The organism is Clostridium hydrogeniformans DSM 21757 (assembly GCF_000686705.1).
In the GTDB taxonomy this organism is placed as follows: domain Bacteria; phylum Bacillota; class Clostridia; order Clostridiales; family Clostridiaceae; genus Clostridium_Z; species Clostridium_Z hydrogeniformans.
This window is the reverse complement of sequence record NZ_JMLJ01000003.1, coordinates 403,700-461,370: the sequence shown is the minus strand read 5'-3', so window position 1 is coordinate 461,370 and position 57,671 is coordinate 403,700. Positions and strand designations below refer to the sequence as shown.

44 protein-coding genes, 1 riboswitch and 2 other annotated features (2 of these 47 running past the window's edge) are annotated in these 57,671 nt (G+C 30.8%); of the genes, 33 read left to right on the top strand and 11 right to left on the bottom strand.

What is annotated here, in order from left to right; translation table 11 throughout:
• Positions 1-3,599, top strand: the 3' portion of a protein-coding gene (locus BR69_RS0101950; RefSeq protein WP_027631672.1) for a glycoside hydrolase family 94 protein. Its footprint begins 4,972 nt before the window's first position; only the last 3,599 of its 8,571 coding nucleotides appear in the window; its start codon lies beyond the left edge, outside the window; it ends in the stop codon at positions 3,597-3,599.
• A 198-nt stretch (positions 3,600-3,797) separates the two neighbouring features.
• On the opposite strand, the gene BR69_RS0101945 is transcribed toward BR69_RS0101950, so the two are convergent.
• Entirely contained in the window at positions 3,798-3,998 is a 201-nt protein-coding gene (locus tag BR69_RS0101945; protein WP_027631671.1) for a hypothetical protein, read from the bottom strand.
• Positions 3,999-4,181: 183 nt separating this feature from the next.
• On the opposite strand from BR69_RS0101945, the gene BR69_RS0101940 reads away from it, so the two are divergent.
• Positions 4,182-4,556: a desulfoferrodoxin gene (locus BR69_RS0101940; RefSeq protein ID WP_027631670.1), complete on the top strand. Its 375-nt coding sequence runs from the start codon at positions 4,182-4,184 to the stop codon at positions 4,554-4,556.
• Positions 4,557-4,771: 215 nt separating this feature from the next.
• Here BR69_RS0101940 and BR69_RS0101935 read toward each other — a convergent pair whose 3' ends face one another.
• Positions 4,772-6,364, bottom strand: a complete 1,593-nt coding sequence (locus BR69_RS0101935) for a peptide chain release factor 3 (protein WP_027631669.1) — start codon at positions 6,362-6,364, stop codon at positions 4,772-4,774.
• 64 nt (positions 6,365-6,428) lie between these two features.
• Positions 6,429-7,007 (bottom strand): AAA family ATPase, encoded by a 579-nt coding sequence (locus BR69_RS0101930; protein ID WP_027631668.1) that lies wholly within the window; start codon positions 7,005-7,007, stop codon positions 6,429-6,431.
• Positions 7,008-7,307: 300 nt separating this feature from the next.
• Between BR69_RS0101930 and yidA the strand changes: the two genes are divergently transcribed.
• Both yidA and BR69_RS0101920 read left to right on the top strand, forming a co-directional pair.
• A complete protein-coding gene (gene yidA / locus BR69_RS0101925) occupies positions 7,308-8,114 on the top strand; it encodes a sugar-phosphatase (RefSeq protein ID WP_027631667.1) in 807 nt (268 codons plus the stop codon).
• 354 nt (positions 8,115-8,468) lie between these two features.
• Positions 8,469-9,848, top strand: coding sequence for a radical SAM/SPASM domain-containing protein (locus BR69_RS0101920; RefSeq protein WP_027631666.1), 1,380 nt, complete (start codon positions 8,469-8,471; stop codon positions 9,846-9,848).
• Between the two features lie 261 nt (positions 9,849-10,109).
• On the opposite strand, the gene trpS is transcribed toward BR69_RS0101920, so the two are convergent.
• Positions 10,110-11,102, bottom strand: coding sequence for a tryptophan--tRNA ligase (gene trpS / locus BR69_RS0101915; RefSeq protein ID WP_027631665.1), 993 nt, complete (start codon positions 11,100-11,102; stop codon positions 10,110-10,112).
• Between the two features lie 147 nt (positions 11,103-11,249).
• Positions 11,250-11,484 (bottom strand) — a binding site (T-box leader).
• Positions 11,485-11,670: 186 nt separating this feature from the next.
• A complete protein-coding gene (locus tag BR69_RS21940; RefSeq protein WP_162832169.1) occupies positions 11,671-11,826 on the bottom strand; it encodes a DUF5670 family protein in 156 nt (51 codons plus the stop codon).
• A 142-nt stretch (positions 11,827-11,968) separates the two neighbouring features.
• Between BR69_RS21940 and BR69_RS0101905 the strand changes: the two genes are divergently transcribed.
• Positions 11,969-12,526, top strand: coding sequence for an ECF transporter S component (locus BR69_RS0101905; RefSeq protein ID WP_034849073.1), 558 nt, complete (start codon positions 11,969-11,971; stop codon positions 12,524-12,526).
• A gap of 392 nt (positions 12,527-12,918) precedes the next feature.
• Here BR69_RS0101905 and BR69_RS0101900 read toward each other — a convergent pair whose 3' ends face one another.
• On the bottom strand, positions 12,919-13,077 hold the full coding sequence (locus BR69_RS0101900) for a zinc-ribbon domain-containing protein (RefSeq protein WP_027631663.1): 159 nt from the start codon (positions 13,075-13,077) through the stop codon (positions 12,919-12,921).
• Positions 13,078-13,349: 272 nt separating this feature from the next.
• Here BR69_RS0101900 and BR69_RS0101895 point away from each other — a divergent pair, with 272 nt between their 5' ends.
• The 17 genes from BR69_RS0101895 to xdh all read left to right on the top strand — a co-directional run bounded on the left by BR69_RS0101895 (position 13,350) and on the right by xdh (position 36,322).
• Complete coding sequence (locus BR69_RS0101895; RefSeq protein ID WP_027631662.1) at positions 13,350-13,844, top strand: YajQ family cyclic di-GMP-binding protein; 495 nt, start codon at positions 13,350-13,352, stop codon at positions 13,842-13,844.
• 73 nt (positions 13,845-13,917) lie between these two features.
• A complete protein-coding gene (locus BR69_RS0101890) occupies positions 13,918-14,997 on the top strand; it encodes a sensor domain-containing diguanylate cyclase (RefSeq protein WP_027631661.1) in 1,080 nt (359 codons plus the stop codon).
• A 513-nt stretch (positions 14,998-15,510) separates the two neighbouring features.
• Positions 15,511-15,924, top strand: a complete 414-nt coding sequence (locus BR69_RS0101885; RefSeq protein WP_027631660.1) for a hypothetical protein — start codon at positions 15,511-15,513, stop codon at positions 15,922-15,924.
• A gap of 174 nt (positions 15,925-16,098) precedes the next feature.
• Entirely contained in the window at positions 16,099-17,319 is a 1,221-nt protein-coding gene (gene tyrS / locus BR69_RS0101880) for a tyrosine--tRNA ligase (RefSeq protein ID WP_027631659.1), read from the top strand.
• Positions 17,320-17,742: 423 nt separating this feature from the next.
• Positions 17,743-19,590 carry a hypothetical protein gene (locus BR69_RS0101875; protein WP_027631658.1) on the top strand — a complete coding sequence of 616 codons (1,848 nt, stop codon included), beginning with the start codon at positions 17,743-17,745 and terminating at the stop codon, positions 19,588-19,590.
• A gap of 42 nt (positions 19,591-19,632) precedes the next feature.
• On the top strand, positions 19,633-19,896 hold the full coding sequence (locus BR69_RS0101870) for an EscU/YscU/HrcU family type III secretion system export apparatus switch protein (RefSeq protein WP_027631657.1): 264 nt from the start codon (positions 19,633-19,635) through the stop codon (positions 19,894-19,896).
• Positions 19,897-19,920: 24 nt separating this feature from the next.
• A complete protein-coding gene (locus BR69_RS0101865) occupies positions 19,921-20,610 on the top strand; it encodes a metallophosphoesterase (protein ID WP_027631656.1) in 690 nt (229 codons plus the stop codon).
• A 425-nt stretch (positions 20,611-21,035) separates the two neighbouring features.
• A complete protein-coding gene (locus tag BR69_RS0101860; protein WP_027631655.1) occupies positions 21,036-21,317 on the top strand; it encodes an ArsR/SmtB family transcription factor in 282 nt (93 codons plus the stop codon).
• A 15-nt stretch (positions 21,318-21,332) separates the two neighbouring features.
• The gene (locus BR69_RS0101855) at positions 21,333-23,795 is read left to right on the top strand and encodes a DsrE/DsrF/DrsH-like family protein (RefSeq protein ID WP_027631654.1); all 2,463 of its coding nucleotides are present in this window, start codon (positions 21,333-21,335) and stop codon (positions 23,793-23,795) included.
• A 35-nt stretch (positions 23,796-23,830) separates the two neighbouring features.
• Positions 23,831-24,013 (top strand): hypothetical protein, encoded by a 183-nt coding sequence (locus BR69_RS0101850; RefSeq protein ID WP_027631653.1) that lies wholly within the window; start codon positions 23,831-23,833, stop codon positions 24,011-24,013.
• A 385-nt stretch (positions 24,014-24,398) separates the two neighbouring features.
• On the top strand, positions 24,399-26,180 hold the full coding sequence (locus BR69_RS0101845) for a sigma-54 interaction domain-containing protein (RefSeq protein ID WP_027631652.1): 1,782 nt from the start codon (positions 24,399-24,401) through the stop codon (positions 26,178-26,180).
• A gap of 488 nt (positions 26,181-26,668) precedes the next feature.
• On the top strand, positions 26,669-27,883 hold the full coding sequence (gene dpaL, locus BR69_RS0101840) for a diaminopropionate ammonia-lyase (RefSeq protein ID WP_027631651.1): 1,215 nt from the start codon (positions 26,669-26,671) through the stop codon (positions 27,881-27,883).
• A gap of 67 nt (positions 27,884-27,950) precedes the next feature.
• Entirely contained in the window at positions 27,951-29,138 is a 1,188-nt protein-coding gene (locus BR69_RS0101835; protein ID WP_027631650.1) for a YgeY family selenium metabolism-linked hydrolase, read from the top strand.
• 12 nt (positions 29,139-29,150) lie between these two features.
• Positions 29,151-30,737 (top strand): N-acyl-D-amino-acid deacylase family protein, encoded by a 1,587-nt coding sequence (locus tag BR69_RS0101830; protein ID WP_027631649.1) that lies wholly within the window; start codon positions 29,151-29,153, stop codon positions 30,735-30,737.
• Between the two features lie 328 nt (positions 30,738-31,065).
• Positions 31,066-32,397 carry a putative aminohydrolase SsnA gene (ssnA, locus tag BR69_RS0101825; protein ID WP_027631648.1) on the top strand — a complete coding sequence of 444 codons (1,332 nt, stop codon included), beginning with the start codon at positions 31,066-31,068 and terminating at the stop codon, positions 32,395-32,397.
• A 133-nt stretch (positions 32,398-32,530) separates the two neighbouring features.
• Positions 32,531-33,634: a 4Fe-4S binding protein gene (locus tag BR69_RS0101820; protein ID WP_027631647.1), complete on the top strand. Its 1,104-nt coding sequence runs from the start codon at positions 32,531-32,533 to the stop codon at positions 33,632-33,634.
• Between the two features lie 135 nt (positions 33,635-33,769).
• Positions 33,770-36,322, top strand: coding sequence for a selenium-dependent xanthine dehydrogenase (gene xdh / locus BR69_RS0101815; protein WP_027631646.1), 2,553 nt, complete (start codon positions 33,770-33,772; stop codon positions 36,320-36,322).
• A 148-nt stretch (positions 36,323-36,470) separates the two neighbouring features.
• On the opposite strand, the gene BR69_RS0101810 is transcribed toward xdh, so the two are convergent.
• Complete coding sequence (locus BR69_RS0101810; RefSeq protein ID WP_034849070.1) at positions 36,471-37,430, bottom strand: methyl-accepting chemotaxis protein; 960 nt, start codon at positions 37,428-37,430, stop codon at positions 36,471-36,473.
• A 56-nt stretch (positions 37,431-37,486) separates the two neighbouring features.
• A complete protein-coding gene (locus BR69_RS19690; protein WP_051623445.1) occupies positions 37,487-38,287 on the bottom strand; it encodes a DUF2225 domain-containing protein in 801 nt (266 codons plus the stop codon).
• Positions 38,288-38,413: 126 nt separating this feature from the next.
• Between BR69_RS19690 and yjbM the strand changes: the two genes are divergently transcribed.
• The 8 genes from yjbM (at position 38,414) to BR69_RS22515 (ending at position 48,447) form a co-directional block, all read left to right on the top strand.
• On the top strand, positions 38,414-39,205 hold the full coding sequence (yjbM, locus tag BR69_RS0101800) for a GTP diphosphokinase (protein WP_027631644.1): 792 nt from the start codon (positions 38,414-38,416) through the stop codon (positions 39,203-39,205).
• 88 nt (positions 39,206-39,293) lie between these two features.
• A riboswitch (Lysine riboswitch) is annotated at positions 39,294-39,468 on the top strand.
• Between the two features lie 112 nt (positions 39,469-39,580).
• Positions 39,581-41,344: a Na+/H+ antiporter NhaC family protein gene (locus tag BR69_RS0101795; protein WP_027631643.1), complete on the top strand. Its 1,764-nt coding sequence runs from the start codon at positions 39,581-39,583 to the stop codon at positions 41,342-41,344.
• A 483-nt stretch (positions 41,345-41,827) separates the two neighbouring features.
• On the top strand, positions 41,828-42,784 hold the full coding sequence (locus tag BR69_RS0101790; RefSeq protein WP_027631642.1) for an alpha/beta fold hydrolase: 957 nt from the start codon (positions 41,828-41,830) through the stop codon (positions 42,782-42,784).
• Between the two features lie 428 nt (positions 42,785-43,212).
• Positions 43,213-44,574, top strand: a complete 1,362-nt coding sequence (locus BR69_RS0101780) for an MATE family efflux transporter (protein WP_027631641.1) — start codon at positions 43,213-43,215, stop codon at positions 44,572-44,574.
• A gap of 142 nt (positions 44,575-44,716) precedes the next feature.
• On the top strand, positions 44,717-45,499 hold the full coding sequence (locus BR69_RS0101775) for a hypothetical protein (protein ID WP_027631640.1): 783 nt from the start codon (positions 44,717-44,719) through the stop codon (positions 45,497-45,499).
• 16 nt (positions 45,500-45,515) lie between these two features.
• A complete protein-coding gene (locus BR69_RS0101770; protein WP_027631639.1) occupies positions 45,516-46,637 on the top strand; it encodes an AAA family ATPase in 1,122 nt (373 codons plus the stop codon).
• 11 nt (positions 46,638-46,648) lie between these two features.
• Positions 46,649-48,001: a vWA domain-containing protein gene (locus tag BR69_RS0101765; RefSeq protein ID WP_027631638.1), complete on the top strand. Its 1,353-nt coding sequence runs from the start codon at positions 46,649-46,651 to the stop codon at positions 47,999-48,001.
• Between the two features lie 335 nt (positions 48,002-48,336).
• A complete protein-coding gene (locus BR69_RS22515; RefSeq protein WP_479723101.1) occupies positions 48,337-48,447 on the top strand; it encodes an iron-sulfur cluster assembly accessory protein in 111 nt (36 codons plus the stop codon).
• Between the two features lie 294 nt (positions 48,448-48,741).
• On the opposite strand, the gene leuS is transcribed toward BR69_RS22515, so the two are convergent.
• Positions 48,742-51,201, bottom strand: a complete 2,460-nt coding sequence (leuS, locus tag BR69_RS0101750; protein WP_027631637.1) for a leucine--tRNA ligase — start codon at positions 51,199-51,201, stop codon at positions 48,742-48,744.
• 48 nt (positions 51,202-51,249) lie between these two features.
• Positions 51,250-51,462 (bottom strand) — a binding site (T-box leader).
• Between the two features lie 644 nt (positions 51,463-52,106).
• Here leuS and BR69_RS0101745 point away from each other — a divergent pair.
• Entirely contained in the window at positions 52,107-53,402 is a 1,296-nt protein-coding gene (locus BR69_RS0101745) for an NCS2 family permease (protein ID WP_027631636.1), read from the top strand.
• 116 nt (positions 53,403-53,518) lie between these two features.
• Here BR69_RS0101745 and BR69_RS0101740 read toward each other — a convergent pair whose 3' ends face one another.
• Positions 53,519-54,073 carry a class IV adenylate cyclase gene (locus BR69_RS0101740; protein WP_027631635.1) on the bottom strand — a complete coding sequence of 185 codons (555 nt, stop codon included), beginning with the start codon at positions 54,071-54,073 and terminating at the stop codon, positions 53,519-53,521.
• Between the two features lie 461 nt (positions 54,074-54,534).
• Between BR69_RS0101740 and BR69_RS0101735 the strand changes: the two genes are divergently transcribed.
• Positions 54,535-54,996, top strand: coding sequence for a GNAT family N-acetyltransferase (locus tag BR69_RS0101735; protein WP_027631634.1), 462 nt, complete (start codon positions 54,535-54,537; stop codon positions 54,994-54,996).
• A 233-nt stretch (positions 54,997-55,229) separates the two neighbouring features.
• On the opposite strand, the gene cloSI is transcribed toward BR69_RS0101735, so the two are convergent.
• Positions 55,230-56,783: a clostripain gene (gene cloSI, locus BR69_RS0101730; protein WP_027631633.1), complete on the bottom strand. Its 1,554-nt coding sequence runs from the start codon at positions 56,781-56,783 to the stop codon at positions 55,230-55,232.
• 634 nt (positions 56,784-57,417) lie between these two features.
• Between cloSI and BR69_RS0101725 the strand changes: the two genes are divergently transcribed.
• On the top strand, positions 57,418-57,671 hold the 5' portion of the coding sequence (locus BR69_RS0101725) for a peptide-binding protein (protein ID WP_034849065.1). It continues 1,423 nt past the right edge of the window; only the first 254 of its 1,677 coding nucleotides appear in the window; it begins with the start codon at positions 57,418-57,420; its stop codon lies beyond the right edge, outside the window.

Sequence of the window (57,671 nt, the reverse complement as noted above, 5' to 3'; positions counted from 1 at the left end):
TAACCATTGATAACAATACAAAAGAGGATAGGATTATAGAAATTACCACTTACTTAGAAGTAACTTTAAATACTCATGAGGGAGATATATCCCATAAAGCTTTTAGTAATCTTTTTATAAGGACAGAATCCTTTGAAGATAATGTTCTGTTAGCTCACAGACGTCCTAGAGCTAAGGGACAAAAGAAACCTTATATATTTCAAAAGATGTTATTTCAAGGGGAAAAAATAGGGGGAATAGAGTATGAAACTTCTAGGTTAAACTTTATAGGCAGAGGAAATGATGAAGATAATCCAAGGGTAATGAAACGTGAAATTCCTCTTGAAAATAGTGAAGGAACTGTAATTGATCCTATATTTAGTCAAAGGATAAGAATAAAAATACCAAAGGGCGAAAAAGGAAAAGTATATATTCTTATGGGGACTTCTGATACTAAGGAAGATGCTATAAATATATGTAATAAATATTCATCCTTAGATATATGCAGAGGCATATTCAATGAAGCACATAATAACTCTTTAGGAGAACTTTCCTACATAGGACTTAAGTATAAACAGGCATCTCTTTATCAAATGTTATGTAGTAGAATATTGTATACTAATAAGGACATAAGGAGAAGAGAAACCTATATAAAATCTTTAAGTAAGCATCAAAAGGACTTATGGTCCTTTGGAGTATCTGGAGATTTACCTATAGTGACATTAAATATAAAGGATTCAACTCACCTTGACATAGTACGTCAATGTGTTCAGTGCTATGAATATCTAAATAGAAGAGGAGTGGAATTTGATCTTTTAATAATAAATGAGGAAGGCTTTAGTTATAATATGCCCCTTCAAGGAGAGATTTCTAAGGTAATAAATAAATATTCTTCTATGGATAATGAGAGATTAAGGGGAAAGGTGTTTCTCCAAAGCTATGACAACTTAAAAGAAGAAGGAGTAAGTTTTATAAAGGCCATAAGTACCTTGTATATAGATGGGAAAGAAGAGGATGCATTTTTCTCCTTATTATTTAAAGGAGAGGATAATCTAACCTATAACTTAAGAGGACTTCCTAAGGAGGTATATAAAAATTCTCCTATAAAAAGGGATAATACAAGGGAGATACCTTTAAGGTGGAAGAGAGAAAAGTATATGGCAGAAATAGGGGAAGAGTTATGGGGAAAAGATGAAAATGGAAATAATAATACATCAACAGGGTATGATACAGGAACATTAAAATTCTTTAATGGCTTTGGTGGATTTAATGAGAAAGATCATTATGTAATGGTATTAAAAAATAATAATAATACTCCAGCACCTTGGATAAATGTAATAAGTAATAAAAACTTTGGATTTCATATATCAGAAAGCGGTTCTAGCTATACATGGTATAAAAACTCAAGGGAAAATAAGTTAACTCCTTGGAATAATGATTTTATAAGTGACACCTTAGGAGAAGCTTTATTTTTAAGGGATGAGGATAGTGGAGAGGTATTTAGCGTTACTCCAAAGCCTTTAAGAGATAAAGAGGAATATATAATAGAACATGGATTTGGCTTCTCTAAGTTTATTCATAGTTCTAATAATATAAAAGGGGAATTAACTTGGTTTACTCCTTTGGATAATAGCCTTAAGGTAGGAATAGTAAAGCTTAAAAATTTCCAAGGAAATAAGAGGAGGATATCTTTAACCTATTATAGCAATTTGATTTTAGGGGTAAATGAAGAAGGAGTTCATAAAACCATATCTACCTACTATGATGAAGAAGGTGAGTTTATATATGGTAAAAATCCTTATAGTGAAAAGTTTGGGGATACAAATTGTTATTTGAAAATCATAGGTGGAGAAGATATTAGTTATTGTGGAGATAGAGAAGACTTTATAGGTAGGGGAAGAAACTTAGATTTATCCTTATCTATGGAAAATGAGAAACTAAGTAATAAAGTGGGAGCTGGCTTTGATTCTATATTAAGTTATAGAACTTCCATAGATATAGAAGAAAATGAAGAAAAGATTATAACCATTATAATGGGTGCAGATGAAAGGATAGAAAACATAAGAACCTTACTAAAGGAATATTCCTCTATGGATTTTCTATTAAATAAGCTAGAAGAGGTGGAGAATCATTGGATAAGGGTCTTAGGAACCTTTAAGGTAAAAACTCCAGATGAAAGCCTAAATATTTTAACCAATGGATGGCTTCTATATCAAGTTATAAGCTGTAGATATTATTCAAGGACTGCCTTTTATCAATGCGGAGGTGCTTATGGATATAGGGATCAGCTACAGGATGTCTTATCCATAGGACTTGTAGACTCAAGTATTACTAGGAAACAAATAAAGCTAAATGCTTCAAGACAATATGAAGAAGGGGATGTACAACATTGGTGGCATCCAGTGGTAGACTCAGGAATAAGAACAAGGTTTAGTGATGATTTGTTATGGCTTCCTTATAGTGTTATAGATTATATAAATAATACTGGAGATTATAGTATTTTAAAGGAGGAAGAGTATTATTTAAAGGATTCTCCATTAAATAAAGGAGAGGACGAGAGGTATTCCCTAACCAATTACTCAGATAAAAAGGGGACCATATATGAACACTGTATTAAGGCAATTGATAGAAGCTTAAACCTAGGAGAACATGGTATACCTCTTATGGGATGTGGTGATTGGAATGATGGCATGAGTACCGTTGGAAATAAAGGGGATGGTGAGAGTGTATGGCTTGGATGGTTTCTTTCTTACATACTAAAATATTTTTCGGATATTTGTAAAAGTATGGGAGAGGAAGAAAGGGGAGAAAAATATTTAAAGTTTAGGGAAGAAATTTTAAATAATATAGAAGAGAATGCTTGGGATGGAGCTTGGTATAAGAGGGCCTATTTTGATGATGGGACACCGCTAGGCTCTATTGAAAATGAAGAGTGTTCTATTGATTCCTTGCCACAAAGTTGGAGCATAATCGCAGAGGGAAGTAATAGAGAGAGACAGATAAAGGCCATGAAATCTGTAGAAGATTATTTGGTAAATCAGTTAAATGGAATGATTCTTCTTTTAGCACCTCCTTTTGATAGTTCAAAATTAGAACCAGGATATATAAAGGGATATGTGCCAGGAGTACGTGAAAATGGAGGACAATATACCCATGCAGCTCTTTGGGTTATAATGGCCATAGCAAAGCTTGGGAATATAGATAAGGCCTTAGAACTTTTACAGATGATAAATCCTATAAATCATACTTTAACATCCATGGACTGTGAAAAATATAAGGTAGAACCCTATGTAATAGCTGCAGATATATACATTAAAGAGCCTCATGGAGGAAGAGGAGGGTGGAGTTGGTACACTGGAGCAGCTTCATGGACATATAAAGTTATACTTCAGTCTATCTTAGGGTTAAAGCTTATTAAAGGAGAAGGTTTTACTATAAATGTAAATATGCCAAGTGGATGGAATGAATACTCTATTGTGTATAAGAAAAATCAGGATGAGATATATAATATAACAGTTGTAAGGGGAGAGGAAAAGGGGATATATGTAGATACTAAAATACTACAACAGGATATTATATATTTTAGTAAGGGAATCCATGAGGTTAAAATAATTATTTAGAAAAAGGTAATCCAAAAATCATTGTTTTTGGATTACCTTTTTAATTTTTTTAGAGATTTTATAGTTCTGTTCCCATATAGAAGGAATCTTCCTAGGGATGATGTTTTTTCACCATCTGTAGGTTAGATAAGCTCATCTAGGGTTGTGGCAACTGTTATCCTCCACTGGGGGTGTTACAAGCTCCTAGCAATCAATAAATTAATCTTCAAGCTCTTCCATGACATGGGTATAGTCAAACTCTTGATAAGCAATATTATTAACTACCACATCATCAGTTACATTATCAGGCATTCTACTATAGGTCTTTCTATCCTTAGAATAACTTCGAAGATTCCTAGGTTCCTGTTCTAAATAATCTCTTTCCTTTGGAAGATAAACTTTAGTTTTGTTATTTTTCATTATAATCACCTTCCTTAATAAATAGTTTTACTCAAGGAATAAAAAATATAACAAGTAATAAATGGGGGAGATAATTAATAATAATTATTAATAAATAGTAAATTTTAGACATATACTATTAAACTTTATACTATATTTTGGTATAATAGAAATATAAATAAAGTTTGTTAGGAGGAGTTTGTAATGTCAAAGTTAAATGAAGTGTATAAGTGTGAAACATGTGGACATATGGTAGAGGTGGTTCATCCATCAATGGCAAACTTAGTTTGTTGTGGAAAGCCAATGACTCATTTAGTAGAAAATACAGTGGATGCAGCTAAAGAAAAGCACGTTCCAGTTATAGAAAAAATAGATGGTGGAGTTCTTGTAAAAGTAGGATCAGTAGAGCACCCAATGGAAGAAAAGCACTACATTGAGTGGATAGAAGTAATCACTGAGAATAAGGTTTATAGAAAACACTTAAATCCAGGAGAAAAGCCAGAAGCTAAGTTCTTAATAGAGGAAGAGATTATATCAGTAAGAGAATACTGTAATCTACATGGACTTTGGAAGGCTTAATATATAAGAGATAAGCATTTATCATAAAGAGGTTTGTTTAATAAGACAAGCCTCTTTATTTTTTTATTAGGAAATTTAAAATCTATTTTATAAAGTTTAGTGATTAATTGGTATTAGTATATTTAAAAAATTTATTTTTAATTTTTAAAAAGGTTAGTTTGAAATTAAAAAAATAATAAAAACCAGATTATTAGTCTGGTTTTATTACTTTAAAATTATTCAGTTTTACCAATATCAGATAATACAAGACCTTTATTATGGTCTAAAGCCCAACTTATCCCCCAATCACTTTGGAATATAAGAAGATTTCTATCCTTAAGATCCTTAACTTTTTTAGTATCAGAGGTTACACTTAAGGAATCCATATCAATATCGGTATTTTCTATCCATCTAACATGACTATAAGGAAGTCTATCCATTTTAATTTCTACATTATATTCATGGTTAAGTCTATATTCTAGAACCTCAAATTGTAGAACACCTACTACTCCAACTATGATTTCTTCCATTCCTACAAAATGCTCTTTAAATACCTGAATAGCACCTTCTTGAGCTATTTGAGTAATACCTTTTACAAATTGTTTTCTTTTCATAGAGTCTATTGGTCTAACCCTTGCAAAATGTTCAGGAGCAAAGGTTGGAATTCCATCAAATTTGAATTTCTTTGGATTTTTACATAGGGTATCTCCAATGCTATATATACCAGGATCAAAGACACCTATTATATCTCCTGCATAAGCTTCATCCACTATTTCTCTGTCTTGAGCTAAGAATTGTTGAGGCTGAGCTAGTTTAACCTTGCTTTTGCCTTGAACGTGGAATACATCCATTCCCTTTTCAAATTTTCCAGAACAAATTCTCATAAATGCAAGTCTATCTCTATGTTGAGGATTCATATTAGCTTGTATTTTAAAGACAAATGCTGAAAATGGTTCATCAAATATATCTATTTCACCTATATCTGAGTTTCTAGGAGTAGGTGAACTTGTAAGAGTTAAAAATTTCTTTAAGAAGGCTTCTACTCCAAAGTTTGTTAAAGCACTTCCAAAGAATACAGGAGTTAAGTCACCAGAACGTACTTTTTCTATGCTAAATTCATCTCCGGCATAGTCAAGAAGTTCTATATCTTCCTTAAGTTTTTCATGAAGATCACTTCCTAAAAGATCTGTGAAGGCAGAGTCGTCAACTGATCCTGTTACAGTTTCTACTTCTGTTTGACCATGATTTCCACCGTTAAAAACTAATACATTATTGGTTTCACGCTCAAAAACACCTTTAAAATGAGCACCAGAACCAATAGGCCAATTCATAGGATAGGACTTTATTCCTAGCTCATTCTCAATTTCTTCTAAAAGCTCAAAGGGGTCTTGAGATTCTCTATCCATCTTATTTACAAAAGTAAATACAGGTATACCTCTTAAAGCACATACTTGGAATAATTTCTTTGTTTGTGCCTCTATACCTTTAGCTCCGTCAATAACCATTACAGCACTATCTGCTGCCATAAGAGTTCTATATGTATCTTCACTAAAGTCCTGGTGACCAGGGGTATCTAGTATGTTTATACAGTAACCATCATAGTTAAATTGCATAACAGATGAAGTTACTGATATACCTCTTTGCTTTTCTATTTCCATCCAGTCTGATACAGCGTGCTTAGAAGATTTTCTAGCCTTTACAGAACCAGCAAGTCTTATAGCACCTCCGTATAAAAGAAATTTTTCTGTTAGTGTAGTTTTACCTGCATCTGGGTGGGAAATAATAGCGAAGGTTTTTCTTTTCTCTATTTCTTTCATTAAATCACTCATAATTAACCTCCTATTATATAGTATATGCCTAACCCTTATATTATAATTCTATTGGGTATAGAAGTTAAGCATCTTTCTTCACATTTTCGTCTTCAACGTCTAATATTTCAAGAATTTTTTTGCTTCTTTCTTTAGTTTCACCACTTACAATTGTATAAGGTATTCTTTCTGCATCTAAAAATCCTTTTATGTTAGAATCTACATCTTTAGCCATATCTTCATCTTGCCATCTAATACCATCTTGCTTATAACCAAATTCCCTTGGTACGAAGAAAATGTAATCATATTTATTTATATCCCTTAAGGCTAGAGAATAGAGATCTTTTATTATTTCTATTTCCTTAATACCTTTTTCTTTAAAACCAGACATATATCTTGCGTATATATATGGAACAAATGTTGCATAGTCAGTTAAAGCATAATCAAAGCTATTTAATGTATTTTCAAGAAGCATTTGACCTAAGTAAATACCGTATTGCTCTGATAAAGTTTCTATAGGACCTTTGTCTCTTAGATACTCAGTGCTATACTCAGTAGCCATACCAACATTTAATCCTTTAATTTTCATATCAACATATAGTTGTTGAATAAGAGTAGTTTTGCCACATCTTGGGCCACCTAAAATAGCTATTCTAATAGGCATAGTTTTGTAATCCTCCATTAAAAACATTTTTGGCTAGCATATGTTATCCTCTAATTTCAACTAGAAGATAACAGCTACTAGCCAGTTAACGTAGTAATTATAACAGTTTATCACAAAATTTTCAATTGGAAATAATTTTTTTAGGAAAATAGAAATAAAAGGAGTTATAAAAAGATAAAAACATTTTCAACAATAAAAAACAAATTTAAACAAGGACTGAGGAATAATTACAAATTCAAAAAAGGTGTTATAATACTTTTTGTGAGTTTCGGTGAAGAAAACCATGCTGGAGGTGTTTTTATGTACAAGCTTATAGCTTTAGATATGGATGGAACTACTTTAAATAGTGAACATTTAATATCAGATAGAACAAAACATGCAATAAAGAAGGCAAGGGAAAATGGTGTGAAAGTAGTTTTAGCTACAGGAAGACCAATGGCCGGAATAAAAAAGTACTTAAGTGAATTAGATATGATGGAAGAAGGAGACTTTGCCATAACTTATAATGGTGCCTTAGTACAGAATACATATTCTAAGGAAGTTGTAAGTAAAACATGTTTAAAGAAAAATCACTTAATGGAACTTTATAAAATAAGCAAGCATTTAAATATTAATATACATGCTTTTACTAAAGATGGATGTATAACTCCTAAAATGAGCAAATACACAGAATTAGAAGGAGCTATAAACGAAATACCAGTAGAAGTAGTAAAATACGAAGAATTAGATGAAGATACAGATATACTAAAGATAATGATGATAGATGAACCAGAAAAATTAGATAAAGCAATAAATGAACTACCAGAGGAGTTATACTCCAAGTATACAATAGTACAAAGCGCTCCTTACTTTTTAGAATTCCTTGATAATAGGGTTAATAAAGGAGAAGGAGTTAAGAATCTAGCACAGAGTCTTAATATAAGTAAAGAACAAGTTATATGTATAGGTGATGCTGGAAATGATCTTCATATGATTGAATATGCAGGTCTTGGTGTTGCTATGGGCAATGCATTTGATGAACTAAAAAGCTGTGCAGATTATATTACAAAAACTAATGATGAAGATGGAGTTGCCCATGTCATTGAAAAATTTGTGCTAAGCACATAAATAAGCTAAAAAGCTTTCGAGCTTTTGATAGATATATATATAAAACCATAACCCCCTAGGCTCGCCATTTACCCCATGGCGAGCCACTTTTTTATACTGACTAGTCATATATTGCCATTTAAGTAAATAATATATTAGCAAGTGACTCTTAGAGAATTATGTAATTTTAAAAACCTTATTTAATATATAGAAAGTGATAAAGATTTTTTAAAGACTTTATGATTATAATATCTAATATTATTAAAGATATAAAAAGTGTAAAGCCTATTACTAGTTCACCTAGGATTCACATTAGGTAAAATTCCATTTGAATTGAGATTTACTTTGCTATATTAAAATTAGGGGGATGATATTTTGAGTTTTAAAGAAAGTATTGAAAAAAATTCAAAGGAAGTCGTAACAGGAGCCATATGTGATATTATTGATAGGAATCCAGAGAAAAATATTCAAAAGATATTTACATTAACTAGACTATTAGCAAAGGATAAAGATTCAAAAGAAGCTATAGAAAATGTTGAAAAGTACTATAAGGAAGAGGAGAGTACAAGAAATTTTATAAACTCCATATTAAAAGACACCGATAAAAATTGTTTAAAAAAGTTCTTTAAAAATTTTTTAGCTAATGCTTTATGGAGTGGTATTCCTAAAAGGGGAAAGTGGCTTGAAAAAGAGGATACAAAGATTCCTTTTGTATTATTAATAAGTCCATCTATGAGATGTAATTTAAGATGTACTGGGTGTTATGCCGCAGAGTATGATAAAGGTCATGGTCTTACTTATGAAGAGGTTGATAAGATTGTGGGAGAGGCTAGAGACCTTGGAATACATTTTATTATAATATTAGGTGGAGAACCATTTTTTGTGGATTTTATGTGGGATATTTATAAAAAGTATAGCGATATAGAGTTTGTTGCATTCACCAATGGAACTTTGTTCTCTGAAGAGGTAGGAGATAAAATAAGAAACCTTGGAAATCTTATACCTATGTTCTCTTTAGAAGGTTTTGAGGAGGAGACAGATAAAAGGAGAGGAAAGGGAACCTTTAACAAGGTAATGAATGGTATGGACATCTTGAAAACTAGGGGAATACCTTTCGGAGTTTCATCAGCAGTGGCTAGGAATAATGCAGAGGTAATTACATCTAGTGAATTTATAGATATGCTTATAGAAAAAGGATCTAGGATGAGTTGGTATTTTATATATATGCCAATAGGAGATAACCCTAATATTGATATGATGCTTACCCCAGAACAAAGAATTAATTTAGGAAGAAAGTCAAGAGAAATAAGGAATAGTAAGCCCTATTTTACTATTGATTTTTTTAATGACGCTCCTTATGTAGGTGGGTGTATAGCAGGAAAATATTATTGTCATATAAATTCAGAGGGAGATGTAGAGCCTTGTATTTTTGCTCATATTGCTGTAGACAATGTGAGAGATAAGAGTTTAATAGAAGTCTTTAGAGGAGAATTATTTAAGGAGCTTAGAATGAGACAACCTTATAATAGTAATATGCTAAGGCCTTGTATGATGATAGATAATCCTAGGGTAATAAGGGAAGTGGCGAAAAAGTGTAATGCTTATGCTACTGATAAAAGTTTAGATAATATGATTAATGACAGAGGTTTTCAGAAGAAAATTGAAAAGGTTGCGGAGGACTTTGCTCCTTATGCAGAAAAAGCTTGGAAGGAAGACTTTAATTGTAGGGGAAATGAAGAGTTTATTAAAGGATAGGACCATGGTTTATAAGTGGTAATATAGTTAGGTACTGTGAATTACTTGTAAATTATATTCGTCTATTATTAAAATATAGGTATAAATCTATAAGTTTAAAAGCTATACAGAAATTAAAAACCTGTTTTAGGGAATATTATTAAAGATATTATAAGGCATGAAAGTCTACGCCTTTAAGATTATATATAACTAGCTTTTAAAAGTTTAAATATATAGGCTCTTTAAAAGGTTAAACCTTTTAAAGAGCCTATATATTTAAAGCTATTGAATAAAGCCTATTTTCTTTTGCATTTTTCTTAAGGTTTTTCTAGCTACATAGTTAGCTTTTTCAGCACCTTTTTTATATATTTCCTCAAGATAAGCCTTATTAGATATTAGTTCTTTTACTTTTTCTTGAATTGGAGTAAGTTCTTCTATGATAACTTCAGCCACATAGGATTTAAATTCAGAATATCCCTTACCTTTAAACATATCTACCACTTCTTCTTGAGTAATACCTCTTATAGCACATACTATATTTATAAGATTTTTGATTCCAGGTTGATCATCACTGTAGTTTACTATTCCTATAGAATCTGTAACAGAACGAGAAATTTTCTTTCTTATAACCTCTGGTGGGTCTAATATTAGTATAAAACTATTTGGATTGTCAGAAGACTTAGACATTTTTTTAGTAGGTTCCTGAAGATCCATTATTTTAGCACCTTCCTTAGGGATGTAAGGGTCAGGAACTTTAAATGTAGGGCTATAGGTGTTATTAAATCTCTCAGCTAAATTTCTAGCAAGCTCTAAATGTTGTTTTTGGTCCTGACCTACAGGAACTAAGTCTGTTTGATATAAAAGGATATCAGCAGCCATTAAAACAGGATATATAAATAATCCAGCTGGGATTGATTCTCCTTGGCTTTGAGATTTATCCTTAAATTGAGTCATTCTTGAGAGTTCTCCCATATAACTAGAACATGTTAAGAGCCATGAAGCTTCACTGTGAGCAGGTACATGAGATTGGATGAATAAAGCATTTTTTTCAGGATCTATTCCACAAGCTAGGTATATAGAGAGTACCTCAAGAGTTTTACTTCTTAAATCCTTAGGTTCTTGTTTTACAGTTATGGCATGTAAATCTACTATGCAAAAATAACATTCATATTGATCTTGAAGTTTAATCCAGTTTTTAATAGCTCCTAAATAATTTCCAAGGGTTAAGCTACCACTTGGTTGAATTCCACTTAATATAACTTTTTTTGTTTCCATTTTTATCCTCCTGTTTTAATGGTTTTTCTAAATACTATAGTAATAAATATTTAGAGAAACTTTAATTATTATCTTTTGATGTAAATAAGATTTTTCATAAATAACTAAATATAATTTTAAATAATAAAAAACCCTATGAGACAAGTCTCATAGGGCGTATAATTTACGCGGTACCACCTATATTTAAAGCAAAAAGCTTTCTCTTAAGATACAATATATCCTTCCTTTATAACGTAAGGCTTACGGCAATGGCTAATAATAATTATGTTCACCTTGCATCTCAAAGACCCATTCAGCTTAAGCATAGCTACTGTAATTACACCCCATACAGCTCTCTGTAAACTTGTTTTTAAGCCTACTTACTTCTTATCTAAGATTTTATAAAATCTTTATTTAGGAAGCTTTATAATTCTAAGATTATAACTTTAGTTGTAATCTTAGAGTTGTAAAGTCTTCTGTTTAGCTTAGCTACAATTTATATAAGATAAAACTACCTTTAAATTAAGCTTAACTTTGTTAATAATTATAATATTACTTATAGCTTATTTTGTCAACAGTATTTAAAAGATCACATAGTTTTTTTACGACCAAAAATAGCATCTATGAGGAAGATTACAGCAGCTGATACTAAGAGAATATTTATTAAATAACCTCCAACATTAAAGAGTAATCCAAGAACCCAGAAAAATACTGCTACAGCTCCTATCCATCTTAAGAATGTCATAATTTCACCACCTTTATAGTTAAGGATGATATTAGTATGGTTATTATTATTATATTTAATACAATAAATGTATGGATACACTTTGTTTTTTATAAGTATAATATTATAATTAAAATATACTTAAGCGGTTAGGGGGAGAAAAATGCAAGGAAATATAGCTAAAAAAAGTTATTTAACTATAACTGATATAGTTCAAATAGCTGTTATGAGTGCATTAATATGTGTTGCTACTATGGTAATTCATATTAAGACCTATAATGGATTTGTTCATTTAGGGGATGGAATGGTTTTAGTATCTGTGATTATTTTAAAGAATAAAAAAGCTGTAATTGCATCAGCTTTAGGCATGGGTCTTGCAGATATATTATTGACCTATGTTTTATGGGCACCATTTACTATGGTTATAAAGGCTGTTATGGCACTAATTGCAATTTTAATTATAAAGGATAATAAGAGGTTTAATTTAAAATATCAAATTATTGGATTTAGTTTTGCAGTCTTATGGATGATTGTAGCTTATTATTTTTCAGGAGCTTTTATAAAGTTTTTCTTTGAAGGAATACCTACATTTAAGTCGGCTTTATATCTATCATCCTTAGATATACCAGGAAATATTATTCAGGGATTAAGTGGGATAGTAGTTGCCATAGCCTTATCTTATGGACTTAATGTTTCAAGAAGCTTTAAATATAGGTTATAAAGCTAAATAGTGACTTAAGTATTCTTTTAATTTATAGGTTAGTCCGTTAGAAATCATATATAAAAATTAAATTCCATATAACTTTTAAAACCCTCATATAACTTTAAAATTAATTTTAAAGTTATATGAGGGTTTTATCATAGGAAAAATATAATATATGTATATGTGGTTAGAGAAAGAGATGGGGGATGCACACTTATTACTAAAAGATGCAAAGGAAACATATTAATAGTACTAATATATAAGAGGCTGTCGCACTAAAGAATTTACATACAATATATTGTAGTATTTATTTTTAGTGCGACAGCCCCATTTAGTAATAATGGATTAAATATAACTCAATATAAAAAAGACCCATATATGGGTCTTTATACTCTACAAATAATTTTTCATTATCTTCTGTTTTGTTTTTCAGCTTTTCTAGCTCTTCTGCATTCAGGACATCTTACTGGATTATTTTCAAATCCTTTTGATTGGAAGAACTCTTGCTCTCCAACTGTAAATACGAAATCCTTTCCGCAATCTTTACATACTAAATTCTTATCTTCCATTAAAAAACCTCCTAAAATCCATAGGTATAATTTTGGGATAATGGCTTCCTATGAATCTTATTAAATAGATCACGGAAGAGACTATTATCTAAAATTATTGTCCTATCAGTGAATAAAATATTTACAATCATTATACCAATATATAGCAAAAAAATCAATTGAAAAATATGAATTTAAGCAATTTTCATTGATAATATTCTGAAAATAATTTACACTTATAATATATGACCTTTAAGCGTTTTAATATATTGTATAAGTAAGGAGGTAATATTATGGCAAGTAGCTTTTCTTTTGATATAGTATCTCAGGTTGATGTTCAAGAAGTAAAAAATTCCATAAATCAATCTATGAAAGAGATAGAACAAAGATATGACTTCAAAGGAAGTAAAACGGAAATAGAGATTATAAAGGATGAGGAAATAAAAATAACCACTGATGATGAATATAAGCTTTCAGCGGTAATAGATATACTAAAGGGAAAGCTTATAAAACGAGGGGTTTCCCCAAAGGCCCTTGACTTTTTAAAGATAGAGAAGGCGGCTTTAGGATTAGTTAGGCAGAATATTAAGCTAATCAATGGACTTTCAAAGGAGAAGACAAAGGATATAGTGTCTTCAATAAAAAATAGTAAGATTAAGGTTCAGCCTCAAATAATTGATGATAGGATTAGGGTAGTAGGTAAAAATAAGGATGATTTACAGCAAGCTATAGGATTCTTAAAAAGCAATGACTTTGGAGTAGAATTACAATTTAATAATTATAGGTGATTTATATTTAATTTAATAATGTGGGAAATATTTATTAGGGGTATATGTAATTGGGTTTAGGAGAGTAAAGAATATGAAGGACTTTAAGGTCAAGTATGAAAGATTATCTGACGAATTCGAAACATATCAAAGCTTTGCAGAGAGTCAAATACAAATGCTAAATGAAAAAAACATAGAGCTTAGTAAGAGTTTAGATGCACTAGCGAATATAGTAGAGATAAGCAGATATATAAATTCCAATCTAAGTGATGATAATTTAATTCCGATGATAAATGATATGATTATAGGTATATTAGGGGTTACCTATTCATCCATATATCTCATAGAAAAAGGGGATTTTGTAATAAAGGCTACTAATCTTCCAAGTGAAAATATGGCATATACAGAGCATAACTACTTAGATAAAATAGATAAGAAAAATGCTTTTGTACTAAATAGTAGAGAAAGTATTTTTAAGGATAGTAGAGAAAATATAGCAGATATACATTCACTTATAGGGGTACCTATAAAACTTAGGGATAAGTTTATTGGATATATAATAATAGAGCACACTTTATGGAATTATTTTTCTTATGAGCATGTTACATTCGTAACATCTATTGCAAACCAAATTGCTATAGCTATAGAAAATAATTTTCTTTATAAAAGAATACAGGAAAGTGCTAAGAAGGATTCACTTCTAGATATATATAATAGAAAATACCTTAGGACATTTGTGGATGGAAAGATTAAGGATAATAGCAGTTTTGCCTTGGTCATGATGGACTTTGATGATTTTAAGCAGTTTAATGATAGCTATGGTCATTTATATGGAGATGAGATACTGGTAAATACTATAGAACTCATTAAAAGTAGGCTTAGTAGCAAGGATTTAATTGCCCGTTATGGAGGAGAAGAGGTAGTGATTTTCCTTAATAGAGAAAATAATGAAGACCTAAGGTCCTTTGTTGAGTCAATAAGAGAAGACGTGTGTTCAAATGTAATAAGTTTAAATGGAATAAGTAAAAATACCACGGCTAGTTTTGGGGTATCTTATTATCCAGAGGATGGGGGTACCCTTAACGGAGTTTTAGATAAGGCGGATAATTGTCTTTACTTAGCTAAAGAGAAGGGGAAGAATAGAGTTGTTACTACAAAAGATGAAAATCCATAAGGGAATATTAATGGTTTTTAGGAGAAAGCTTCTGGTTGATAATCAGAGGTTTTTTCTTTATCTCATGGATAGGAGCTGTAACACCCCCATCCTCTAAAGGTGGGGGATAAAAGTTGATAAGCCCTATATGAGCTTATCTAACCTTCAGATAATGTAAAGAACACCATCTGAAGGAAGATTCGTTTTATATATGAAAGTTTAAAAGAGTGTAGAAGAAATATATTTATTTTACTTCTTTTAGTGTATAGGAAATAGTATTAAGGAATATAATATTAATAAGAGAAAATATTAAACTAGTTTAAGGTATAAAATATAGGAAATTTATATTAATTAAAAATAAAAGTATCATATACATGCTTTGGATAGAAGGGTTTTCTTAATTTAAGAGTATAATATTGTAAATAATATGTGAAATAGGTTTTTAATAAGGTTTAGTTATTGATTAAAAATTCAGAATATTATATACTTTTAGTAAGAAAAACTTCACCTAAAATATAATTAAGGGGTGGTAAAATGATACATGTATTTTGTAATAAGAGAGGTTCTGGTAAAACGAAAGCACTTATAAAACTTGCTAATGATAAAGCACAAAGTGCTAAAGGTGATATGGTTTATATTGATGATGACAACAGAGCTATACATGAGTTACACAGAAAAATACGTTTCATTACTACTAGAGAGTTTGGACTTAAGGATTATGAGAGTTTCTATGGATTTTTATGTGGTATACTGTCAGAGAACTACGATATAGACACAATTTTTATTGATGGTTTATCTAATATAGTACGGGTAAACATAGAAGAAGCGGAGGCCTTGTTTAAAAAATTAGAGAAGGTAACTAGAGAGTATAATTTATGTTTCTATATAAATTTAAATCATGAGATATGTGAGGAATTACCTGAGATAATAAAAAAATATGTGGCTTAGGGTAAATTAGTAAATTTGAAAATAATGATATTTTGCATAAAGATCCCATAAAACTTAGTTTTATGGGATTTAATTATGTAGCTTTAGGAAAAAAATAAATATATAACCTTGTGACAAATATATCTTCAATATATAATAAAATGTATATGTATAAATAAGTTAGGAGTGATAACAATGGCTAGTGTATATGATGTGCTAGTAGAAAGAGGTTACATAAAACAATTAACTCATGAAGATGAAATAAAAGAGTTATTAGAAAAGGAAAAGGTAACCTTTTATATAGGCTTTGATCCAACTGCAGATTCACTTCATGTTGGTCACTTCATTGCCATGATGTTTATGGCTCATATGCAAAAGGCTGGACACAGACCAATAGCTTTACTTGGTGGGGGTACCGCTATGATAGGGGACCCAAGTGGAAAGACTGATATGAGAAAAATGATGACAAAAGAAACCATAGATCATAATGTAAGTTGTATAAAGAAACAGATGGAAAAGTTTATAGACTTTAGTGAGGATAAAGCTATTCTTGCAAATAATGGAGACTGGCTTTTAAAATTAAATTATGTAGATTTTATAAGAGATATAGGAGTGCATTTTTCTGTAAATAAAATGCTAACTGCTGAATGCTTTAAGCAAAGATTAGAAAAAGGCCTTTCCTTCTTAGAGTTTAACTACATGTTAATGCAAGGATATGACTTCTTAGTTTTAAACCAGAAGTATGGATGTACAATGCAGCTTGGAGGAGATGACCAATGGTCTAATATGATTGCAGGAGCAGATTTAATAAGAAGAAAAGAGCAAAAACAAGCCTATGCTATGACTTGTACTCTTTTAACTAATAGTGAAGGCAAGAAAATGGGTAAGACAGAAAATGGAGCTCTATGGCTTGATGCAGAGAAAACTACACCATATGAGTTTTATCAGTATTGGAGAAATGTTGGAGATGCTGATGTTGAAAAGTGCTTAAAACTTTTAACCTTTGTTCCAGTAGTAGATATAAATTCATTATGTTCAGTAGAGGGTTCAGCTATAAATGAAGCTAAGAAAGTTCTTGCTTATGAAGTTACAAAGCTTATACATGGAGAAGAAGAAGCAACAAAGGCTAAAGAGGCAGCAGAAGCTTTATTTGGTGGCGGAGTTGACTTAAGCAATGTTCCAACAGTTACAATATCTAAGGGAGATTTAGATAAAACTCTTCTTGATATACTAGTTGAAGGAAAGGTAATACCTTCTAAGGGAGAGGGAAGAAGATTAATTCAGCAAAACGGTCTATCCTTAAATGATGAGAAGGTAACAGAGATTTCTAAATCCTTAACAGAAGAAGATTTTAAAGATGGCTATGCTCTTATAAAAAGAGGTAAGAAAAACTATCATAAAATAGTTATAGAGTAAGATTTGTTGTAAATCATATTTATAACTATAACTATTATAAAAAGATTAACACCATGAGTATTATTAAAATTTTATAATATCATGGTGTTAATTTTTTTTTATCTGATGGCTAGGAGCTATAACACCCATATACTCTAAAGATGGGAGATAACAGTTGACACAACCCTAGATTAACTTATCTAACCTTCAGGTGGGAGAAAGAACACCATCTAAAGGAAGAGTGATTTTATTAATATTTATATAGGATTTTAAGTTTTAAAATTAATTTATACCTTTATCTAAAGCAAGATAAATCAAGTATATTTTTAATAAATAAGTTAAGGAGTTATATTAAAACCATAAAGTTTAGGGATAAAAGTAGTTTTAGGTTGTAGGTATATGATACGATAAAATATATATATAATATTTTCTTTGGAGGTAGGTATGCCAATAGTTACTGGATTAAATAAGATTTATAATGATATTGAACTTAGAAAAACTAAGAATGATTTAAGTTCTATGAAAATTGGACAAGTAGTTTCAGCAAAGGTTATAGAAAAACTTGGGGATAGGGATGTTATATTAAGACTCCAAGAGGGCTGGAATTTTAGAGGAGAACTTTCAGAGGACGTAGTAGACTTAAAGGGAGAATATTACAAATTTAAGGTGGAAGGCTTTGAAGATGGGAAACTTAAGTTAAAGCTTTTAAATGGACAAGAGAGATTACCAGAAGCCAGTACTGAAAGCATAGAGGATTTAATTATAGCGTCAGGATTTAGTAAAGAGGATGGAGAAATAATAAAATCCTTATTAAAGCATAATATACCAATAACTAAGGATAATATAGAATATCTAAAATCTATTATTAAATTTAAGGATGATTATAATAAATTAGGAAAAGATTCAGTTCAGGACTTTATAAATAAATATATTAGTGCTAAAGGATTAAAAGAAGGTAGTGAGGAGTATAACTTTATCAAGAGTACCTTAAATAGTGGATTAAAAGCTGTATTAAGTATGAATAAAGAAGATATACTTTTCTTTTTAGAGAATTCCTTAAATATAAATGAAGATAACCTAGAAACCTTTGAAAAGTTATTTAAGAATGAGAAAACTTTAGATAATAATATTAAAGAAGGGCTGAAGGAAGGTAAAGAAAATAGTAGCCATATTAAAAATATAGAAGGATCTTTAGAAGATAATATTTTAGAAAGTAGTAATATAGAGTTATCAAATAAAGAAAATGGAGATACTATAAAAGAAGTAAAGACTGGGGTTAAGGTATTAGAAGAGGGGGATAAAAAAGATAATAAGGCCTCTTTAAATAATACTTTAGATTTAAAAGAGGAAGTAATTAAGAATATAGAAACAAATACACTAGATAAAAAAGATGGTAAGACTTTGGAGTCTAGTAAACATATAGAGGGCAAAGAAAGTAAAATCATAAATGAGGAAAAAATTCATAAGGTATTAGAAAAGTTAGATGTAAAAACTTTTGTAGGTTCCTTAAAGGAAGGAAAGCAAGAAGAGGCCATTAAGGAATTAAAGACTTCACTTAACAATCTATCAAAAGAAGAAAAAGAAGTAGTTTTAGATAGGATATTTAAGGGGATTTCTGATGAATCACATGGAAAAACCCCAAATAAAAATAATGTATCTACTAGAGAATATACAATGGTAGATGAATTTAAAAATATTCCAAAGGAAGAAGTTAAAGTTTTAAAGGACATCTTACTGAAAATTAAAGAAGATATAAATACAAAGTCTTCAAATCTTAATGAGGTAAAAGAAGGTTTAAAAGGAAAGGGAGAAGGTTTAAAAGAGCTAGTTAGACAGGTGTTAAATGGAGATGTAGAGAAGATTCCTAAAGAATTTATAAAAGAAGTGAAATTTTTTAATGAGGTAAGTAAAGAATATTATTATATGGATGTTCCTATAAAAGCTCGTGACAAGGACTATGGATGTAAAATAATAGTTAAGGATAAAAGAGGAGAAGGGGTAGCAATAGATTCTAAAAATATGAAGCTTATAGTATCAGTTGATGCTCCTAAAATGGGAAAAGTAGATGGATATCTTAGAGTATATGACAACAATATTAGCATAACTTTAAAGGCAAAATCCCCTTTTCATAATGCCATAAACTTTGGCAAAGAAAAACTCTGTTCATATATAAGAGATCTAGGGTATAATGTTACAGTAGAAGTCTATGAAAAAAGTGATGATATCAATATAAGTAATTGTAGTGAGTTTTTTAATGATTATAGAACCATAGCTTTAAATACATTAGTGTAGCTAAGGATATTTATGTTAAATTAATTATATAAAAAGGAGGATATACTATTGGAGAGAAGAAAGGCAGCTGCTCTTAAATATAAGGAAGGTACAGATTTAGCACCAAAGGTTGTAGCAAGTGGAGCTGGTAAACTAGCTGATAAAATAATAGAAAAAGCAGAAGAAAATAATGTACCCATAGTTTATAATAAGGAACTGACAGAGCTTCTTACCAATGTAGACATCGGTGATCACATTCCTCCAGAGCTTTATGAGGCAGTAGCATATATTATTGCATATATTACAGAAATAGACGGAGAAATATAGATTGAGAAAAGGATGGATGAAGTAATGGCGCTATATGCTATCTCAGACCTTCATCTTGCATTAAATCAAGATAAACCTATGGATATATTCGGTAGTCATTGGTATAAGCATGATGAAAAGATAAAGGAAAACTGGATAAATAAAATAACAGAAGAGGATACTGTTTTAATAGCTGGAGATATATCTTGGTCTATGAGAATAGATGAAGGTCTTCTAGATCTTAAGTGGATAAATGAACTACCAGGAAGAAAGATAATATCTAAAGGAAATCATGATTATTGGTGGAGCAGTATATCTAAGCTTAATAACCTTTATGACAATATGAGCTTTATACAGAATAACTTTTTCACCTATGAAGACTATGCCATATGTGGTACCAGAGGTTGGATATGTGAAGGATCTCATAATTTTAAAGAAAAAGATAAAAAGATTTATAATAGAGAACAGATAAGGCTTAGACTTTCCTTAGAGGGAGCAAAAAAAGCAGGATATGAAAAAATAATAGTTATGATTCATTATCCACCTACAAATGAAAAATTTCAGGATTCAGCTTTTACAGAAATTTTTAATGAGTATAATGTGGAGAAGGTTATATATGGCCATTTGCATGGAATAACTGATGAAGAGAAGATATTAAAAGGGGTTCATAAAGGAGTAGAATATATATTTACCTCTTGCGACTATATAAATTTTGATCCTATAAGAATGCTTTAGTTTTTATATAGGGTTTTATAAAAACTAATATTTGAAACTCCTTTAGAGGTATAAAAAGACATAAAAATTTATTTGAATATATTTAGGATTTACTATTGTTTGTAGAGGCAGTTTTAGGGCTACCTCTATTTTTATTGTGCTTTAAATATCTTCTACTACTAGGAAGGTTCTAAAGAAATTTAAGCTATGAGTAGAAAATAAAAATTTCATTATACAATATAGTAGGTTTTCCTACCAGTATTATATGAAACAAGGAGGTGTGTCTGGTATAGCAAGTGAAACTGCAAATATCATATAGTTTTTGAGTTTAAGAAAATTCATTTATATTTATGATGGTAGTAAAATCCTTATATTATTAAAAAAGTATTGCAAATTATATCACTATATCGTAATATATGGATATAGTGATATAAGGAGGAATAATTGTGGAAAAAGATTTTAAAAAATACAATGAAGCAGCGGAATTATTAAAGGTACTAGCACATCCGGTAAGATTATGTATAGTCACTGGGCTCTTAGAGAATGGACCTTGTAATGTAAGTAAAATGCAAGGGTGTCTTGAGCTTCCTCAATCTACTATATCTCAACATCTTCAAAAACTTAGAGTAGCTGGGGTTATTGAGGGAGATAGAAATGGACTTGAAATAATTTATAAGGTTAAAGATTCTAGAATAAAATATTTAGTAGATCTTATTAAAGAAGATTAAGGAGGAATTAAAGTCATGGGTAAGAAGGTTTTAATAGTTGGTGGAGTTGCTGGGGGAGCTTCAGCAGCAGCAAGACTTAGAAGATTAGATGAGACTTTAGAGATAATTATGTTTGAGAAAGGAGAATATATCTCCTTTGCGAACTGTGGTCTTCCATACCATATTGGAGAAATCATAAAGGAAAGAGATAAGCTATTAGTTCAAACACCAAAAGCTATGAGGGATAGGTTTAATATTGATGTTAGGGTTTTTAGTGAAGTTATAGATATAGATAGTGATAATAAAAAAATCAAGATAAATTCTAAGGATAAAGGATTATATGAGGAAAGCTATGATTATTTAGTTTTATCACCAGGAGCAAAACCAATAAGACCTAATATAGAAGGAATAGATAGTGAGAAAATATATACCCTTAGAAATGTTAGGGATATGGATAAAATAAAGAGCTTAGTTGATGAAGGACAGGTTAAAAAGGCTATAGTAATAGGGGGAGGTTATGTAGGAGTAGAAGTTGCAGAAAATTTAGTTGAGAGAAATGTAAAGACAACCTTAGTAGAAGCAGCACCTCATATACTAGCTCCTTTTGATAGTGAAATGGTAACCTTGGGAGAAAAGGAGCTTCAGGAAAATGGAGTATCCCTAAGGTTAAATGATGGAGTTAAAGCTTTTAATGAATTAGGAAATGGAGTAGAGGTAAAATTAAATAGTGGAAAAAGATTAGTAGCAGATATGGTGGTTCTTGCTATAGGGGTGACACCTGATACATCATTTTTAAAATCTTCAGGAATAGATCTTGGACCTAAAGGACATATATTAGTAAACGATAAAATGGAAACTAATAAAGAAGGAATATATGCAGTAGGCGATGCTATAGAGATTCATGATTATATAAATGGTAACAAGGCAGCTATACCATTAGCGGGCCCAGCTAATAGACAAGGAAGGCTTGCAGCAGATAATATATATGGATTAAATAGATCCTATAAAGGAACCCTAGGAACAGCTATAATTAAAATATTTAATTTAACTGGAGCATCCACTGGAAATAATGAAAGAACCCTTAGAAGGTTAGATATACCTTATAAGGTTATATATGTACATCCGAGTTCCCATGCCTCTTATTATCCAGGAGCTACTCAAATGTCCATAAAACTTTTATTTAATGAAGAGGGAACTATACTTGGAGCCCAAGGATTTGGATATGATGGAGTAGATAAGACCATAGACGTTATAGCAGCTACTATAAAATCTGGAGGAACAATATATGATTTATCAGATTTAGAGCTTGCTTATGCGCCACCTTTTAATTCTGCTAAGTCTCCAGCAAACATGGCAGGTTTTGTTGCAGAGAATGTTTTAAGTGGACTTATGGATGTTATAAATATTTATGATTTAGAAAACTATGATGAAAATAAAAACTTCCTACTGGATGTACGTGAAGAAATAGAATGGAATAATGGATATATAAAAGGAGCAACCCTTATACCTGTAAATTCTTTAAGAGACAGATTAAAGGAAGTTCCAAGGGATAAGGAAATATGGGTGTATTGTGCCGTAGGATTAAGAGGATATATAGCTACAAGAATACTAATGCAAAATGGTTTTAAGGTTAAAAATTTTACTGGAGGATATAAAACCTATAGCCAAAGCCTTTTTACTCCTAAAGATGGAGGAGATAATGATGATGACTCCAGTGGGGGGCAAAAGGTAGAAAAAGAAAGGGCATTAGATGTTAATAATACAATTATAAATAAAGAAGTTGATGCTTGTGGGTTATGCTGTCCAGGACCTCTTATGACAGTTAAAAACAATATGGATGAACTAAAGGGAGGAGAGGTTTTAAAAGTAAGAGCATCAGATCCAGGGTTCTTTGAGGATATAAAAGCATGGGCTAGGAAAACTGGTAATAAACTTTTAAATCTTGAAAAAGAAAATGGAATTATAACAGCTACTGTAGAAAAGATTGAAGAATGTAGTGTTTTAAAAAATATAAATAGTGATAATTCTAAAGATAATAAAACTATGGTAGTGTTTAGTGGAGATTTAGATAAGGCTATAGCTTCATTTATTATAGCTAATGGAGCAACATCTATGGGGAAAAAAGTTACTATGTTTTTTACCTTTTGGGGAATAAATATATTAAGAAAACCAGATGGAGATGAAAGAAACAAAGGGTTTATTAATAAAGCTTTTGGGTTTATGATGCCTAAGGGAAGTAAAAAACTTAAGCTTTCTCAAATGAACATGGGGGGCATGGGTCCAAAGCTTATAAGGAAAATAATGAAGGATAAAAATGTGGCATCCCTAGAAGAACTTATAAAATCCGCTATAGATAGTGGAGTGGAAATAGTAGCATGTCAAATGTCTATGGATCTTTTAGGATTTAGCAGTGAGGAACTTATAGAAGGAGTAAAGATAGGTGGGGTTGGATATTATCTTGGGGAAGCAGAAGATTCCAACGTAAATTTATTTATATAATATTAGTTTAGTTAAGTTTTATAGGAGAGTATAAAATGAGTGAGAAAAAGAAAATTTTTAGAAAGGTCATATTTCCTCTAGTTTTAGCAGATACAGTTTTCATAATAAACATGTATAGAGCTGGAATTAAATTTAATTATAATACTTTTTTTCATGTTATTGCATTGGTTCTTATAAATATTGTGTATTTATTTTTACAAAAAAAGTTTGGAAAATAAATAATAATATGTGAGATAGATAGTTGAAGAATCAGTATATTAAATCCTATTATACAATCATAATGAAAAATAAAATTTAAGGTTTTGCTTTAGTGAGTAAAAAAGGGAGCTGTGGCACTAAGAATAAATACTACAATATATTGTGCTAATTTTAAATTTGCAAATCAAGATATTGTATGTAAAGTCTTTAGTGCAACAGTCCCCTTTTTAGAGCTATGATTTCCCATTAAAATAATAGGTTGAGTTAAGAATAATACTTAGAATAGAAGAAGAAGCAGTGGTTTATAAAAATATATGGTATAGAATTTAAAGTTTATGAAAATTTGAAATAAAATATTGAATTTGCTATAATTATTAATAGAATAAAGTGAAAAAGGGAGATAATATGGGGGAAAGTTTATTAAAGCGAATTCAAGATACTGTTATAAAATATGCAGATATTATTTCAAGTGTAATTAATGTAGATGTAGAAATCGTTGACAATAAATTAAATAGAATAGCAGGTACAGGCTGTTATAAGGGGAAGAATAATGAGGATATATCTAATCAAGGATATGTGTATAAATATGTTTTAAATACTGGAGAGTACAAGATCGTAGAAAGACCAGGTAAGGATGAATTATGTAAGGAATGTGACTTTAAACATAAATGTGTAGAGCTTATGCAAATTTGCACTCCTATTATTTTTAATAATATTATAATTGGAGTCATAGGTCTTATTTGTTTTAATGATGACCAAAAGAAGGCGGTACTTAAAAATATAAATTCCCATCTTCAATTTATAAACCAGATAAGTGAGTTTATAAGTACCAAAATATATGAGGATTTAGAAAATGAAAGAAATGAAAAATTTACTGAGATATTAGAGCATATAATTGACACATTAGGTAAAGGTATTATAGCTTTAAATGAAAATAATCATATAGTTCTTATAAACAATATGGCAAGTAAAGTATTAAATATAGAGAATAGCTCCCTTGGAAAAAAGGTAAATATAGAGTATTTTGGGAACTACTCTAGTAGTGAAGATACTTTTCGTGTAACAGTAGATGGAAAGGAAATAAAATTAAATGGAGAACTGATACCGGTTTATCCTATGTTACATAATTTTGACAAAATATTTATTTTTAGTGAAGAAAAGAAACATGTTATTACAAATAATAAATCTAAGACAGTAAATAATACAATTAATATAGATAATATTATAGGAGAGTCTGCTCCTATGACTCTTTTAAAGGATAGAATTAAAAAAATAGCAAAATCGAATTCAACTGTTTTTATAACAGGGGAAAGTGGTACTGGTAAGGAAGTTATAGCAAGGGCTATTCACGCAGAAAGTGATAGAAATCATAAGCCATTTATAGCTATAAACTGTGCAGCTATACCGGAATCTTTACTTGAAAGTGAACTTTTTGGTTATATTAGAGGAGCTTTTAGTGGGGCTAACCCTAATGGAAGAATAGGGAAATTTGAACTTGCTAATGAAGGGGTTATATTTTTAGATGAAATAGGAGACATGCCTCTTTATCTTCAAGTTAAAATCTTAAGAGTTCTTCAAGAGAGAAAACTTGTTAGAATAGGATCAAATCAGTTAATAGATCTTGATATAAGGGTTATAGCAGCCACTAATAAAGATATACCAGATTTAATAAAGGAAAATAAATTTAGGGAAGATTTATATTATAGGCTAAATGTTATACCTTTAGAATTACCACCTCTTAGAGAACGTGAAAATGATGTGGAAATTATAGCCACAAGGCTTTTAGACAGGTATAATTTTCAATTAGGAAAAAATGTTAATGGAATTGACAGAGATGTTTTAGAAATTTTTAGACACTATAGTTGGCCAGGAAATATTAGAGAACTTGAAAATACCATTGAGTTTATGGTTAATTTAGTTGATTATGGTGGAACTTTAACTAGTGATACTATTCCAAGTGCAATAATTAAGAGTGTATTTATTAAAGATAAAGAAGAAGTTTTTAAGGAAGTAGTTAAAGAAGATATAAAAGAGGATTATATTAAGTCCTTAAAAGAAATAGAATTGGATTATATAAATAAAGTTATAGATATTTATGGACATGATACAAAGGGAAAACAAGAGGCGGCTAAAAAACTAGGAATAGGAATTGCCACTTTATATAGAAAAATAGGGGAGAATAGATAAGTTTTCTTAATATAGAATTATCAAAGTGATATAAAAATCCTTATCAGAGGGATAAAAAATATCACTTTGATAATTTTTTTGTTAAAATATTAAAATGAAAACATTTTTTTTTATGAAAAGTTATCTAAATAGACTAGAAAAATTAAATTTGATAAAATGTGTTTTTGTGATATATAAAGATGAAAAATGTAATATATTGATGAGGGATTTTCTATCAAAATGATAAAATCCCTAAAATACTAGGAAAAATACTTATCATTTTGATAAAAGTATTATAGAAATGATAAAAAAGTAACTTTTGCTTAGAATATTTAGAAAAAGTTATGAAGTATAAGAAATACTTTTAGAACATTATAAAATGAAAAGGTTTTATTGTATGTGTAGGAGGGAAAAATTTTCTTTAAAAAAATAAAATATTACGCTTTAATTTTGGCACGATACTTGCTCTATATATAAACGAAATTAACTGGGAAGAGAGAGGGAGAGTAATGGAAAAAATTAAGTGGAAAGAAAATACCTTACCTAAAACTGAAAACAAGGAATCATGTATAGACTTTTTAAGTGTTGAAGAAATATCTAAAGCAAAGAGCTTTCATGAGAGCTTTCCTCAATATACAAAGACACCACTTGTTAAATTAGATAATTTAGCAAAGAAGTTAGGGGTAGGTTCAATATATTTAAAGGATGAATCTTACCGTTTTGGATTAAATGCTTTCAAGGTTCTAGGTGGATCTTTTGCAATGGGTAAATATCTAGCTCAAAAACTTGGAAGAGATATAAGCGAATTAGGATTTGAAAAGATTACATCTGAAGAAGTTAGAAAAGAGCTTGGAGATATAACTTTCTATACAGCTACTGATGGAAACCATGGTAGAGGAGTTGCATGGACTGCAAACCAATTAAAACAAAAATCAGTAGTTTATATGCCAAAGGGTTCTTCAATAACAAGATTAAATAACATAAAAGCAGAGGGTGCAGAGGCATCTATAACTGATATGAACTATGATGATGCTGTTAGATTAGCAGATAAGCATGCTAAAGAAACTAATGGAGTTGTAGTTCAAGATACAGCTTGGGAAGGCTATGAAGAAATACCAGCATGGATAATGCAAGGTTATGGAACAATGGCTTTAGAAGCTTTAGAGCAGTTAAAGGAATATGGTGTTGACAGACCAACTCATATATTTGTACAAGCTGGTGTTGGTTCTTTAGCAGGAGCAGTTCAAGGAGTATTTGCTTCAGTTTATAAAGATAACTGTCCAACAACTGTAATAGTTGAAGCCGAAGAGGCTGCATGTCTTTATAAGTCAGCTGTAGCTAATGATGGTAAGGCTTACTTTGTTGGAGGAGATATGCCAACAATAATGGCAGGTCTTGCTTGTGGAGAACCAAATACAATATCTTGGGATGTATTAAAGAACTACAGTGCAATGTTTGTTGCTTGTTCTAACTGGGTTGCTGCAAAGGGTATGAGAATTCTTGGAAACCCATTATGTGGAGATACTAAGGTTATATCTGGAGAGTCAGGAGCAGTTTCTGCAGGACTTGTAGCATCAATAATGACAGATGATAATTACAAAGATTTAAGAGATGCTTTAGGTTTAGATGAAAACTCTAAGGTTCTTATGTTTAGTACTGAAGGAGATACTGATCCAGATAAGTATAGAAGCATAGTTTGGGATGGAGAATATACAAGTATTTAATAAAATCTAACAATTATGGTTAATATATCGGGTATAAATAAATTAAAAAAGGGGTTGAATTAAAATGATGTTAACTAATGAAAGAAAAGAACAGTTAACTAGAGTTTGTCAAAGTATGTTAAGATGTCCAAGTGTTTCAGGACAAGAGGGTAAGGTAGTTGAAGCTATAAAAGAAGCTTTCAAAGAATTAGGATATGATGATTGGTTTGTAGATTCATACGGTAACGTTATAGGACACATAAAAGGAAACAAGCCAGGAAAGGCAATATTATTTGATGGTCACATAGACACAGTTCCAGTTCCAAACAGAGAAAAATGGACACAAGATCCATTTGGTGGAGACATAGTAGATGGAAAAATCTATGGTCGTGGAGCTTCTGATATGAAGGGCCAAACAAGTGCTATGATGTCAGCAGTTGCTTATTTTGCTAAGGATACAAACAAAGACTTCGAAGGAGATCTTTATGTAGCAGGAGTTGTTCATGAAGAGATATTTGAAGGAGTATCTGCAAGAAAGATAAGTGAAGCTGTAAAGCCAGATTATGTTGTAATAGGTGAATCTTCTGAATTAAACCTTAAGATAGGACAAAGAGGAAGAGCGGAAATAGTTATAGAAACTTTCGGAAAACCAGCTCACTCTGCTAACCCAGAGAAGGGAATAAATGCAGTTTATAAAATGGCTGATGTTATTCAAAAAGTACAAAATATAGAACCACCGGTACACCCAGTACTTGGAAAAGGAATATTAGTTTTAACTGATATAAAATCTTCTCCATACCCAGGAGCATCTGTTGTTCCAGAGTACTGCAAGGCTACTTTTGATAGAAGACTTTTAACTGGAGAAACTAAAGAAGAAGTTTTAGCTCCAATTGAGGCTCTATTAGAGGAATTAATGAAACAAGATTCAGAATTAAATGTTAAGGTTTCTTATGCAATAGCTCAGGAAACTTGCTATACTGGAGAAACTATAGAAGGAGAAAGATTCTTCCCAGGTTGGTTATATGAAGAAAATGATGAATTTGTACAAGCAGCTTATAAGGGATTAAAGGATGCTGGAATAAACCCAGAAATAACTCAATACTCTTTCTGTACTAACGGAAGCCACTATGCTGGAGAAGCAGGAATAAAGACAATAGGATTTGGTCCTTCTAAGGAAAACTTAGCTCATACAATAGATGAGTATATTGAGCAAGAGCAATTATTCATAGGAGCGGAAGGATATTACGGTATACTTAAGTCTGTATATAATAAATAGGAGATGATTTCAATGAAGCTTTTAATAAAAAATGGACTAGTAGTTGACGGAAGTAACACTAAACCATATGAAGCAGATGTATTATTAGAAAATGAAAGAATAGTTGAAATAGGAGCTATTAAAGAAGAGGAAGGTTACAAGGTAATAGATGCTAAAGGTAGAGTAGTTTGCCCAGGATTTATAGATACTCATAGCCACTCTGATTTAAAAATTCTTGAAAATCCTTATAATGAAATAAAAATAAGACAAGGAATTACCACAGAGGTTTTAGGACAAGATGGAATATCTATGGCACCATTACCAAAGGAATATATAAGTTCTTGGAGAAAGAATTTGGCAGGCCTTGATGGAGTAAGTGACTCTATAGATTGGGAGTATGAAACTACTGATAATTACTTAGCTATGATGGAAAAGGGAGGAGTAGGTTTAAATGAAGCTTACTTAGTACCTCATGGAAATGTACGTATGGAAGCTATGGGTCTTGAAGATAGAGCAGCTACCAAAGAAGAGATAGAAAAAATGTGTGAAATCACAAGAAGAGAAATGGAAGCTGGATCTTTCGGATTATCAACAGGTCTTATATATATTCCATGTGCATATTCTCAAACAGAAGAGTTAATTGAGATGTGTAAGGTTGTAGCTGAATATGATGGATGCTTTGTTGTTCACCAAAGAAGTGAGGCTGATACAATTCTTGAATCCATGGAAGAAGTTATAGAAATAGGTAAGAAGTCAGGGGTTAAGGTTCACTTTTCACACTTTAAGGTTTGTGGAAAGAATAACTGGAAGTATATAGATCCTGTTATAGAACTTCTTGAAAAAGCTGAGAAGGAAGGTATAAAGGTTTCCTTTGACCAGTATCCATATGCAGCTGGTAGCACTATGCTTGGAGTTATACTACCACCATGGGCTCATTCAGGTGGAACTGACAAGCTTATTGAAAGATTAAATGATCCTGAAATGAGAGCAAAGATGAGATATGATATGGAGCATGGAATTCCAGGATGGGATAACTTTGTTGACTTTGCAGGCATGGATCAAATCTTTGTAACTAGTGCTAATACAGAGAAAAACCAAGATGCTATAGGTAAAAGTCTTGTAGAACTTGGGGAGCTAAGAGGTATGGACCCATTTGATGCTACTTTTGATTTACTTCGTGATGAGGAAAATGCAGTAGGAATGGTAGATTTCTATGGTCTTGAGGAACATGTAATTAAGTTCTTAAAAAGACCAGAACAAAATGTATGTACAGATGGATTATTATCAGGAAAGCCTCATCCAAGAGCTTATGGTTCTTTCCCTAAGATTTTAGGAAGATTCGTAAGAGAACAAGGAGCTTTAAAGCTAGAAGAAGCAGTTTATAAGATGAGTAAAAAAGCTGCTATGGCTATGAATATAAAAGATAGAGGGGTACTTGAAGCTGGAAAGTTCGCAGATATAGTAATCTTCGACCAAGACAAAGTGTGTGATAAGGGAACCTTTGTAGATCCAATTCAGTATCCAGAAGGAATTGATTATGTAATAATCAATGGAAATGTAGTTATTGAAGAAGGTAATTATCATAAAGTAAAGGCTGGTAAAGTGATAAGAAGATCTTAATGCTGCATTTATAAAATCCAGGCTGCAACTTAAGTATAAGACTTAAAGATAAGGCCTAAGGATATTATCATAAATTTTATAGGGGTATGGAATTTATGTAAATAATATATAAATTATGAAATAAGGGTATTTATAAAAGATAGAGATAAGTATATAGATATAAAAATAAGGGGTATTGGTTAATCATATAGATAGAACGGACAGTAGTTTATAAAAAAGTTTTAAATTTGTATATGAGAACCTTAAAAGTTCTCATATACATTGAAATAAGGGGTTTGGAATAAATTAATTGCCTAAGCCTTGAATTTATCTTAGGAGGAATAAAGATATGATTTTAGTAGGTAATGGTAGGGTTGTTACTCAAAATAGTGAAATGCCATATATTGAAAACGGTTGTGTTGCAATAGAAGGTAATGTAATTATTGAGATAGGAACAACTAAAGAGTTAAAGGCTAAATATGAAGGATATGAGTTCATAGATGCAAAAGGAAAAGTTATAATGCCAGGTATGGTATGTACTCATCATCATATATATAGTGCTTTTGCAAGGGGAATGTCCATAAAGGATGCACCAGTTAGCAAAAACTTTGATGACATATTAGAAAATCTTTGGTGGAGACTAGATAAGAAGCTTACTTTAGAAGATACAAAATACAGTGCTTATACAACTTTAATAGATTGTATAAAGAATGGTACAACTACTGTATTTGACCACCATGCAAGTCCATTTTCAATAACAGATAGTCTTTTCACTATAGGAGAGGTAGCAAAGGATCTTGGAATAAGAAACTGTCTATGCTACGAAGTTTCAGATAGAGATGGACTAGATATAACTGAAGAAGGAATAAAGGAAAACGTAAACTACATAAAGCATGCAAATGCTCAAGAAGATGATATGACAAAGGGTATGTTTGGCTTACATGCAGCATTTACTTTATCTGATGAAAGTTTAAATAAGTGTGCAGAAGCTATGGAAGGCCTAGATGCTGGATATCATGTTCATACTGCAGAAGGAAGAACAGATCTTTATGACAGCTTAAATAAATATGGTAAGAGGGTTGTTAATAGACTATATGACCATAAGATTTTAGGGGAAAAATCAATAGCTGTTCACTGTATACATGTTAATGGTCAAGAACTTGACATAGTAAAAGATACAAATACAAATGTAGTTCATAATCCAGAATCAAACATGGGTAATGCAGTAGGATGTTCACCAGTAATTGAAATGGTTAAAAGAGGTATAAATGTTGGGTTAGGTACTGATGGATATACTAGTGATATGTTTGAATCTTATAAGGTTGGAAACATAATTCATAAACATAGCTTATGTGATCCAAGTGTTGCATGGGGAGAAATACCAAAAGCTTTATTTGAGAATAATACAAATATAGCTGGAAAGTATTACAAGAAACCAGTAGGACTTCTAAAAGAGGGAGCATATGCAGATGTTATAGTAGTAGACTATAACCCATTAACTCCAATGAATGGAAGTAACTGCAACAGCCACATACTATTTGGTATGACTGGAAAGAGTGTTGTAACAACTATAATCAATGGTAAGGTTGTTATGAAGGATAGAGAGTTAGTTAACATAGATGAAGAAGCAATATTTGCTAAATCAAGAGAGATAGCAGCTAAGCTTTGGGAAAGAATATAAATTAGAGTTAAACAAAGGTGTTTATAAAATTTATATGTAGAAAATAATTAAAATTAGCAACCACTTAAATTGTTGTTAATCATAAATAATTTTAAAATAACCAGTAAGGTTTATTTCAAGGGGGAAAATTAAAATGGCAAAGTTAAATGTTAATATCTTAGGAATGGAATTTGAAAATCCAATATTCACAGCAGCAGGTCCAGGAGCTAAAGACGGAGATTTATGTGTTGAGGCAGTAAAAGGAGGAGCAGGTGGATTAATAACTAAGACTATATCTGTAGATCCAGCTCCAGTTCCAAGACCATGTATGGCTAACACTAATGCAGGATTCTTAAATACAGAACTTTGGTCAGAACTTCCAAAGGAGCAATGGGTAGAGAAGGAATATGTAAGAGCTAAAGAAGCTGGAGTACCTATGATAGTTTCTATGGGATACACTAAAGAGCAAATAGCTATAGTTGCTCCATTAGTTAAGCCTTTTGCAAATGCAGTTGAAATTTCTACTCACTATGTTGGAACAGACGTTGCTCCAATAGTTGAAACTATGAAGACAGCTAAGAAAGCATTAGGAGATAACATACCAGTATTCATGAAAATGAGCCCACATACTGATATAGCTCAAATAGCTAAAGCTCTTGAAAATGCAGGAGTTGACGGATTAACTATGATAAACTCTTTTGGTCCATGTATGGCTATAGATGTAAATTCAGGTCTTCCAATAATGGGATCTAAGAGTGGATATGGATGGTTATCAGGAGCTCCAATAAGACCTCTTGCTATAAGATGTATATATGAAGCAGCTCAAAGCGTTAATATTCCAATAATAGGTGTTGGTGGAGTAACTAACGGAAGAGATGCAGCTGAAATGATAATGGCTGGAGCAGCAGCAGTTGAAGTATGTACAGAAGCAATCCTTAAGGGACCAAATGTATACGGAAGAATAGCTAAGGAATTAAGCGATGTTTTAGATGCTAACGGATATAGTGATGTAAATGAAATAAGAGGATTAGCAGCTAAGAAGGTTAAAGAGACATTAGAAAACAGAGGTAGATTACATGCGATAGCACCAGTTGTTAATCATGACAAGTGTATTAAGTGTGGAATATGTAAGACAAGCTGTGTATATGAAGCTATAGCTATAGGTGATAAGCTTAACATAGATGGTAACAAGTGCTTTGGATGTGGATTATGTGTAACTAGATGTCCAAAAAATGCTTTAAGCATATCTTTAGTTTAATAATTAAACTATAAAAATAGTAGGAGAAGTCCTTTTAACTACTATCTATAATTTATATTTTGGGAAAGAACTTTAAAGGGACATTTATATGTCCCTTTAATTAACAAACTTTTACGTCAAATGGGGGGAAGTATAGTGTTTGAATTTACTTTAAATGGAAAACAAGTTGAGGTTTCAGATAATAAAAGTTTTTTACAATACTTAAGAGAAGATGCAAGAATGACATCAGTTAAAAATGGTTGCGCAGAAGGTGCTTGCGGAGCTTGTATGATAATAGTTGATGGAAAAGCAGTTAGAGCATGTCTTAATACTATAGAAAAGGTAGCTAATAAGAATGTTGTAACTGTTGAAGGATTAAGTGAAAGAGAAAAAGACGTATTTGCGTGGGCATTTTCTACAGCAGGAGCAGTTCAATGTGGATTCTGTATACCAGGTATGGTGGTTAGTGGAAAGGCATTAATAGATGCTAACCCTAATCCATCAAAAATGGATATAAAGAATGCTATAAGAGGAAATGTTTGTCGTTGTACAGGATACGTTAAAATAGAGAAAGCAATTGCTATGGCAGCAGAAGCTTTAAGAGAAGGAACAGAGGTTCCAAAGACTACTTGCAAAGGACTAGTTGGAGAGGGAATCCAAAGAGTAGATGCAGCAGTGAAAACTTTAGGAACTGCTGAGTATGTAGATGATATGCAAGTTCCTGGAATGATTTATGCTGTTGCAGTAAGATCAAAATATCCAAGAGCTTTAGTTAAAGCTATAGATTCAACTGAAGCTAAGGCTTTAGAAGGAGTAGTTTCTGTAGTTACAGCTGCAGATATACCAGGAAATAAGAAGGTAGGTCACCTTGTTAAGGATTGGGATGCATTAATTGCTGTAGGTGAGGAAACAAGATATGTAGGAGACGTAGTTGCTTTAGTTGCAGCTGAAACTAGAGAAATTGCTTTAAAGGCAGCGGCTTTAGTTAATGTTGATTATGAAGAGCTTAAGCCAGTTTCAAATACAGATATGGCTAGAGAAGAGAACGCTCCAAAACTTCATCCAAATGGAAATATATTAAAGGTTGAAAAATTAAAGAGAGGTAATGTTGAGGAAGCAATAGCTAATGCTAAGTATGTTGTAACAAAAAAATACTCAACTCCTCCAACAGAGCATGCATTCCTTGAGCCAGAGTGTGCTTTAGCAATGCCAGAGGGTGATGGAGTTCTTGTTTATACTGGAACACAACACGTATTTGATGATCAACATGAAATAATGGAATTATTAGGATTACCAGAAGAAAAGGTAAGAGTAATAAGTAAGTATGTTGGTGGTGGATTCGGAGGAAAGGAAGATATGAGCTGTCAACATCATACAGCTTTACTTGCTTACGTAACAAAGAAGCCAGTTAAAATGACATTAACTCGTAAAGAGAGTATAATGACACACCCTAAGAGACATGCTATGGATATGGAGTTCACAACAGCTTGTGATGAAAATGGTAAACTTGTTGCATTAAAAGCAGAAATAGTTTCTGATACTGGAGCTTATGCATCTTTAGGTGGACCAGTTCTTCAAAGAGCATGTACACATGCTGGAGGACCATACAGCTTTGAGAATATAGAAATAACAGGAACAGCAGTATACACTAATAACCCTCCAGGAGGAGCATTCAGAGGCTTTGGAGTTACACAGTCTGCTTTTGCTTTAGAGTGTAACATGAACTTATTAGCTGAAATGACTGGATTATCTCCATGGGAAATTAGATATAGAAATGCTGTTGAGCCAGGAATGGTTCTTGCAAACGGTCAAATTGCTGATGAAGGAACTGCTATAAAGGAATGTTTAGATGCTGTTAAAGAAGAATATGAAAAGCATCCATATGCAGGTATAGCTTGTGCTATAAAGAATGCAGGAGTTGGAGTTGGAGTTCCTGATATAGGTAGATGTAAACTAGCTATAGTAGATGGAAAAATTCACTTAAGAACAAGTGCAGCTTGTATAGGACAAGGACTTGCAACTACTATGATACAAATAGCTACAGAAGCTACAGGATTAAGTTTCCATGATTTTGTTGCAGATTCACCAGACACTCATTTAACACCAAACTCTGGTACAACTACAGCTTCAAGACAAACTGTACTTACTGGGGAAGCTACTCATCAGGCAGCATTAAACCTTAAGGCAGCTTTAGATGCTGGTAAGACTATAAAGGATCTTGAAGGACAAGAGTTCTATGGAGAGTTCTTCCCAAAAACAGATCCAATGGGAAGTGATAAGCCAAATCCAGTAAGCCACGTAGCTTATGGATATGCAGCTCAAGTAGTAGTTATAGATGAAAACGGAAAGCTTGTTAAGGTTGTAGCAGCTCATGATGTAGGAAAGGCTATAAACCCAATTAACGTTGAAGGACAAATAGAAGGTGGAGTTGTTATGGGACTTGGTTATGGATTAACTGAGGATTACCCATTAAAGGATTCTGTTCCAACAGCTAAGTTTGGTACTCTTGGATTATTTAGAGCTCCAGCTGTACCAGAAATAGAATGTAAGATAATAGAAAAAAATAATATAGATTTATCTTATGGAGCTAAAGGGGTTGGAGAAATAACTGTTATACCAACAGCTCCAGCAGCACAAGGTGCTTACTATAGATTAGATGGTAAATTTAGAACTAAACTTCCACTACAAGAGACAGCTTATAAAAAATAGATAATAAGAAGCAGGTGTATAACTTATACACCTGCTTCTTTATTTTATAAAAATTTATTTATTATAAAATAGTTAAAATCAATGATAACCTTGAATTTTTATATGTAGGCTTAATCTAGATATAAAAATTATAAGGTTATAAAAAATATTAGGATCTTTTATTTATGGTTGATGAAATTTTTTCAATATCAGAAACCATGGATTTTATAACATTATTTTGAGTATCTACTGCAGCTGAGATTTCTTCAGAGAAGCCATGATTTTCTTCAGCGATTTTAGATATATCTTTAATTTTAGATATAACAGAGTTTTTCTTCTCAGAAGTAATAGAAAGATTACATATACATTCCTCTATTTCTGTATTAGCCTCAGTTATAGATGTCTTTATATCATTAAAGGTGTCTTTAGCATTAGATATAGCAACTCCCTGAGTATCTAAGGAGGTTGTACCAGAATTTATAGCAGAAGAAGCGTTTAATATATCTACCTTAATTTCATTTAAGATTTTTGTTATGTTTTCAACAGAAGCTTTAGAGTTTTCTGCTAGCTTTCTAACTTCCCCAGCTACAACGGAGAAACCACGCCCAGCCTCACCAGCCCTAGCAGCCTCAATGGCAGCATTTAAGGCTAAGAGATTAGTTTGACTTGCAATTTTACTTATAGATTCTGTTATGGTATTTACTGATTCAAGCTTATTTACAAGGTCTCGTACAGAGTTATTTGATATATTAAATGTCTCTTTTAGGGTTTTTAAAGAGTCATCTAAGGTATCCACTGTTTCTATACCAGTATTTATCATCTTATCAGAGTCTAGAATTTTTATTTGAACATTAACCACATTATATGCAAGGGATTCCATATGAGTATTAAAGTCTTCTAGCATATTAAGGGAAGTAGAAATATGATTACTTTGCTCACTACTTCTTAAAGACATATCATTTATAGAGCTGTTTATATTAGAAGATGAGTTTTTAATCTCTAGGGAGTGCTCTTTTAAATCTTTAAGATTTTTAGAGAGCTTATTTTCATCAATGGATTTTAAAATAGTATGTTCTTTAATTTCAGTTATGTTTTCATAATTGGACTTATCTTTTTTTAATTTAAACATCATAACACTCCTAAACTTTCTTTAAATGGATGAAGCCTATTTATAAATTTAAAGGTTTACTCATTAGGGTCTTCTTTTATTAAATCCTTCATATCTCTTGCTAATTCTTTTAATTTATGAGAAACTCCAGGGGTAGTAATAACCTTACTTATCCAAGTTAGTGCCTCAGAATTATTTCCAATACGCCTATTAAGTTCTCCTATGAGATACATAGTAGTGAACTTATCCATTCCATAGATAGGAAAGCTTTCCTTTAAAAATGCATTTTTAAAGCCTTCCAAGGATTTTGATAGGAAGACTAATTCATCTTTACTATTTTTAAGCCTATACATCCAAGATAGTTTAAGACAGGTAATTGCCTTAGAGCTATCCTTTGAATTTGTAACTACATAATTAAGAAGGGCAAGCTTATATCTTTCAATTGCAATATCTAAAGTATAGGTATTAGGATAGTCCCTTCCCCTCCATTTAGAGGTTATATTTTTTAAAACAAGATCTTTTTGAAATTGTCTAAGTTTTAAGAAGTCAGCTTTAAGAGCAGCATATCCACAACTATTACAAATCCAAACTTCATAAAAATATGGATTTATATTATTATAGGTTATAAAAAAGTCACTATCTTTTTTTACCATTCTAGGAGCAGACACCTTAACAGCTCTTACTTTAAACTGGTTATCACAAACAGGGCATATAACTGTCCTATTATATAGAAGGGAAGATTCAGTAGGCTTTGATTCCTCCGCCTTTGCTTTGGTTTCCTTGTTTTCTTTATTATAGAGATCAATATCCACATTTTTAAAACCTAGTTTTTCCAATCCGGAAAATATTTTATGCTTATTTTCTGGTTTTTTATCCATAAAGTCACCTCAATTAACGGGTTTACATAAATTTATAATATATGGTTTATTATATCATAAAAATGATTTTTTTTAATATAATATATTTGGTATAATGTAAAGAGAAACAAGTAAAGGGTGAGGAAAATGGCTATAAAAGAATGGAAGACTTTCTTAACACCTTATGAACAAGCGGTGGAGGAATTAAAGGTAAAGTTTAGAGCGATAAGAAAAGAGTACAGAAGAAAAAATGAATATTCTCCCATAGAATTTGTAACTGGGAGAGTGAAGGAGATATCTAGTATACTTGAAAAAGCAAATAAGTTTGGTATTCCTTTAGATAGATTGCAATATGAAATAGAAGATGTGGCTGGTCTTAGGATTATGTGCCAGTTTGTTGATGATATAGAAAAGGTAGTAGAACTTATAAGAAGTAGAAAAGATATGCAGGTTATGTATGAGAAAGATTATGTAACAAATGTAAAGGAAAGTGGATATAGAAGTTATCATATTATAATAAAGTATCCTGTAAATATGGCAGAAGGACAAATGGTTATATTGGCTGAATTTCAAATTAGAACGTTAGCCATGAACTTTTGGGCAACCATAGAACATTCCTTAAACTATAAGTACAAACAACAAATACCAAAGGAGCTTACAGTAAAACTTAAGAGTGCTGCAGATGCAGCCTATAAGTTAGATGAAGAAATGAGAGAAATAAAAGAAGAGATAAAAGATGCTCAAAAGTTATTTGAAGTTAAATCAGATATTATCTCTAGTATAATAAACAGTATATTAACATTAATATCCCTTGGAAAGGCTGCAGAGGCGGCTAGATATCAAACTCAACTTAATAAACTTATACAAGAAGGAGAAGTTTGGGAACTTAATAATCTTTTAATGGGGATAAAAAGAGAAGTAGATAAATTTAAGGATTAAAAAGTAAATAAAAAATTAAAAAACTATTGACAATTGCAAGAAATTATCCTAATATATACACATAACAAAATTTAATAATCTCTAAATATTAGTAGATAGAGGCGCAATGCTTAAGAGTACCCTTATGGAGGAAAGCACTATGAAGTAAGGTGAAAGGAAGTATTGCCGAAGTATATAACTGATGCTTTAAGGTTATATGGCTGGCTTTATATAGAATATATATAAGGTTGTCACAAATTCGTTTGTGGAGGACTATCACGTGGTTTTATTTATTATGCGTATAATAAGCCCCGAGTAGAGCTCCTTGGGGCTTTTTTGCGTTAATTCACGTTTTTAGTTTTCCTCCTACTTAAAAATTAAAAGGAGGATTTTTTTATGAGAAAAAATTTTAACAGAATATTTTTAATGGTATTATTTTTAACGGTTATAGCATCGCATCCTGCAATGGGGGCGGAAGTGGACAAGGCATCTAGTAATGCATCCTCTTTAGGATTTTTAACAGTGCTACCACCACTTATTGCCATAGCTTTTGCTTTTATAACAAAAAACGTTGTGATTTCATTATTTTTAGGAACAGTCCTTGGACTATTTCTTATAAATATAATATCTCATAATGCTTTTACAGCCCTAATTTTATCTTTCTTAGATCTTAGTGAAAAAGTATTAAATTCACTAGCTGATCCATGGAACGCAGGAATTATACTTCAGGTTTTAGCTATAGGAGGGATAATTTCTCTTGTTGGAAGAATGGGAGGAACTAAAGCGGTGGCAGAGGCTTTAGCTAAGAAGGCAAAGGGGCCTGTAAGTGCTCAAATTATAACTTGGGTTTTAGGGTTATTTGTTTTCTTTGATGATTATGCTAATTCTTTAATAGTTGGACCTATAATGAGACCAGTAACAGATAAGATGAAGGTTTCAAGGGAAAAGTTATCCTTTATAATAGATTCAACGGCAGCACCTATTTCAGGTATAGCTATAATATCTACATGGGTTGGGTATGAACTTACATTAATTAAGGATGCCTATGGATCAATTTCAAATGATACAGTAGATGCTTTTGGAATATTCATAGAAACCATACCTTTTAGATTTTATAATATATTAATACTTGCATTTATAGTATTCACTGTTATTTTTCTTAAGGAGTTCGGACCTATGCACAAGGCAGAAATGAGGGCTAGGACTACTGGAAAGGTAACGAGAGATGGAGCTAATCCTATGGGTTCAGAGGAGATGGATACCTTGGAGCCAAAAGAGGGAGTAAGATTAAATATATGGAATGCCATTATTCCTATAGGAGTTCTAATAATAGGGGCATTTTTAGGATTCTATTATAATGGCTATATGTCAATATTTAATGGGGAAGATGAGGCTTTAAAAGTAGCTCTTAATAATTCTCCTTTAGCTTTAACTTCTATACAAGCAGCCTTTGGAAAATCTGATGCTTCAGTGGTGTTATTCCAAGCAGCATTGCTTTCATCAGTAGTAGCTATGGCAATGGGGGTAAGTCAAAAGATATTTACCATAGGGGAGGCACTAGAAACTTGGGTAAGTGGTATGAAGTCTCTTATAATGACAGGAGTTATACTTCTTCTAGCCTGGTCTTTAAGTGCAGTAATAAAGGACTTAGGAACTGCTAAATATTTAGTATCAGTGTTGTCTGATGCAATACCTTACTACCTGTTACCAGGAATAATATTTATATTAGCAGCTATAATATCCTTTGCAACTGGAACTTCCTATGGAACTATGGGCATACTTATGCCTCTTGCAATACCACTGGCACATGGTATTCTTCCAGACCATGATTTTATAATTATAGCAACTAGTTCAGTGCTTACTGGAGCTATATTTGGGGATCACTGTTCACCAATATCAGATACTACTATTTTATCGTCAATGGGGGCTTCCTGTGACTTTTTAGATCATGTTAAAACACAGATGCCATATGCAGTTGTGGTGGCTATATTTTCAGTTATAGCAGGATATATACCTGTATCCCTTGGGATACCAGTGTATATAGTATTACCTTTATCTATAATATTGCTTGGGGCAATAGTATATTTTGTGGGTAAGCCTGTAGAAGAAAATAAACCGCAACCTATGTATGAATCTGGAAAAGAATTAAATACTTATTAATAAAAAAGCTCTATGTTAGGATTTCTAACATAGAGCTTTTTCTTTTATTTAACTATAGATATGTTTATCTATAGTTAGCCATAGTAAGTTTTAAACTTATAGGTTTTTTACATAAACACTTAACTTATTCATTAAAAATATCCTTGAGTTATCTTTCTTTGGATATATGTATAAATTAAGTTTAAAACTTAAAACCCTATATTCACCAAAAATTATAATTTCTAAAGTTATTGAAAAATTCTAAGTAATAATTTAGGTCAGAATGACGATATATATACATAATTTTAAAATAAAAATTACTATCATAACTTAGGGGTTAGATATAAGAAGGTGACTATGAAACTCTTGGTTCAATTAAAGTTTTTATAAAAGTATATAAAAGTATATAAAAATGTAAATTTTTAAAAAATATTGATGAAAAATACCATATGGATATGATAAACTTAAAAGGGAAAAAATAGATTACATATTTAGGAGGGAACCATGAAAAAAATTATATCAATTATTTTATCATTAGTTATGTTAGTTTTAGGAGGGAGTACTTTAGTTGCAGATGCTAAAGGAAATGATAAAGAAAAAAATACCGTAGAAAACTATGTTAGTTATAAGGGGATTAAGCTTTATACAAAAGCCTATAATTATTCAAGTAAAACTAAGGAAGCTATAATATATTTACATGGACTTGGAGGAAACTCTGAAAGTGGAGAGTTTCTTAATAATAAATCTAATCCTTATATGACAATTACAATGGATTTATTAAATCATGGTAAGAGTGGAAAGTTAGACGCTATTACTTGGGATAATTACTTAGACAGTATAAAGTTGGTATTAGATTATTATAATATAAAGAAAGCTTATATAGTAGGTCATTCCTTCGGAGCAGACACTGCTATGATGTTCCAAAACAAATATCCTAAGATATCTAAGAAAATAGTTTTATTAGATAGGGCTCACTATAATTTTAAGGATTTAGATAAGTTCAATATGAATAGAAGATTATTTGAAATTTTAGAATATAATCCTTCATCAGGGCTTACTTTTGAAGAGTTTTCTAAATTTATGGATTTATCCTACAATAACAATATTGAAAAAACCTATAACACTAAAAGAAAAACCTTATTTATAGGAGCTGATCCAAAGCATTATTTTGGAGATCCATCTACAGGGGTACCATCCTTATCACAGGTGGTAGCTATGATTAAGAGTAACCCAGAAGCATTTGGATTATCCTATGAAATGGTAAAGGATTTAAAAGATATAAGTGAAAAAAATTTAAAGGATTATAGTAAGTTTATTTTAGAGAGAATGGACAATCTATCAAAGATAAATAAAAAGATAAAAGTGGTTAAAACTCCTTACAAGCACACTATGGTTACAGATGATGAAACTAAGGACAAGGTATTAAATTATGTTATAGATTTTATAAATAAAGGGAAATAGAATTTATAATAATAAAGTAAGTTTTAGTATGATAAAAGTATAAAGAGATGAAAATGTTTAATGAGGGAGAAAGGAAATCATATTTCTCCCTCATTAGATTTGACTTAATAAGAGGAAAATATATAATAATCTCTGTAGAAAATTTATCTGATGGCTAGGATATGTAACACCTCCATCCTATAAAAGGTTGGGTATAACAGTTGTGACAACCCTAGATGAGCTTATCTAACATTTAGATGGTATTCTATTACAAAAGAAGAGCTTTATAATCATTATATTTAAAAGCAGGTGGGCAGCTAATTACCCAGCTGCTTATTTTTATGTGTTTATTTACTTTATTACTAAGTAAAAAGACTTATTAAATATTTATTTTTTAGTATGGTCTATTTTATTTAATTTTTAAGTAATGCTTATAAAGGAGGATACAAATGAAGAAAATTTTTAAGGATAAGAAATTTTTAAAGACTATGGCAACTTTAGCAGTTCCCATAATATTTCAAAATCTTATTACCTCATCCCTGAATTTGGTGGACAACCTTATGATAGGAAATTTAGGGGAAAGTTCCATAGCGTCAGTAGGTCTTGCTAACCAATATTTTATGGTGTTTATGCAGACTATGATAGGGGTTAATGGAGGAGCTATACTATTTATGTCTCAGTTTTTTGGTAGAGGAGACAGTAAAAATATAAAAAGATTCCTAGGTATAAACTTAATGGTGGGATTTTTCGTGTCACTATTATTTGCACTTATAGCCTTTATATTCCCTAAATTTATTATGGGGATCTTTACTAGTGATCCAGAGGTTATAGCCCTTGGAACATCATATTTAAAAGTGGTTTCAATAAGTTATCTCTTAACAAATATAAGTCTTGGATTTTCTTCTGCTTTAAGGAGTATAGGAGAAGCTAAGATTCCTATGTATGCAAGTATAATAGGACTTATATCTAATGGGTTTCTTAATTACATGTTTATTTTTGGGAATTTTGGTATGCCAAGACTTGGTGTAGCTGGAGCAGCTCTTGGAACTACCTTATCAAGAGTTCTTGAAATGACATTTATACTATTTATGGTATATGGAAAGAAGAGGGGAATAGTTCCCTCCATTAAAGAATTATTTGATTTTGACTTATCTTTAGTTAAAACTTATTTTAAGGCTGCCACACCGCTTATATTAAATGATATTATGTGGTCTACTGGAATAAGTGCATATTCTGTTGCTTATGGAAAACTTGGAACTGATTCTGTTGCTACCATGCAGATAGCTTCTACTATAAATAATATGTTTAATATATTTGGCATAGGTATAGCTAATGCAACAGCTATAATGATAGGAAACAAAATAGGAGCAGATGATGAAGAGGGAGCTGTAGATTATTCAGGGAGAATATCAATACTTACTCCTTTAGTTGGAGTTATTATTGGCGCTGTAGTATTTTTAGGTACACCGTCCATACTTTCCTTATTTAATATAAATACGACTACTTATAATAATGCCTTTATAGTGCTTAAGGTAATGGCTATAATCACTCCTTTAAGATTCTTTAATATAGTTATGATAATAGGAGTATTTAGAGGTGGTGGAGATGTTACCTATGCTACACTAATAGAGCTACTGGCAGTGTGGGGAATAGCAGTACCTATAGCCTTTATAGGAGCTGTGATTTTTAAAATGCCAGTATATACATTATATATATTTGTTTGTTTAGAAGAAATATTTAAGATTTTCTTTGAATTACCACGGTTAAAATCAAAAAAATGGATTAATAATGTAATAGGAGAAGTTGCATAGAGGGTTGGTATTTATTTACCACCCCTTTACTTTTTACTAGGAATTTTTATAATTAAACTCATAGCCAATATTTAAATTGTATGCTATAATCTATTGTATAATCAATATCAATTAATAATACTTATTAATTAGAGGTGCAATTATGGAAAAAGAACAACTATACTTAAGAATGGTAGAGGATAATCCTTTTTATATAAAGAATTTAGAGAATCCTTCAGATGAAATTAAATATGCAGCAGTAAAAAAGAATGGAGCTGCAATTCAATACATAAAAAATCCAACCTATGATATTCAGTTAGAGGCAATAAAATCTAATGCCTTAGCCATTGAATATATAGAAAGTCCTTCAGAGGAAGTAGCGATGCTTTCAGTTACAGCTTCTTGGAACGCATTAAAATATGTAAAAAACCCAAGTGAAGCAGTTAAAGAAAAAGCTCTTGCTATGAAGGGATGGGCAATTCAATATATAGATAATCCATCAGAAGAAGAAATGATAATAGCAGTAAGAAAAGATTATGATGCCATAAAGCACATAAAAAATCCTACTATTAAGGTACAAATAGAAGCTATAAAAAATTATTGGGGAGCTATAAAATTTATAGATGACCCTTCTTTTGAAGCGCAAGTAGAAGCAATTAGAGAAAATGAAGAAGCTATAACTTATGTAGAAGTAAGTGGAGAAGAAAATATAAAAGCTTTCTTAAAGGTAAATATAAATATAGTTAAGTATATTCATGAAGATGTAGAGCCTATATGGCTTGATGAGATTTTAATGGAAGTACTTGGACATGAAGGTGTAAATAAAAAATATATTATAGACTTTCTAAATTTAGAGATTTTAGATATGGATAAGTTAGATTTCATATATAAGTACGGAAGTAAAAATGCTAAAAAGATTGTTGTAGATTATAAGTTATCTATGTAGAAAGGAAGTTTTTAAGGTGAAATACTCAGAAGCACTACTTACAGTAAAATTAATATTACAAAGTAAGGATGTACCCCTATTAATAGGAGAAAGTGGTATAGGAAAAACATCTCTTGCAAGACTTTTAAGTGAAAAAGAGGGATATAAGCTTATTACTATAGATGCCAACCTTTTAAAGGAAGGTGAAATAGGTGGACTTCCAACAGTAGAAGATTATGATACTATTGTAGATAATATAAAAAAGAAAAAGAAAAGAACAGTGTACGCAGTACATACAAAGCTTTATTCTATAAATGAATATTTAAAGAATAATGAAGAAGGTAAAATTTTATTATTTATAGATGAAATTAATAGATGTGACCATGCAGTGCAACAGGAACTTATGAACCTTATACTAAATAGGGAGATAAATGGATATGAATTAAACCCTAGGGTTTTAGTAATGGCTGCTATGAATCCTTCTAATAAATATGATGCTTTTGAAGATAGTGAATATGAAGTTGTGGATATGGACCCAGCTCAAGAAGATAGATTTGTATGGGTTGAGATGGAAGTAGATGCTAAGGAATGGATAAAATGGGGAATGAGTAAAAAAGCAAAGATTCATCCTCATATACTAGAATTTATATCCCTATTCCCTAAGTATCTTCATACTCCTCATGGGGAAGAAACGGTGAAGGCCACCCCAAGGAGTTGGGAGAGAATCTCTAAAGCTTATAATATATATGCAGAGAATAAAGAGGAGTACCCAGCTAAGATATTTTATAATGTGGTAAAGGGTAATGTAGGGGCATCCATTGCACAAGATTTTATGGGATTCATTGAAAACTATAAATCTTTAGCTGTAACTCCAGAGGAACTATTTAGTAGCCCTATAATACCAAATGATGTTAGAGAAAAGATTCAAAGGGAAAGTCATTCAAGGTTATATGTAATAGCTAAGAATTCTCTTGTATATTTAAATGACTTTTCTCATAATGAGGAGCATATAAATATCTTCTCAGAAATGCTTAAGCTTTACCCAGTAGATCTTAGAATAGGAATAATGAGAGATATAAGAAGTGATTATGGAAATTCCTTATACAATGAATTTTTAGATTGTGATACATTTATTCAGGTATTTTTTGAAAGTTATTAAGGGGTGATACTATGGAATATACAGCCTTTGATAATCTAAGAAGGGAGCTTCTTTTAGAAGCTCTTTCTTTTAAAAAAAAGGAAGATATTAATAATGAATTTAAAAGAAAATTTTTATCATTAATAGAAAAGTGTACTCTTTCTTTAATTGAGGGAGAAGATAACTTTTTTGGGCTATTTATGATACAGATAAAAAGAGAGATATCTATTAATTTATCTTGGCCAATAGAAACTAGAGGGAATTTAAATAACTATATAATGACCTTTAGTGTAAAAGAATTTTTAGATTTAACTAAAGGGGAGATGTGTGCTCTTATAAAACATGAAGTTTTTCATATAATGTATGATCATTACTCAAGAATTAATGTTTTAAGAAATGAGTATAGCCCTTTAGTGGTTAATTTAGCTATGGATGTGTCTGTTAATCAATTTATAAAAGGATTACCAGGGTTTTGTCATAGGATAGATAGTATAAATATGAGTATAAATGCAGATTTAAAAGAAGATGAATCATTGGAAACTTATGCCTATAAAATACAAAAGGCTTTAGATGAAATAGAAAAGGATTCTAAATCTCCTCCTTTAAGCGAAGATTTTAATATGGAGAAGGTTCATGATAGTTGGCTTAATAATGACTTTGACTCTAAAGAACTAAGTAAGAAAAATGCTTTAAATGCCTATAAGGGAGATAATGCACCTAAAGGATTAGAGTTACTACTAAAGGCTCTTAGAGAAAGGCCAGAAATAAAATGGAGTAACTATTTAAAAAGAATTATAAGAACAGAAAAAGGTGGATATAAAAAAACTATTACAAGGAAAGACAGAAGACAACCAGAGAGGCTAGATCTTAGAGGGAGTCTTAGAGATCATATAGGAAAGATCCTTATAGCTATTGATATAAGTGGAAGTATAAGTGATGAGGAGATTAAAGAAATATTAAGGGAAGTCTTTGGTATAGTAAAAAATAAGACAGCAGAAATAACTGTAGCCGAAGTAGATGATAAAGTTAGAAGGACATATAAGGTTAAGGGAAAAAAAGATTTAAAACCTAAATTAGATAGAAGGGGTGGAACTGCATTTTCACCATTGTTTAACTATTCTAATAAAAATGGATTTAAGGATCACTTAATAGTTTACTTCACTGATGGAATGGGAGAAGAAGAGTTATCAGTGAAGCCTTTAAATAAAAACATCCTTTGGGTTTTAACAGGAAAAGGAAAAGAACTATCCTTAAAAAAATCCTATGGAAAAGTATTAAAACTTAAAGAAAGTAATGACACTATTTATGAAAATAAAAATGTAACAGGAATAAGAGTGGCAAAAGATATGCTTAAAGATATAAATACTAGAGAGTGGATATGCTAGTGAATTTGAATTTATCTATTAATAAGGGAAACATTATTATAAAATTAAATAGCAATAATTATATTTTATAATAAAACCTGTTGTATTTTATGGTAAATATAAGTAAAATATATGTAGAGTAAATTTTAAAAAACTATACTTCCTTTCTAAAAAGCTGATTTGGGGAAATCAGCTTTTTTTAATTTGACACAGGATAATGATTATTATATAATAAAATAAAGCTATAGGAAAAACCAATAGGTTATATTACAATTATCAGTATATTAAATAATGCTATTGTGATATAATAAGAAATAAATATTTTTATTTAACATTTGAAGAAAAGAGGGATTTTAATGAGTGCTATAAAGATAAGCGATGTAGCTTACAATGAATTCAAAGAAGTGCTAGATCAAAATAATGTTCCTAATTATACAATAAGAGTTAATCTAGCAGGTATGGGCTGAGGCGGCCCAGTATTTAACATTGTTCAGGATGAACAAAAAGAAGATGACGTTGTAGAAAAAGTTAATGATATAACTTTCTTAATAAAGAAGGATTTAGTTGAAGATTTTGAAGGATTTGCAATAACTTGTGAAGCTGAAAATGGAAGAGGATTAATGCTTGATCCAATTAAAAAGGAAGAAAGCGGCGGATGCTCAAGCTGTGGATCAGGTTGTGGATCTAACTAATAAGCACTTAAATTAATTTTATAAAAAAGAGTCATAGATTATTCTATGACTCTTTTATGTTATGATTTATTATTTAACAACTATATTTACAAGTCTGCCTTTTATAACTATAACTTTAACTATAGTTTTACCCTCAGTAGCTCTTTTAACATCTTCATCATTTAAAGAGGCTTCTTTTATTCCATCTTCATTAAGGTCAGAAGGGATATTTATTTTAGCTTTAATTTTACCGTTAACTTGGATTGCTATTTCCACTTCATCCTTTATAAGAGCTTTAGGATCAAATATAGGCCAAGGCTCACTAAATACTGAATAAGAATTATCAGTGACATCTTCATTGTTATTAAATATATTCCATTGTTCTTCACTAAAGTGAGGTGCAAATGGAGCAAGAAGTCTTATATAGTCAAGACAAACTTCTTTTAAGAAAGCTAGATTTTTAACATCTTCATTAATATACTTAGATAAAGCATTTATAAATTCCATCATCCTAGCAATGGAAGTGTTAAACTGAAGAATTTCTGTATCTTGAGTTACATTTTTTATGGCAAAGTGTCTCCAGTAGTTAATTTCTTTTTCAGCCTTATCTATTGAAGTCTTATTATTTTCTCCCTTAGTTATAGCTTCAAATGCTAAAGTGAGAGTTCTCTCTATTCTATCAACAAATCTAGCTACAGACTTTATACCATCATCACTCCAAGCTCCACCTTCTACATAAGCAAAACCAAACATTAAATACATTCTAAATACATCAGACCCATGTTCTAAAATATAATCATTAGGAGATATAGTATTTCCTTTAGATTTACTCATCTTAAGACCATCAGGTCCAAGGATTAATCCTTGGTGAGTTAAGGAGGTAAATGGTTCATCAAAATTTAAGTGTCCCATATCTCTTAATGCTTTAGTTATAAATCTTGCATAAAGAAGATGCATACAAGCATGTTCTGGTCCTCCTACATATTTATCTACAGGTAAAGTTTTATTTATAAGTTCTGTATCAAAAGCATTATCTTTATTTTTAGAATCTACATATCTTAAATAATACCAAGAAGAACATACAAATGTATCTAATGTATCAACCTCTCTCTTTGCAGGTTTTCCACATTTAGGACAAGTAGTGTTTACAAAGTCCTCACATTTAGCAAGAGGAGACTTTCCATCTGGAGTAAATTCTACATCATATGGAAGCTCTACTGGTAAATTACTTTCTGGCACTGGAACTGTACCGCAGCAATCACAATATACAATAGGAATTGGAGCTCCCCAGTACCTTTGTCTTGATACAAGCCAATCACGAAGTCTATAGTTAACCTTAAACTCCCCAACTTTAAGTTCTTCTAATTTCTTTGTAAGAGTAGTCTTAGCCTCTTCTCCAACTAATCCATTAAATTCGGAAGAGTTAATCATAGGACCTAAGTCACAATAAGGTAAAGCCTCTCCACCTTCTATAACCCTTTCTATTGGAAGATTATATTTAGTTGCAAAGGAGAAATCACGTTCATCATGACCGGGAACAGCCATAACTGCACCAGTTCCATAAGTTGCAAGAACATAATCTCCAATCCATATAGGAACTTCACGTCCATTTATAGGATTTATAGCATAAGAGCCAGTAAATACTCCTGTCTTTTCTCTAGTTATAGATTGTCTTTCTATTTCGGATTGTTTTTTAGTTTCTTCCTTATAGTTTTCTACTGCGCTTTTGTATTCTTCAGTAGTTATATCATTTACTAATGGATTTTCAGGGGCAAGAACTACATAGGATACTCCAAATAGTGTATCTACCCTTGTTGTAAATACATTAAAGGATAAATCATTATCTTTAACTTTAAAAGTAACCTCAGTACCAGTGGATTTTCCTATCCAGTGTTTTTGCATAGCCTTAGTTTTTTCAGGCCAATCAAGACCATCTATTTTCTCAAGTAATTCATCTGCATAATCTGTTATTTTAAAGAACCATTGAGTAAGATCTTTTTTAGTAACCTCTGAATTACATCTTTCACATTCACCATCTAAAACTTGCTCATTAGCAAGAACTGTAGCACAGCTAGGGCACCAGTTTACTGGGGCTTTCTTTCTGTAAGCTAATCCTTCTTCATAAAGTTTTAAGAATAACCATTGAGTCCATTTGTAATAATCAGGAGCACAGGTTACAACCTCATGATCCCAGTTAAACATAGCTCCCATAGCTTTAAGCTGGGCTTCCATAGTCTTTATATTTTCCATTGTAGAATCCCATGGGTGTACTCCAGTCTTTATAGCATAGTTTTCAGCAGGAAGACCGAAGGCATCAAAGCCCATTGGTTGGAAAACATTGAATCCTTGCATTCTTTTAAATCTAGCCCAAGAGTCTACTGGACCATAGTTAAACCAGTGACCTGCATGAAGCTGAGCTCCAGAAGGATAAGAGAACATTTCAAGAACATATAACTTCTTATCTAAATTATTTTCATCAAATTTATAAAGGTTTGTTTCTTCCCATTTTTTTTGCCATTTTTCATCTATGGCTGTAGAATATTTTGCCATTGAATAAGCCTCCTTTTGTATATAAAAATAAAAAAACCTTCATCTCTGTTAAGAGACGAAGGTATAATTCCCCGTGGTACCACTCTAATTAGGATATATATTTATATCCTCACTTAAAAATATTAACGAATTTCTCCGTACTTGCATTTCCTCAAGTAAGCTCCTAGGCAAGTTCATAAGGATTCATCACTGTTTCACACCGAAATCAACAGCTCTCTTTAGACTAAAGCACTTATTACTACTCCTAATCATAACTAAAATATTTAATTTTTTTAGAATTTGCTTTATATTATATTACATATATTAAGAGGAGTCAATAACTATATTATTCTTATTTAGTATAAGAATAAATTATATAGCTTTAAAAATTCGTATTGAAGTATCAAATAATTCAGAAAAAAATATAATTTTCAGTTAAGTATAAAAATTTAACATATATATCCTTAGTGAACATGGGGTAATAAATATAAAAATTACATTTAATTAAATATAGGTGAAGATTAAGAGGAGGTTATTAAAAAATATACGTAATATACATAAATTAAATAATTCTATATAAAAAATAGATAATTGAATTTAACAGTAGTGTGATACAATATACATAAATTTAATGGAACATAAGAAAATCAACAATGAAAAGGTTTAATTATATTTCAATAGTTATAAATACTATTTTAATGTATATATATTCATAACTATTAAGGGGAAAATGGTTATTGAATTAGGGGAATAAAGTAATTATAATAGTTAAAAAGCATTAATAATGCTTTTATATAGTGTATTTTAAGTTTTTATTTAAAATATGGGAGGGATGAGGGTGAATATTAGAAGGGAGGATAGAAAAAAATATACTAACTTTATTTTTATTTTAATTTAGTAGTGTTTTGAAGGGGGAAAAATTAAAAATGAAATTGTTTACAAATTTGGAGGCACAAAAAACCAATGTGAGAACGGAGATAATGGCTGGTTTAACTACGTTCTTTGCAATAGCTTATATTATTATAGTTAACTCAGAAACTTTAGCTATAACAGGAATGCCAAGAACAGCTGCTATTTTTGCTATAGTATTTGCTTCAGCAGTTGGTTGTTTTATTATGGCATTCTATGCAGATGCACCGATTATACTAGTTCCAGGTCTTGGAGAATGTGCGCTGTTTGTGTTTACTATTTGTGGTAAGGATGCTATGGGATTAAGTCTTGGTCAAGGCTTAGCAGCAATCTTTATATCAGGTATATTATTTTCACTTATAGCATTTACAAAACTTGCACAAATATTAACAGAGGCAATACCAGAAGATCTTAAAACTATTATTATAGTAGGAATAGGTTTATTTTTAACTTTTGTAGGACTTAAAAATGCTGGTATAGTTGTAGCGAATCCTGCTACTATGGTTGGACTTGGAGATTTTGGTTCAGTTAAAGTTATAGTAACTTTAATAAACCTTGCTATCGCACTTTTCTTATTTTTTAGAAATGTTCCAGGTGGATTTTTAATATCTCTAGCATTAGGTACAGTAGTTGGAATGATATTTGGAATAGTTGATATTTCATCAATATCTTTTGAAATGCCTTCTATATCTGAATATTCAGGTGTATTCTTTAACATGGATTTTAGTGGTTTAACTAATCCGACTTTCTGGGTAGCTGTATTTAGTTTAGTGTTATTAGTAACTTTTGAAAACTTAGGACTTATGTATGGTCAAACTACAAATATGATAGGAGCTCCAGAGAAGTTTAAAAACTCTTTTAGGGGAGGAGCAATATCAGTTATAACTTGTGGTATATTTGGAGCATCTCCAACAATAGATGCTATAGAAACAGGAGCAGGTATAGCAGCTGGTGGTAGAACTGGACTTACAGCTTTAACAACAGGTATATTATTCTTATTGGCATTATTATTTACTCCAATAATAATGATAATACCAAGTGAAGCTATAGCTCCAATACTAATAATTATAGGATTCTTAATGGTATCTAATATATCAAGAGTAGATATTGGAAACTTTGAAATAGGATTCCCTTGCTTCTTAATATTATCTGCAATACCTTTAACATTTAGTATAGTAGATGGAATAGCATTAGGATTTATAGCATATCCATTAGTTATGATATTTAAGGGAAAAGCTAAAGAAGTTAAAGTTCCTATGTATGTAGTATCTTTAATTTTCGTTTTAAGTTTTGTTCTTAAGGTTATAGCATAGTCTTTTGTATCCCACAGGGTTTCAAGTAGGGTTCCGAGGGAAACCTTCTGAATGCAAAAGGTACAAATAGGGGTAAATTAAAAAGGCTACTGATTTTATCAGTAGCCTTTAATGTTTTATAGTCCTTTTAAGTTGCTATTATTATAATCTCCTATAAGTTCATATATAGTTTTTGAGGTGGTATCTTCTAAGGTATAACCTAGAAGTTTTAATACAGAAAGAAGCTCTTCTTCTGAGGGGGACTCAATTTCTATGTAGGGAAAGGAACAAAAGCTTTTATCATTTATATCTATTTCAACCAAGGTGTTTTTATACTTATAGCTCTCTCTATATTTCTTTATAGATTCAACTAGCTCCAGTCCAAGGGATTTAAATATGTTTATTCCTTCATCACCACTAGCTATTAGGGTTTCATTTTCCTCCATGACTTTATACTTTTCTTGACTAATCATTTTTTTTGTAGTCATATAATATCTAGTTTCATTCTTTAAAAGATCCTCAATAACTCGTATTCTAGCATATCCCTTATCCTTAAGAAGTCTTCCATCCTTAAAATCAAAAATATGATTAATTTGATTTTCTTCCTTAACTTTAATTGCCTTTAAAGAAGAAAGCTTATTCCTCATATCTTCTACATTTATATTTATAATTCTAGTTTCTATTTCTTGCATAAAATATTGCCTCCTAATAATATGATTAGAATATCTTTTAGAAAAATATTTAGTTTCTAGGTAATACTATTTTAGTAAACTAACATAGGGTATGTAAAGACCCATTTAAAAGTGAATTTATTTATGGGGTTATAATCTATAAGTAAATTATAGGATGAGTAAAGATGTATTTATAGAAATAGTACAGCTTAGTTTTGAGCGGTTTAGATGAAGTTTTAAAGTATGCTAGATATATTATTGCTTAAGTGTATGTAATTATTTGAAAGTTATAAAAAGTAGTTAGTACATAAAATTCTATGTTTAAAGGTGATGAGACTAGTTATATAAGAGTAACTTTATTTAAAGAAAAAGAGATAAAGTTACGCTAATTATATATATGTTAATATCATAATTAGGTTATGATAAAAGTGTAATAGGATACTTATTTTGATTTTATTGTAAATATAAAAGGAGAATTAATTATGAATGATTTTCAATTCGTAACTGGAGGAATAGAACTACTTGATTTTGTACAACCCTTATGGGAAAGCTTAAACAAGCATCATGAAATTAACTCAAGTTATTTTAAAGAGAACTTTATAAATTTTAAATTCCAGGTTAGAAAAAATAAGTTTCTTAAGAATAGTGACTTGGAAATTAAAGTAGATTTAATTAAAGCTTTGGATAAAGAACTGTATGTTGGCTATTGCATTAGCACAATTAATAAAGAATCAATTGGAGAAATTGACTCTATTTTCGTTGAAAAAGAATATCGTAAATATGGTTTAGGGGACAAATTAATGGTTAGGGCATTAGAATGGCTAAATAGTAATCAAGTGAAAACAAAGATAATAGGAGTAGCAGAGGGAAATGAGGATGTACTAGAATTTTATAAAAAGTATGGCTTTTATAAAAGAAGAGTAGTTTTGGAGGAGATAAAGTAATATAGTTTAATCTGTAATGTATCAAAAATATAGATAAATCACCTGGAAAATTACTTGTTTAATGCATATTAAATAATGTGTAGCTAGTTATTTAGTTTCAATTATCATATGGGTATATCTATAGAAATTAAGGGAAGTCAAATGGGAAGTGACTTCCCTTAAAATTAATATATCTTCAGAGTTATTTTAAAATACAGACTTATATAAAATAAACATTATATAAGTATAAAAACTTACCATTGATAATTATTGAATCCACCTGAAACATTATTATTTTCATCAAACCAGGAATCAAGAAGCTCAAACCAGTTGCCAACTTTATTAATTTCAGGGTCTTGTCCATCTCTGCACCAACTAAGGTTACCATAAGGGATGCCAAGGCTTCTCTCTAAGGTATTTAATGGATGGTACCATCTTTGATATTTAAAGTGAGGAGTAGAGTTTCCGGTATTTGCATTATTATATACTTTGTTTCCATCTGGGAGAAAAATACTCATTCCGTTTTTACCTTCTTCAAAGGAGGATTTTCCATTAAACTTGCTTTGACCAAAGGAGTATAAGATTGTATTATCTATATTTGTCATAAGATCTTTAGCCAAGGTTTTGCTTTCCTCACTAAAATTTTTGTCAAGACTTATTTGTTTTGCTAAATCATATATATCGAAGTATGGATATGATATCCATTCAAGTTCATCGGACTCTTTAAAATAGTGAATTAGAGAAGTGTTGCTACCTCTTCCTCTTAGAGCTTCAACTTGATCCTTCTCATTATTTGTACTTAAGCTTTCACATAAGGAGTCTAAAGAATTTTTCATAGATTGAACCTTAGAAAGGTCATAGAGGCTAAGCTGTTGATTATTTACCCTTGTAGTGGAATCCCTTTGCTCTTCAACCATTATAGCTCCAAGTTCTTCAGGAGTGATAGTTGCAGGGTCATAATACTTTTCTTTGCCTCCAAGGGTTAAGTCGGTTTCTCCGTTACTTCCACCACCTGATTTTATCCTTGAAAAGATGTTGTCGTATTTAAATCCATATCCCCAAACGTTTGGACTTGAAGCAACCATATATTTAGCTTCAAAACCTCCATTTCCAGGTCTATATTGATATGCTACCTCGGAGGTTCCCATAAGACAAGCATCAAAGGCAAGAAGATCTACAGATTCTTTATTAGTTAATACATCTGAAATTTCTCCCATATATAGACAGTCATCATTATTACTTTCATCCCAACAGATAGCTTTATTTACCTCATTAAGTTTGTTCTTTTCCCTAGAACCACCACCATGATTTGACATTAGAAGAGTATATTTATCAGCAGGGTAATTAGCTTTACCAAATTGTATAAATTTCTTTAAGGTTTCTGGATCCCCCATATTACCTTCATAATTACTTTTTGTAGTTATCTCAGGAAATTCTTGTCCACCATCAATTCTAATAGTTTTATTAGATTCAATTTTATATAGTCTAGTATCAGAGAAGTTTTGACCGAAGGTTGATGAGTCTGAAGAATAAGTTCCGTTTCTATCTACTAGAACTAACAGATTTAAATTAGGATTATTTACATAGCCCTTTTTCATTTCCTTTATATCATTTAATAAATAAGGCTCTAAGTCATTATCAGCATCGCAATATATCATTACTGTAAGCTTGCCAGAATCTTTTTGAGCTTTTATTTCCTTTTGATCCTTTTGAGAGATAGGGAATGCTTTTGCTTGAATATAATTAAATAATGTTGAAGATATTAGGGTAGCACTTATAAGTAAGGAAATCTTTTTTTTGTTTAACATACTATTAACTCCTTTAAATATAATTTTGGTAAATAGCTAGATTAAATCAAATATATCATGTATTTGATTTTTATCTTATGAGTATTAATAGGTATTTACCTTAGAGTACTTTAAGGATATAGTAAATTTTTTATAGGATTGTAATGAATATATTTATTAAGCATTCACGTGAATTTGATAATATTTTATCACTTAAAAATAAAAAATAAAAGGTCTATTATTATAAGAGATGTTCATCTAAATAAATTATGAATAAGCATTGTATACAAAAAGCCAAAAAAATAAATATTAATATGAAAAAAGTTTTATAGTTCATAAAAAATATTCAAAGAAAAGCCTTTCATATTTTAAAGAAATTATAAAAAATGTCGGTAAAAAGTTATTAAAAAATAAAATTTTAATAAATAGATAAATTAAATTTAAAAATATAATATATATATATTGTAGAAAAAAATTATTACATCTATTAATGTATAAATAACTATTATATATTGAAAAAATAAATAGTTGGTATTCTAACTATAGAAAACTACGATAGGCTTTGAAGTAATTCTTGCAGATATGTATAATTAAATGGGCAAAATAATTATTATATAGATATTAAACATAAGAACTTAGAAAGGGGACTTTACATATGAAAGCGAAGAAGGTTATTACAATTCTTGCTTCATCACTACTTATAGCATCATTAGTTTTAACTGGATGTGGTGGCAAGGACAATAAAAGTGCAGAAAACAAAGGGAAAGTAAAAGAAAAAATAGTATATGCTCTTCCAACAGCACCAACAGGAATATTTAATCCACTTATATCTAATACAACCTATGATGGAGCAGTGAATAGTTTAGTATATTCAGGACTATTATCCTATGACAAGGAGTATAAATTTAA

Bases quoted from the DNA above. Each gene is read 5' to 3' on its own strand.
- BR69_RS0101745 (WP_027631636.1), top strand. From the start codon at position 52,107: ATGAAATTGTTTACAAATTTGGAGGCACAAAAAACCAATGTGAGAACG.
- BR69_RS0101835 (WP_027631650.1), top strand. From the start codon at position 27,951: ATGTTAACTAATGAAAGAAAAGAACAGTTAACTAGAGTTTGTCAAAGT.
- yidA (WP_027631667.1), top strand. From the start codon at position 7,308: ATGTACAAGCTTATAGCTTTAGATATGGATGGAACTACTTTAAATAGT.
- BR69_RS0101795 (WP_027631643.1), top strand. From the start codon at position 39,581: ATGAGAAAAAATTTTAACAGAATATTTTTAATGGTATTATTTTTAACG.
- BR69_RS0101895 (WP_027631662.1), top strand. From the start codon at position 13,350: ATGGCAAGTAGCTTTTCTTTTGATATAGTATCTCAGGTTGATGTTCAA.
- BR69_RS19690 (WP_051623445.1), bottom strand. From the start codon at position 38,287: ATGGATAAAAAACCAGAAAATAAGCATAAAATATTTTCCGGATTGGAA.
- BR69_RS0101850 (WP_027631653.1), top strand. From the start codon at position 23,831: ATGAGTGAGAAAAAGAAAATTTTTAGAAAGGTCATATTTCCTCTAGTT.
- BR69_RS0101900 (WP_027631663.1), bottom strand. From the start codon at position 13,077: ATGGAAGATAAGAATTTAGTATGTAAAGATTGCGGAAAGGATTTCGTA.
- cloSI (WP_027631633.1), bottom strand. From the start codon at position 56,783: ATGTTAAACAAAAAAAAGATTTCCTTACTTATAAGTGCTACCCTAATA.
- BR69_RS22515 (WP_479723101.1), top strand. From the start codon at position 48,337: ATGAGTGCTATAAAGATAAGCGATGTAGCTTACAATGAATTCAAAGAA.
- BR69_RS0101780 (WP_027631641.1), top strand. From the start codon at position 43,213: ATGAAGAAAATTTTTAAGGATAAGAAATTTTTAAAGACTATGGCAACT.
- BR69_RS0101875 (WP_027631658.1), top strand. From the start codon at position 17,743: ATGCCAATAGTTACTGGATTAAATAAGATTTATAATGATATTGAACTT.
- BR69_RS0101885 (WP_027631660.1), top strand. From the start codon at position 15,511: ATGATACATGTATTTTGTAATAAGAGAGGTTCTGGTAAAACGAAAGCA.
- leuS (WP_027631637.1), bottom strand. From the start codon at position 51,201: ATGGCAAAATATTCTACAGCCATAGATGAAAAATGGCAAAAAAAATGG.
- BR69_RS0101845 (WP_027631652.1), top strand. From the start codon at position 24,399: ATGGGGGAAAGTTTATTAAAGCGAATTCAAGATACTGTTATAAAATAT.
- BR69_RS0101945 (WP_027631671.1), bottom strand. From the start codon at position 3,998: ATGAAAAATAACAAAACTAAAGTTTATCTTCCAAAGGAAAGAGATTAT.
- BR69_RS0101830 (WP_027631649.1), top strand. From the start codon at position 29,151: ATGAAGCTTTTAATAAAAAATGGACTAGTAGTTGACGGAAGTAACACT.
- BR69_RS0101890 (WP_027631661.1), top strand. From the start codon at position 13,918: ATGAAGGACTTTAAGGTCAAGTATGAAAGATTATCTGACGAATTCGAA.
- BR69_RS0101810 (WP_034849070.1), bottom strand. From the start codon at position 37,430: ATGTTTAAATTAAAAAAAGATAAGTCCAATTATGAAAACATAACTGAA.
- dpaL (WP_027631651.1), top strand. From the start codon at position 26,669: ATGGAAAAAATTAAGTGGAAAGAAAATACCTTACCTAAAACTGAAAAC.
- BR69_RS0101790 (WP_027631642.1), top strand. From the start codon at position 41,828: ATGAAAAAAATTATATCAATTATTTTATCATTAGTTATGTTAGTTTTA.
- ssnA (WP_027631648.1), top strand. From the start codon at position 31,066: ATGATTTTAGTAGGTAATGGTAGGGTTGTTACTCAAAATAGTGAAATG.
- BR69_RS0101735 (WP_027631634.1), top strand. From the start codon at position 54,535: ATGAATGATTTTCAATTCGTAACTGGAGGAATAGAACTACTTGATTTT.
- BR69_RS0101855 (WP_027631654.1), top strand. From the start codon at position 21,333: ATGGGTAAGAAGGTTTTAATAGTTGGTGGAGTTGCTGGGGGAGCTTCA.
- BR69_RS0101775 (WP_027631640.1), top strand. From the start codon at position 44,717: ATGGAAAAAGAACAACTATACTTAAGAATGGTAGAGGATAATCCTTTT.
- trpS (WP_027631665.1), bottom strand. From the start codon at position 11,102: ATGGAAACAAAAAAAGTTATATTAAGTGGAATTCAACCAAGTGGTAGC.
- BR69_RS0101865 (WP_027631656.1), top strand. From the start codon at position 19,921: ATGGCGCTATATGCTATCTCAGACCTTCATCTTGCATTAAATCAAGAT.
- BR69_RS0101940 (WP_027631670.1), top strand. From the start codon at position 4,182: ATGTCAAAGTTAAATGAAGTGTATAAGTGTGAAACATGTGGACATATG.
- BR69_RS0101820 (WP_027631647.1), top strand. From the start codon at position 32,531: ATGGCAAAGTTAAATGTTAATATCTTAGGAATGGAATTTGAAAATCCA.
- BR69_RS0101930 (WP_027631668.1), bottom strand. From the start codon at position 7,007: ATGCCTATTAGAATAGCTATTTTAGGTGGCCCAAGATGTGGCAAAACT.
- tyrS (WP_027631659.1), top strand. From the start codon at position 16,099: ATGGCTAGTGTATATGATGTGCTAGTAGAAAGAGGTTACATAAAACAA.
- BR69_RS0101765 (WP_027631638.1), top strand. From the start codon at position 46,649: ATGGAATATACAGCCTTTGATAATCTAAGAAGGGAGCTTCTTTTAGAA.
- BR69_RS0101935 (WP_027631669.1), bottom strand. From the start codon at position 6,364: ATGAGTGATTTAATGAAAGAAATAGAGAAAAGAAAAACCTTCGCTATT.
- BR69_RS0101905 (WP_034849073.1), top strand. From the start codon at position 11,969: ATGCAAGGAAATATAGCTAAAAAAAGTTATTTAACTATAACTGATATA.
- BR69_RS0101740 (WP_027631635.1), bottom strand. From the start codon at position 54,073: ATGCAAGAAATAGAAACTAGAATTATAAATATAAATGTAGAAGATATG.
- BR69_RS21940 (WP_162832169.1), bottom strand. From the start codon at position 11,826: ATGACATTCTTAAGATGGATAGGAGCTGTAGCAGTATTTTTCTGGGTT.
- yjbM (WP_027631644.1), top strand. From the start codon at position 38,414: ATGGCTATAAAAGAATGGAAGACTTTCTTAACACCTTATGAACAAGCG.